General features: G+C 73.4%; 54 protein-coding genes and 1 pseudogene (1 of these 55 running past the window's edge). 23 read left to right on the forward strand and 32 right to left on the reverse strand.

What is annotated here, in order from left to right; all coding sequences use genetic code 11:
* Positions 1–217: 217 nt before the first annotated feature.
* On the forward strand, positions 218–724 hold the full coding sequence (locus AB0L25_RS34520) for an Rv3235 family protein (protein WP_500176987.1): 507 nt from the start codon (positions 218–220) through the stop codon (positions 722–724).
* A 57-nt stretch (positions 725–781) separates the two neighbouring features.
* On the opposite strand, the gene secA is transcribed toward AB0L25_RS34520, so the two are convergent.
* Positions 782–3,670 (reverse strand): preprotein translocase subunit SecA, encoded by a 2,889-nt coding sequence (gene secA, locus AB0L25_RS34525; protein ID WP_500176989.1) that lies wholly within the window; start codon positions 3,668–3,670, stop codon positions 782–784.
* A 180-nt stretch (positions 3,671–3,850) separates the two neighbouring features.
* Here secA and AB0L25_RS34530 point away from each other — a divergent pair, with 180 nt between their 5' ends.
* On the forward strand, positions 3,851–4,189 hold the full coding sequence (locus AB0L25_RS34530; RefSeq protein WP_500176991.1) for an HGxxPAAW family protein: 339 nt from the start codon (positions 3,851–3,853) through the stop codon (positions 4,187–4,189).
* A 72-nt stretch (positions 4,190–4,261) separates the two neighbouring features.
* Here the strand turns inward: AB0L25_RS34530 and AB0L25_RS34535 are convergent, their stop codons facing one another.
* The 9 genes from AB0L25_RS34535 to mtrA all read right to left on the reverse strand — a co-directional run bounded on the left by AB0L25_RS34535 (position 4,262) and on the right by mtrA (position 13,506).
* The gene (locus AB0L25_RS34535) at positions 4,262–5,440 is read right to left on the reverse strand and encodes a winged helix-turn-helix domain-containing protein (protein ID WP_500176993.1); all 1,179 of its coding nucleotides are present in this window, start codon (positions 5,438–5,440) and stop codon (positions 4,262–4,264) included.
* 91 nt (positions 5,441–5,531) lie between these two features.
* Complete coding sequence (locus AB0L25_RS34540) at positions 5,532–6,182, reverse strand: response regulator (protein ID WP_500176995.1); 651 nt, start codon at positions 6,180–6,182, stop codon at positions 5,532–5,534.
* 635 nt (positions 6,183–6,817) lie between these two features.
* A complete protein-coding gene (hpf, locus tag AB0L25_RS34545; RefSeq protein ID WP_500176996.1) occupies positions 6,818–7,486 on the reverse strand; it encodes a ribosome hibernation-promoting factor, HPF/YfiA family in 669 nt (222 codons plus the stop codon).
* A gap of 690 nt (positions 7,487–8,176) precedes the next feature.
* The gene (locus tag AB0L25_RS34550) at positions 8,177–8,557 is read right to left on the reverse strand and encodes a phosphoribosyltransferase family protein (RefSeq protein ID WP_500177083.1); all 381 of its coding nucleotides are present in this window, start codon (positions 8,555–8,557) and stop codon (positions 8,177–8,179) included.
* A gap of 39 nt (positions 8,558–8,596) precedes the next feature.
* The gene (locus AB0L25_RS34555) at positions 8,597–8,722 is read right to left on the reverse strand and encodes a hypothetical protein (RefSeq protein WP_500176997.1); all 126 of its coding nucleotides are present in this window, start codon (positions 8,720–8,722) and stop codon (positions 8,597–8,599) included.
* Between the two features lie 4 nt (positions 8,723–8,726).
* Positions 8,727–9,233 carry a ComF family protein gene (locus AB0L25_RS34560; protein ID WP_500177000.1) on the reverse strand — a complete coding sequence of 169 codons (507 nt, stop codon included), beginning with the start codon at positions 9,231–9,233 and terminating at the stop codon, positions 8,727–8,729.
* Between the two features lie 60 nt (positions 9,234–9,293).
* Positions 9,294–11,075: an LpqB family beta-propeller domain-containing protein gene (locus tag AB0L25_RS34565; RefSeq protein WP_500177002.1), complete on the reverse strand. Its 1,782-nt coding sequence runs from the start codon at positions 11,073–11,075 to the stop codon at positions 9,294–9,296.
* Positions 11,072–12,706, reverse strand: a complete 1,635-nt coding sequence (mtrB, locus tag AB0L25_RS34570; protein WP_500177004.1) for an MtrAB system histidine kinase MtrB — start codon at positions 12,704–12,706, stop codon at positions 11,072–11,074. Before mtrB ends, AB0L25_RS34565 begins: the two co-directional genes overlap by 4 nt.
* Positions 12,707–12,828: 122 nt before the next feature.
* Positions 12,829–13,506: an MtrAB system response regulator MtrA gene (gene mtrA / locus AB0L25_RS34575; protein WP_500177006.1), complete on the reverse strand. Its 678-nt coding sequence runs from the start codon at positions 13,504–13,506 to the stop codon at positions 12,829–12,831.
* Between the two features lie 492 nt (positions 13,507–13,998).
* On the opposite strand from mtrA, the gene AB0L25_RS34580 reads away from it, so the two are divergent.
* The 5 genes from AB0L25_RS34580 (at position 13,999) to AB0L25_RS34600 (ending at position 19,322) form a co-directional block, all read left to right on the forward strand.
* Positions 13,999–15,057, forward strand: coding sequence for a hypothetical protein (locus AB0L25_RS34580; protein ID WP_500177008.1), 1,059 nt, complete (start codon positions 13,999–14,001; stop codon positions 15,055–15,057).
* Entirely contained in the window at positions 15,057–15,755 is a 699-nt protein-coding gene (locus AB0L25_RS34585; protein ID WP_500177010.1) for a DUF4129 domain-containing protein, read from the forward strand. Before AB0L25_RS34580 ends, AB0L25_RS34585 begins: the two co-directional genes overlap by 1 nt.
* On the forward strand, positions 15,749–16,957 hold the full coding sequence (locus AB0L25_RS34590; RefSeq protein ID WP_500177011.1) for a DUF4350 domain-containing protein: 1,209 nt from the start codon (positions 15,749–15,751) through the stop codon (positions 16,955–16,957). Before AB0L25_RS34585 ends, AB0L25_RS34590 begins: the two co-directional genes overlap by 7 nt.
* A gap of 77 nt (positions 16,958–17,034) precedes the next feature.
* On the forward strand, positions 17,035–18,030 hold the full coding sequence (locus AB0L25_RS34595; RefSeq protein ID WP_500177085.1) for an AAA family ATPase: 996 nt from the start codon (positions 17,035–17,037) through the stop codon (positions 18,028–18,030).
* A complete protein-coding gene (locus tag AB0L25_RS34600; RefSeq protein WP_500177013.1) occupies positions 18,030–19,322 on the forward strand; it encodes a DUF58 domain-containing protein in 1,293 nt (430 codons plus the stop codon). The genes AB0L25_RS34595 and AB0L25_RS34600 overlap by 1 nt, the downstream gene beginning before the upstream one ends.
* 104 nt (positions 19,323–19,426) lie before the next feature.
* On the opposite strand, the gene AB0L25_RS34605 is transcribed toward AB0L25_RS34600, so the two are convergent.
* Positions 19,427–20,422 carry a stage II sporulation protein M gene (locus tag AB0L25_RS34605; RefSeq protein ID WP_500177015.1) on the reverse strand — a complete coding sequence of 332 codons (996 nt, stop codon included), beginning with the start codon at positions 20,420–20,422 and terminating at the stop codon, positions 19,427–19,429.
* 72 nt (positions 20,423–20,494) lie between these two features.
* Between AB0L25_RS34605 and AB0L25_RS34610 the strand changes: the two genes are divergently transcribed.
* Positions 20,495–21,604 carry an RDD family protein gene (locus AB0L25_RS34610; RefSeq protein ID WP_500177018.1) on the forward strand — a complete coding sequence of 370 codons (1,110 nt, stop codon included), beginning with the start codon at positions 20,495–20,497 and terminating at the stop codon, positions 21,602–21,604.
* Between the two features lie 145 nt (positions 21,605–21,749).
* Positions 21,750–23,180 (forward strand): cellulase family glycosylhydrolase, encoded by a 1,431-nt coding sequence (locus AB0L25_RS34615; protein WP_500177020.1) that lies wholly within the window; start codon positions 21,750–21,752, stop codon positions 23,178–23,180.
* On the opposite strand, the gene AB0L25_RS34620 is transcribed toward AB0L25_RS34615, so the two are convergent.
* The 3 genes from AB0L25_RS34620 to AB0L25_RS34630 form a co-directional block, all read right to left on the reverse strand.
* Complete coding sequence (locus AB0L25_RS34620) at positions 23,170–24,543, reverse strand: FAD-binding oxidoreductase (RefSeq protein WP_500177021.1); 1,374 nt, start codon at positions 24,541–24,543, stop codon at positions 23,170–23,172. The two genes, AB0L25_RS34615 and AB0L25_RS34620, sit on opposite strands and share 11 nt — an antisense overlap.
* 47 nt (positions 24,544–24,590) lie before the next feature.
* Positions 24,591–25,961 (reverse strand): FAD-binding oxidoreductase, encoded by a 1,371-nt coding sequence (locus AB0L25_RS34625; protein ID WP_500177023.1) that lies wholly within the window; start codon positions 25,959–25,961, stop codon positions 24,591–24,593.
* A 194-nt stretch (positions 25,962–26,155) separates the two neighbouring features.
* Complete coding sequence (locus AB0L25_RS34630) at positions 26,156–27,139, reverse strand: hypothetical protein (protein WP_500177025.1); 984 nt, start codon at positions 27,137–27,139, stop codon at positions 26,156–26,158.
* A gap of 194 nt (positions 27,140–27,333) precedes the next feature.
* Between AB0L25_RS34630 and AB0L25_RS34635 the strand changes: the two genes are divergently transcribed.
* A complete protein-coding gene (locus AB0L25_RS34635) occupies positions 27,334–27,864 on the forward strand; it encodes a TetR/AcrR family transcriptional regulator (protein ID WP_500177027.1) in 531 nt (176 codons plus the stop codon).
* On the opposite strand, the gene AB0L25_RS34640 is transcribed toward AB0L25_RS34635, so the two are convergent.
* From AB0L25_RS34640 to AB0L25_RS34650, 3 genes are all read right to left on the reverse strand, one after another.
* Positions 27,851–28,714, reverse strand: a complete 864-nt coding sequence (locus AB0L25_RS34640) for a VanW family protein (protein WP_500177029.1) — start codon at positions 28,712–28,714, stop codon at positions 27,851–27,853. The two genes, AB0L25_RS34635 and AB0L25_RS34640, sit on opposite strands and share 14 nt — an antisense overlap.
* A gap of 170 nt (positions 28,715–28,884) precedes the next feature.
* On the reverse strand, positions 28,885–29,106 hold the full coding sequence (locus AB0L25_RS34645; protein WP_075896691.1) for a DUF6158 family protein: 222 nt from the start codon (positions 29,104–29,106) through the stop codon (positions 28,885–28,887).
* 77 nt (positions 29,107–29,183) lie between these two features.
* Complete coding sequence (locus AB0L25_RS34650) at positions 29,184–30,659, reverse strand: bifunctional phosphatase PAP2/diacylglycerol kinase family protein (protein WP_500177031.1); 1,476 nt, start codon at positions 30,657–30,659, stop codon at positions 29,184–29,186.
* A gap of 221 nt (positions 30,660–30,880) precedes the next feature.
* Here AB0L25_RS34650 and AB0L25_RS34655 point away from each other — a divergent pair, with 221 nt between their 5' ends.
* From AB0L25_RS34655 to AB0L25_RS34670, 4 genes are all read left to right on the forward strand, one after another.
* Positions 30,881–31,852 (forward strand): ABC transporter permease, encoded by a 972-nt coding sequence (locus AB0L25_RS34655; RefSeq protein WP_500177034.1) that lies wholly within the window; start codon positions 30,881–30,883, stop codon positions 31,850–31,852.
* The gene (locus AB0L25_RS34660; protein WP_500177037.1) at positions 31,845–32,636 is read left to right on the forward strand and encodes an ABC transporter ATP-binding protein; all 792 of its coding nucleotides are present in this window, start codon (positions 31,845–31,847) and stop codon (positions 32,634–32,636) included. The genes AB0L25_RS34655 and AB0L25_RS34660 overlap by 8 nt, the downstream gene beginning before the upstream one ends.
* 121 nt (positions 32,637–32,757) lie before the next feature.
* Positions 32,758–33,279, forward strand: coding sequence for a YbhB/YbcL family Raf kinase inhibitor-like protein (locus AB0L25_RS34665; protein WP_500177038.1), 522 nt, complete (start codon positions 32,758–32,760; stop codon positions 33,277–33,279).
* Between the two features lie 199 nt (positions 33,280–33,478).
* Complete coding sequence (locus AB0L25_RS34670; protein WP_500177040.1) at positions 33,479–34,252, forward strand: helix-turn-helix transcriptional regulator; 774 nt, start codon at positions 33,479–33,481, stop codon at positions 34,250–34,252.
* Between the two features lie 84 nt (positions 34,253–34,336).
* Here the strand turns inward: AB0L25_RS34670 and AB0L25_RS34675 are convergent, their stop codons facing one another.
* Positions 34,337–35,623 (reverse strand): KamA family radical SAM protein, encoded by a 1,287-nt coding sequence (locus tag AB0L25_RS34675; RefSeq protein ID WP_500177086.1) that lies wholly within the window; start codon positions 35,621–35,623, stop codon positions 34,337–34,339.
* A 370-nt stretch (positions 35,624–35,993) separates the two neighbouring features.
* Between AB0L25_RS34675 and AB0L25_RS34680 the strand changes: the two genes are divergently transcribed.
* From AB0L25_RS34680 to argS, 6 genes are all read left to right on the forward strand, one after another.
* The gene (locus tag AB0L25_RS34680; RefSeq protein ID WP_500177042.1) at positions 35,994–36,830 is read left to right on the forward strand and encodes a DUF998 domain-containing protein; all 837 of its coding nucleotides are present in this window, start codon (positions 35,994–35,996) and stop codon (positions 36,828–36,830) included.
* Positions 36,827–37,705 (forward strand): alpha/beta fold hydrolase, encoded by an 879-nt coding sequence (locus AB0L25_RS34685; RefSeq protein WP_500177043.1) that lies wholly within the window; start codon positions 36,827–36,829, stop codon positions 37,703–37,705. The genes AB0L25_RS34680 and AB0L25_RS34685 overlap by 4 nt, the downstream gene beginning before the upstream one ends.
* Positions 37,705–38,121 carry a hypothetical protein gene (locus AB0L25_RS34690; RefSeq protein WP_500177045.1) on the forward strand — a complete coding sequence of 139 codons (417 nt, stop codon included), beginning with the start codon at positions 37,705–37,707 and terminating at the stop codon, positions 38,119–38,121. The genes AB0L25_RS34685 and AB0L25_RS34690 overlap by 1 nt, the downstream gene beginning before the upstream one ends.
* 88 nt (positions 38,122–38,209) lie before the next feature.
* Positions 38,210–38,617, forward strand: coding sequence for a hypothetical protein (locus tag AB0L25_RS34695; protein ID WP_500177047.1), 408 nt, complete (start codon positions 38,210–38,212; stop codon positions 38,615–38,617).
* A 171-nt stretch (positions 38,618–38,788) separates the two neighbouring features.
* The gene (gene plsX, locus AB0L25_RS34700; protein ID WP_500177048.1) at positions 38,789–40,021 is read left to right on the forward strand and encodes a phosphate acyltransferase PlsX; all 1,233 of its coding nucleotides are present in this window, start codon (positions 38,789–38,791) and stop codon (positions 40,019–40,021) included.
* 74 nt (positions 40,022–40,095) lie between these two features.
* Positions 40,096–41,841, forward strand: a complete 1,746-nt coding sequence (gene argS, locus AB0L25_RS34705; RefSeq protein ID WP_500177050.1) for an arginine--tRNA ligase — start codon at positions 40,096–40,098, stop codon at positions 41,839–41,841.
* A gap of 6 nt (positions 41,842–41,847) precedes the next feature.
* Here argS and AB0L25_RS34710 read toward each other — a convergent pair whose 3' ends face one another.
* The 8 genes from AB0L25_RS34710 to AB0L25_RS34745 all read right to left on the reverse strand — a co-directional run bounded on the left by AB0L25_RS34710 (position 41,848) and on the right by AB0L25_RS34745 (position 49,733).
* Positions 41,848–42,735, reverse strand: coding sequence for an LLM class flavin-dependent oxidoreductase (locus AB0L25_RS34710; protein ID WP_500177052.1), 888 nt, complete (start codon positions 42,733–42,735; stop codon positions 41,848–41,850).
* Positions 42,732–42,977, reverse strand: a complete 246-nt coding sequence (locus AB0L25_RS34715) for a DUF2630 family protein (protein ID WP_500177054.1) — start codon at positions 42,975–42,977, stop codon at positions 42,732–42,734. The genes AB0L25_RS34710 and AB0L25_RS34715 overlap by 4 nt, the downstream gene beginning before the upstream one ends.
* A 3-nt stretch (positions 42,978–42,980) precedes the next feature.
* On the reverse strand, positions 42,981–43,790 hold the full coding sequence (locus AB0L25_RS34720; protein WP_500177055.1) for a hypothetical protein: 810 nt from the start codon (positions 43,788–43,790) through the stop codon (positions 42,981–42,983).
* Positions 43,791–43,863: 73 nt separating this feature from the next.
* On the reverse strand, positions 43,864–44,736 hold the full coding sequence (locus AB0L25_RS34725; protein WP_500177057.1) for an aldehyde dehydrogenase family protein: 873 nt from the start codon (positions 44,734–44,736) through the stop codon (positions 43,864–43,866).
* Positions 44,729–46,159 (reverse strand): aldehyde dehydrogenase family protein, encoded by a 1,431-nt coding sequence (locus tag AB0L25_RS34730; RefSeq protein ID WP_500177058.1) that lies wholly within the window; start codon positions 46,157–46,159, stop codon positions 44,729–44,731. The genes AB0L25_RS34725 and AB0L25_RS34730 overlap by 8 nt, the downstream gene beginning before the upstream one ends.
* Positions 46,160–46,161: 2 nt before the next feature.
* The gene (gene deoC / locus AB0L25_RS34735) at positions 46,162–47,091 is read right to left on the reverse strand and encodes a deoxyribose-phosphate aldolase (protein ID WP_500177060.1); all 930 of its coding nucleotides are present in this window, start codon (positions 47,089–47,091) and stop codon (positions 46,162–46,164) included.
* Positions 47,092–47,170: 79 nt separating this feature from the next.
* Positions 47,171–49,111: a WD40 repeat domain-containing serine/threonine protein kinase gene (locus tag AB0L25_RS34740; RefSeq protein ID WP_500177062.1), complete on the reverse strand. Its 1,941-nt coding sequence runs from the start codon at positions 49,109–49,111 to the stop codon at positions 47,171–47,173.
* 136 nt (positions 49,112–49,247) lie between these two features.
* Complete coding sequence (locus AB0L25_RS34745; protein WP_500177063.1) at positions 49,248–49,733, reverse strand: carboxymuconolactone decarboxylase family protein; 486 nt, start codon at positions 49,731–49,733, stop codon at positions 49,248–49,250.
* Between the two features lie 178 nt (positions 49,734–49,911).
* On the opposite strand from AB0L25_RS34745, the gene AB0L25_RS34750 reads away from it, so the two are divergent.
* Positions 49,912–50,817, forward strand: a complete 906-nt coding sequence (locus AB0L25_RS34750; RefSeq protein WP_500177065.1) for an RNA polymerase sigma-70 factor — start codon at positions 49,912–49,914, stop codon at positions 50,815–50,817.
* Positions 50,818–50,845: 28 nt separating this feature from the next.
* Here the strand turns inward: AB0L25_RS34750 and AB0L25_RS34755 are convergent, their stop codons facing one another.
* Genes AB0L25_RS34755 through AB0L25_RS34770 form a run of 4 tightly spaced genes read right to left on the reverse strand, consistent with a single transcriptional unit; the run spans position 50,846 to position 52,997 of the window.
* Positions 50,846–51,418: a TIGR03086 family metal-binding protein gene (locus AB0L25_RS34755; RefSeq protein ID WP_500177066.1), complete on the reverse strand. Its 573-nt coding sequence runs from the start codon at positions 51,416–51,418 to the stop codon at positions 50,846–50,848.
* Positions 51,405–51,875 (reverse strand): SRPBCC domain-containing protein, encoded by a 471-nt coding sequence (locus AB0L25_RS34760; RefSeq protein WP_500177068.1) that lies wholly within the window; start codon positions 51,873–51,875, stop codon positions 51,405–51,407. Before AB0L25_RS34760 ends, AB0L25_RS34755 begins: the two co-directional genes overlap by 14 nt.
* Positions 51,820–52,200 (reverse strand): ArsR/SmtB family transcription factor, encoded by a 381-nt coding sequence (locus tag AB0L25_RS34765; RefSeq protein ID WP_500177070.1) that lies wholly within the window; start codon positions 52,198–52,200, stop codon positions 51,820–51,822. The genes AB0L25_RS34760 and AB0L25_RS34765 overlap by 56 nt, the downstream gene beginning before the upstream one ends.
* A 56-nt stretch (positions 52,201–52,256) precedes the next feature.
* Positions 52,257–52,997, reverse strand: a complete 741-nt coding sequence (locus AB0L25_RS34770) for an ATP-binding cassette domain-containing protein (RefSeq protein WP_500177072.1) — start codon at positions 52,995–52,997, stop codon at positions 52,257–52,259.
* A gap of 118 nt (positions 52,998–53,115) precedes the next feature.
* Here AB0L25_RS34770 and AB0L25_RS34775 point away from each other — a divergent pair.
* A pseudogene (locus AB0L25_RS34775) lies at positions 53,116–53,232 on the forward strand (ABC transporter ATP-binding protein); the annotation flags it as partial.
* Between the two features lie 115 nt (positions 53,233–53,347).
* On the forward strand, positions 53,348–53,635 hold the full coding sequence (locus AB0L25_RS34780; RefSeq protein ID WP_500177074.1) for a hypothetical protein: 288 nt from the start codon (positions 53,348–53,350) through the stop codon (positions 53,633–53,635).
* Positions 53,636–53,732: 97 nt separating this feature from the next.
* On the opposite strand, the gene AB0L25_RS34785 is transcribed toward AB0L25_RS34780, so the two are convergent.
* Positions 53,733–54,491, reverse strand: a complete 759-nt coding sequence (locus AB0L25_RS34785) for a hypothetical protein (RefSeq protein ID WP_500177075.1) — start codon at positions 54,489–54,491, stop codon at positions 53,733–53,735.
* Positions 54,491–55,325 carry the 3' portion of a hypothetical protein gene (locus tag AB0L25_RS34790; RefSeq protein ID WP_500177076.1) on the reverse strand. 1,457 nt of this gene lie beyond the right edge of the window, so the window shows 835 of its 2,292 coding nt (coding positions 1,458–2,292); its start codon lies off the right edge, out of view; it ends in the stop codon at positions 54,491–54,493. The genes AB0L25_RS34785 and AB0L25_RS34790 overlap by 1 nt, the downstream gene beginning before the upstream one ends.

Below are 55,325 nucleotides of genomic sequence, written 5' to 3' on the forward strand. Positions count from 1 at the left end.
GGGGGGGGGGGGCCCCCCCCCCCCCGGGCCCCCCCGCCGCCGCTTCACGTATGTCCCCGTCCCGCCCGGCCCGGGCGGTGTGGTGTCCGTCCGCGGCTTCGCGTGGGGCGCGCCGCTTGGGCGTGGTGAATACACGTTCGGCCGCATCCGGCCACGACGTATTTGCGCGGGCGTCCGGCTCCTCTGTGTCTCGGCAGCACCCGAGCAGGAGGTCCCGATGAGCCAACGCCCGATCCCGAACCGCCGACCCGGCACGCGTCCCGGGCGGAACACGCCCGCGGTCGTCCGGATCAGCCGGTACCGCGCGGCGCCGCCGACGGACGGCGCCCTCGCCCTCGCCCGCGTCCCGGGGGCGCAGGCCCTCGAGAGCGCGCTGCGTATCGTCCGGCCCGGCGACGACGCCGAGACCGAGGTGCGGCGGGTCGCGGACACGGCGGTGCTGATGGTCGCGGAGACCCTCGCCGGGATCCGGCCGCCCGCACGGCTCGCCCTCATCGCCGTCCCCGAAGTGTGCCGCGCGCTGGACGCGCGGCGCGCGACACCGCCGGCGCGGCGCGTCGTCCCGCCGCGCGTCCTCGCCACCTGGCTGCAGCGGCCCGCACCGGCGGCCGCCGAGACGGGGGCCGTCATCGTCGTCGCGGGTCGCGTGCACGCGCTGGCGCTGCGGCTGGACCACCTGCGCGGGCGGTGGCGCTGCACCGCCGTCGAGACCACGGCCGTCTAGGACGGGTACGCGAACGGCCCCCGGGAAACCCCGGGGGCCGTTCGAGGGCGCGTTCCGTTACTTCTTCGCGCGCGGGTCGCCGTGGCAGCGCTTGAACTTCTTGCCGGACCCGCACGGGCACGGCTCGTTGCGCCCCACCCCGGCGTACGGGTCGTCCGTCTCCTCGCTGTGGGTCTCGACGCCGCCCTCACCGTCGACGGTCGGGGCCGAGTACTCCAGCTTCTTCGGACGGTCCGGCTCGCCGAGGCCCTTCGCGACGATCGCGGGGGCCTCGTCGGCCTCGTCCGCGTCCTTCGCGCCGTCCTCGGCCTTCTCCGCGGCCTCGTCCTCGACGGTGTCCGCCGCGGCCGACTTCGCCACCGACACCGGCTCGGCGCCGACCTTCGGCGCCTGCGGCTGCTCCTCCACCTCGACCTCGAGGTTGAACAGGTAGCCGACCGACTCCTCCTTGATGCCGTCCAGCATCGCGTTGAACATGTCGTAGCCCTCGCGCTGGTACTCGACCAGCGGGTCGCGCTGCGCCATGGCCCGCAGGCCGATGCCCTCCTGGAGGTAGTCCATCTCGTAGAGGTGCTCGCGCCACTTGCGGTCCAGCACCGAGAGGACGACGCGGCGCTCCAGCTCCCGCATGACCTCGGAGCCGAGCGTCTCCTCGCGCTTCTCGTACGCCTTCTGCGCGTCCTCGCGGATCTTCTCCGCGAGCGTCTCCGCGTCCAGGTTCGAGATGTCGCCGCCCGCGGCGTCCTCGACCAGCTCGTCGACCGTCATCGAGACCGGGTAGAGCTGCTTGAACGCCTTCCACAGCTTCTCGAGGTCCCACTCCTCGGCGAAGCCCTCGCCGGTCGCGCCCGCGACGTAGCCCCCGACGACCTCGTCGATCATCCGGCGGACCTGCTCCTGCAGGTCCTCGCCCTCCAGCACCTTGCGGCGCTCGGCGTAGATGACCTTGCGCTGCCGGTTCAGCACCTCGTCGTACTTCAAGACGTTCTTGCGCATCTCGAAGTTCTGCTGCTCGACCTGGCTCTGCGCCGACTTGATCGCGTTCGTCACGATCTTGGACTCGATCGGGACGTCGTCCGGGATGTTCAGCCGCGTCATGATCGCCTCGACGCGGGCCGAGTTGAACAGCCGCATCAGGTCGTCCTCGAGCGACAGGTAGAACCGGGACTCGCCCGGGTCGCCCTGCCGGCCGGACCGGCCGCGCAGCTGGTTGTCGATCCGCCGCGACTCGTGCCGCTCGGTCGCCAGCACGTACAGGCCGCCCGCCTCGACGACCTCCTCGTGCTCGCCCTTGACGGCCTCCTTGGCCTTCTCGAGCGCCTCCGGCCAGGCCGTCTCGTACTCCTCGGGCGTCTCCAGCGGCGACAGGCCCCGCTGGTGCAGCTCCAGGTCGGCGCGGAAGTCGGGGTTGCCGCCGAGCATGATGTCGGTGCCGCGGCCCGCCATGTTCGTCGCGACGGTGACGCTGCCCTTGCGGCCCGCCTCCGCGACGATCGCCGACTCCTGCTCGTGGTGCTTGGCGTTCAGCACCTGGTGCGGGATGCCGCGCCGCTTGAGCATCTTGCTCAGCCGCTCCGACTTGTCCACCGACGTGGTGCCGACCAGGACCGGCTGGCCCTTCTCGTGCCGCTCCGCGATGTCGTCGACCACGGCCTCGAACTTGGCCTGCTCGGTCTTGTAGACGACGTCCGCGACGTCCTCGCGGATCATCGGCTTGTTCGTCGGGATCGGCACGACGCCGATCTTGTAGGTCTTGTTGAACTCCGCCGCCTCGGTCTCGGCGGTACCGGTCATCCCGGACAGCTTGTCGTAGAGGCGGAAGTAGTTCTGCAGGGTGATCGTGGCGAGCGTCTGGTTCTCGTCCTTGATGGACACGCCCTCCTTGGCCTCGATGGCCTGGTGCATGCCCTCGTTGTACCGGCGGCCGTGCAGGATCCGGCCGGTGAACTCGTCCACGATCAGGACCTCGCCGTTCATGACGACGTAGTCCTTGTCGCGCTTGTACAGCTCCTTGGCCTTCAGCGCGTTGTTCAGGAAGCTCACCAGCGGCGTGTTCACCGAGTCGTACAGGTTGTCGATGCCGAGGTAGTCCTCGACCTTCTCGACGCCCGACTCGGTGATGCCGACGGTGCGCTTCTTCTCGTTCACCTCGTAGTCGCCCGGGCCGTACTCGTCGACCTGGCCGGCGGTGCTGATCAGCTCGGCCCGCTTCAGCCGCGGGACGATCTTCGCGAACTCCGCGTACCACTTGGAGTTCTGCTCCGCCGGACCCGAGATGATCAGCGGGGTCCGGGCCTCGTCGATGAGGATCGAGTCGACCTCGTCGACGATCGCGAAGTTGTGGCCGCGCTGGACGCACTCGTCCAGGCTCCACGCCATGTTGTCGCGCAGGTAGTCGAAGCCGAACTCGTTGTTCGTCCCGTAGGTGATGTCGGCGTTGTACGCGGCCCGGCGCTCGTCCGGCGTCATCTGCGGGAGGATGACACCGACCTCGAGCCCCAGGAACTGGTGCACACGCCCCATCCACTCGGCGTCCCGCTTGGCCAGGTAGTCGTTCACCGTGACCACGTGAACGCCCTTGCCGTCGAGCGCGTTCAGGTACGCGGGGAGCACGCACGTGAGGGTCTTGCCCTCACCGGTCTTCATCTCGGCGATGTTGCCCAGGTGCAGCGCGGCCCCGCCCATCAGCTGGACGTCGTAGTGCCGCTGCCCCAGCACCCGCTTCGCGGCTTCACGCGCGGTCGCGAACGCCTCGGGGAGCAGCTCGTCCAAACTCTCGCCGTCGGCGATGCGCTCCCGGTACTTGTCGGTCAGCTCGCGCAACTCGGCGTCGCTCATATCGAGGAAGTCCTCCTCGATCGAGTTGACCTGATCCGCGAGCTTCTTGAGCTTGCGCAGGGTTTTTCCCTCGCCCGCACGAAGGATCTTGTCGATGACTGGCGGCACTCTCGAAGGCTCCTTGCAGATCGTGGTTGACCGCTCCCGGCGGCACGCACACCACTCGTACGATGCCCATCGTAGGCGAGACCCAGAATGGTCTAGCTCACTCCCGCGGCGCAATCGTTGCGCCCTGTTTGATCCGCCGGGTCACGGAGAGGATCTTTCACACGACGGAAGGAGGCCCCCATGTCCGATGAGGCCAGCGGTTCGCACGCCGGACGCCCCGGTTCCTGGCTCGCCGTGGCGATCATCTTCGCCGGTTTCGTCGTCGGCGGCGTGGCGCTGTGCATCGGTCCCGCCTGGATCATGTTCTGGATCGGCGTCGGCATCATCGTCCTCGGGATGATCGTCAGCGGCTTCGTGCACCTGTTCGCCGACGTCGTCGTGGACGCCCCGCGGGTGATCCCCGAGATCGTCGACTACTCCCTCTTCGGCGCCCGCAGCGAAAAGCGCCGCGGCGGCCCCCAGGGCGAGGCGCTCGACCGTCCCGTCGCCACCGACCCCCAACAAACCCCTCACGGCTGATTCTTCCCGCCCACAGCCCGGCGTCCCGGCCCCGGCCGGACGCCGGGCTTTTTCTTGCGGCCCGGACTCGCGTCAGGGGCGCTCGACGGCGAGGGCGGCGGCGATGAGGGCGGGGTCGGCGTCGATGCGCTCCACCCGGACGTCGTCGCAGCCCACCCACTCGGCGGCGCGCCACAGGGCGGTGGCGAGCGCCGCCGCCGACGCCTCGGTCCTCGCGGCGGTGCTGACCGCCCACGGCTCGAACGACGCCTGCCGGGCGACCAGGGTGCGCCCGTCGCGGGCCGGGTCGACGCGGCCGATGAGGCGCCCGCCGGCCAGCAGCGGCATCGTGAAGTAGCCGTGGACCCGCTTGGCCTTCGGCACGTACGCCTCCAGGCGGTGGTCGAACCCGAACACGCGGGACGTCCGCGCCCGGTCCCACACCAGCGAGTCGAACGGCGACAGCAGCGTCGTGACGTGGCGGCCGCGCGCCGGGGCGTCCAGCGCCTCGGGGTCGGCCCAGGCGGGCCGGTTCCATCCGGCCACCTCGACGGGCACGAGCCCGGTCGCGTCGATGACGCGGTCGACGTCGTCCTGCCGGATCCGGTAGTAGTCCGCGAGGTCGGCGCGCGTCGCCGCCCCGAGCGCGCGGCCGGCCCGCGCCACGAGCTCGGTCAGGCACGCGTCGTCGTCGAGGTCGCGCGCGAGCAGGTCCGCGGGGACGGCGCGTTCGGCGAGGTCGTAGACCCGGCGCCACCCGACACGCCGCACGCAGACGACCTCGCCGACGTCCAGCAGCCACTCGATGCCGATCTTCTGGTCGCTCCAGTCCCACCATTCGGCGCTCGCCTTGGCGCCGCCGAGCTCCCGGGTGGTGAGCGGCCCGTCGGTCCGGAGCCGCTCGCGCACGACGTCCGTCACGCCCTCCGGCACCTTGTGCCAGCGCCAGCCGCGGCGCGCGTACGCGCGCCGCCGGAACGCGAACAGGGGCCAGTCGTCCAGCGGCAGGATCGACGCCGCGTGCGCCCAGTACTCGAACGCGGTCGGGGTGCCGTTGCCCCAGAACGCCGTCTCCACCGGGCCGCGGCCGACCGCGCCGAGGCGCGCGTAGGGCACCAGCTCGTGCGACCTCGCGAGCACCGAAATCGTGTCGAGCTGGACGGCTCCCAGCCGCCGCAGCACCGCGGGCACGCCGCCCCTGCCCCGCGCGCCCAGCAACCCCTGGGCGCGCAACTGCAGCCTTCTCGCCTCGTCCGCGCTGAGCTCCACCACGCCCGCGATGCTACGCCAGAACACCGACAAACGGCGTTTACCGGTCTCCACCGATGCGAGTGGGGCGACGCTGGAGCGGGCGAGGCGGTGGTCAGGTGATCTCTAGGAGTTTTTCGCGGACGGCGTAGACGACGGCTTCCATCCGGGAGTGGAGCTGCAGCTTCTCCAGGATGTTGCGAACGTGGTTCTTGACCGTGTTCTCCGAGATGAAGAGTTCGCGGGCGATCTCGCGGTTGCCGAGGCCGCGGGCGACGAGGCGCAGGACCTCCATCTCGCGTTCGGTGAGTTTGGGGGCGGGGACCTGCTGGGTGCGCTCCTCGCTGCGTTTGGCGAGGGAGGCGAACTCGGTGATGAGCTTGGAGGCCATGGACGGGCTGATCAGCGACTGCCCGCCGTGCACGGCGCGGACGGCCTGCGGGACCTCGTCGATGGAGATCTCCTTGAGGAGGTAGCCGGTGGCCCCGGCCTTGATGGCCTCGAAGAGGTCCTCCTCCTCGTCGCTGATCGTCAGCATGACGATCTTCGCGCTGGGCGCGGCGTCCTTGATCGCGGTGCAGGCCTCGATGCCGCTGCGGCGGGGCATGCGGATGTCCATCAGGACGACGTCCGGCAGCAGGTCGCCGGCCATCTCGACGGCCTCGTGCCCGTCGCCGCCCTCGCCGATGACCTCGATGTCGTCCTCTTCCTGCAGGACCATTTCCAGACCGCGGCGGAACAGCGCGTGGTCGTCGACGATGAGCACGCGGATCGGGTCGGCCGAATCGGCCGGCTGCGCCGCCTCCCGGTCGGCAGGAGTCGCGCCGGCGCCGGCCCGACGGGGTGCCGCCGCGGATCTGCGAGCCTCGGGATTCTCGCTCACCTGAGTCGCGGCGTGGAGGAGACGCCGCTTCCCCCTTTCACTTTGGGTGATCTGGGTTACCGGAGGGTCGGTTCCGTGGCCGGAACCGTGCGGGGTCCGGGGTCGCCCCCGGTGAAAGTTCGGTGCCCGGGTCGCCCCGGGGTCGGTCTCGGGTTCTGCTCGCTCGGTGTCCGGGGCGCGGCGGCGTCCGGACGGTCGGGCGGACCCGGAGGGGCCGGGTCTGGTCCCGGGATCGAGCGCTGGGGTCGCCTCCGATCGAATCTGCGGTTTGTGTCGTCCTCGGGAACCTAAGGGGTCCGAAGGCGGATCCGGGGGATTTCGGTCGGGTGTCTCCCGGAGAACCGCCGCGGGTCCCGGGGAGGTTCCCGGCGCGTCTCCGGACGCCGACGCGGGACGGTGGCCCGGACGGGCGGACGACGGCGCCTCGGCCGCACCCGCCGCCCCGGGCCACCGCGCCCGCGATCGGCTGTACGCCTTTTCAGATCATGACATGGTTCGGACGTTCGGCGAGCACCTAATCACTCTTCGACGAGCCTGATCACTCCGTAGTCCCAGCCTCTTCTCCGGTAGACGACCGAGGGGTGGCCGGTGGCCTTGTCCCGGTACAGGTAGAAGTCGTGCCCGACGAGCTCCATCTCGAACAGGGCCTGCTCGATGCCCATCGGCTCCGCCGTGTGGAACTTCTCGCGGACGACGACGGGCCCGTCGCCCTCCATCGGGATCGGGACGATGTTCTCGTCCGTCGAGACCGCGGTCTCGGGGTCTGGCCGCTCCTGGACGGCCGTGTGCTCCGCGCGCGCCGCGCGCGGCGGCGGTTCCGGCGCCGGGAGCGGAGGCTCCGGTACCGGTTCCATCGTCGCGAGCTTGGCCCGCGCCCGGCCGCCGTGGCTCTTGCGGCGCTCGGCGCCGCGGCGGAGCCTCGCCTCCAGCTTGTCCAGCGCCAGATCGAACGCGCCGTAACGGTCGTCGGCCGCCGCCTCGGCCCGGATCACCGGGCCCCGGGAACGGATCGTCAGCTCCACTCGCTCGCGCTGGTCGGCGAGACGCGGGTTGTGCTCCTCCGACACCTCCACATCCACGCGGATGACCTTCTGATTGAGCCGCTCGATCTTGGCCAGCTTGCCGTCGACGTGCCGGCGGAACCTGTCGCCTACATCGGTGTGCCGGCCCCTTACGGTGATGTCCACGCGGGACTCCCCCCTTCGCCCGGTTGCGTTCTCCGCCCTGACCGGGGGCCCTGACGTCCCCGGTTCGGGCGCCACAGCACGGTGGGTCGCACCCGCCCGGCCGACCTGGTCTTCGTCCCCACATCCGCCTGCTGAGGGGCTCGCGGCGCTCTCGCCACTACTGCCCTTCTCCCGGTTCGGGGGATGTCGGATCCCCCGACGGGGCAGGACTTACCTCTAAGGCGCACCGTGATCGGTCGACGAGAAGTCGCCTTACGTGGGCCGTTTCGCCTGCGCCTGGCATCGGCTAGCCGGATCGTCTGCCGCGTTCCCGAGGAACGCTGCGATCCGACGCAACCACGGACCCGGGCGGGTGCCATGTCAGGAACGCTAACCCCTTACGGCACGAATGTCAGGGGGGTGGGGCGAGGAAAAACTCACGGTCCGTCATCGATGATCGTCCCAGCGGCGCCCCGGGGGCCCTCCGCGGCGCCGTCACATGCCGTGTTTCCCCCTGGACACGGGGCTCGCGCGCCCGACTTCCCCGCAGGTCAGATCCCCCTGACCCGCAGGTGAGTTTGCGCAATATCTACTCCTCTCGCCGGGCCTCCGGCCGGCGGTGCCCGGGGGTGCCGCCCGCCCGCCGCGAAGGCCGAACACGCTAGGTAACTACCTGTCGAACCTTTGGGCATACGTGAAGAAAGTCACCATTCATGCCCGCCGCCGAGGCGTCATCGCGACCGTGGCCGTGCCCACCACCTCGGCCCCCGCCGCGCGCAGGGCCCGCGCCGCCTCGGACAGCGACGCGCCGGTGGTCACCACGTCGTCCACGAGGACGACGCGCCGCCCGGCCACGGGCGCCCGCACCTCGATGGCGCCCCGCAGGTTGGCCGCCCGCCGCGCCGCCGTCAGCCCCGCCTGGTCGGCCACGCGCCGCCGCTGCCGCAGCGCGTCCACCGCGGTGACCGCCATGCCCTCCGCCCGCAGCCGCCGCACCGCCGCCCGCACCACCTCCCCCGTCACGTCCCGCCCCCGCCGCCGCCGCGCCCGCCGGCCGGAGGGCACCCACACCACCCACACCGCCTCGTCCATCTCCGCCACCGCGCCTCCCCCGGCATCTGCTCCCCGGCATCAGCTCCCCGGCGTCTGCTCGTCCAGCACCGGCTCCCCCGGCACCGGCTCGCCCAGCACCGGCTCTCCCAGCGCCGCTCCCCCTCTCCGCTCCCGCTCCCGCTCCCGCTTCCGCGCATGGCGCATGGCCTCACGTCGGTGCGTGTGTTCTGCGCGGCGGGCTTCGGGCCCGGCGCGCGTCCGGCCTGGGCGTGGTGGAGGTGTTCGGAGTGGGCGCGGGTGGTGGCTTACGCGCCCGGCGAGTGTTCCGGCTTGTGGTGCGGGCGTGGGGCGCGGGTGCGGTGGTGAGCGGGGGACTCGGCTGGACGTGAGCGTCCCGGTCGTGCGTGGGGTCGGTGCGTGGGGTCGGGTGGTCGTGGGAGTGGAGAGCGGCTCGGATGGCGGTGGCCAGGGCTTCGCCGAGCGGGACGGCCAGACGGGTGCGGCCCTGCTCCTTGTACGCGGACAGGACGGCCTTCACGGGCCCCTCGTACAGCGCGACCGTGTGGGGCCGAGGGACGCCCTGGAGCGCGGGGGCCCGGCCGGCGGGGGCCTGGAGGGGCAGCGCGCAGACCGGGCAGAGGAGGACGGACGGGCGCCCGCAGCCCACGCAGGATTCGGGAAGGACCAGGTCGAGGATCGTCGTCAGGAGGTTCATGGCATCGACGATGCCCGGCGGGTCGCGGGGGCGGCGGAAAAACCTCGACCTGTGGATAACTCAGCGGGGGTAGTACGGGTCGCGGCCGGCGGCCGGGCAGATCCATTCGCTGTAGGTCTGCGAGGGGGAGCGCTGGCGGCAGATCTTCTGCCCGTCGCCGGAGCGGGTGCCGATGAGGACGGGCGCGCCCGGGGCCGCGGTGATCGTCTCGGGTTCGCCGAGGGAGCCGACGCCGAGGGTGGTGATGGCGCTGCCGCTCACGGGCATCAGGTACGGGAGCGTCTGGGAGTCGCGCTTGGCGCGGCCGAGCACGGCGAGGGTGCCGTAGTCGCGCCAGGCGATGTCGACGGCGTCCTGCAGTTCGGAGCTGACGGGGAGGAACGCCCCGACGTCCAGGGTGCCGTCGGGGGCGTGGGCGATGCGGCCGACCTGGACCTGGGGGCGGCCGTCGATGCGGACGATGACGGCCGCGCGGACGCCGTCGCGGGCGACGCGGAAGGCCAGCACCTCGCGGCCGCTCAGGCCCCAGTGGGCGGCGCGGACGGGCGGCTTCCCCGGGCGGCGCACCCAGAGGGCGGAGCCCTCGGACGTGCTCTCGACCGTCCACAGGGTGCCGTCGGGGCTCCAGGACGGCGCGGTGAACCGGGCGTCCTCCTGGGCGTTCAGCAGGACGCGGGAGGAGGCGGCGTTGGAGACGGGGGCCGCGATGACGACCTGGTCGTGGGCCCGGCCGAGTCCGGCGATCTCGCCGTAGTCGGGCGAGACGGCGGGGCGGGACAGGGCGCCGGCGGGGCCGGTGACGACGGGGTGGGCGCGGTCGCCGCGGAGGGTGCCGAGGGCGCCGGTCTCGCCGACCATGTAGGCGTTCTGGTGGCCCTTGCCCTTGGCGTCGGGGCCGTCGGGCGAGTTCTCCGACCAGGCGTAGACGGACTGGGTGGAGTCCATGCCGTCGGCGGTGACGGTCTCGCCGCCGATGCGCAGCCGCCAGCGCTGGATCTCGGAGAGCTGGCGGAGGGTCCAGCCGAGCTGGGCGGACATGCGCTCGATGTCGCCGCCGCGGGCCGCCGCGGTGAGGTCGACGGTGGCGACGTCGTTGTCGATGTCGACGGGGCCGCGCAGCTGTGTGCCGTTGGGGAAGGCGCTGTCGACGGCGCCGTTCAGCCAGGAGGTCGGGCCGCTGAGGAGCGCCCGGACGAGCTGGGTGGGGAGCGTCTGGCGGTTCACGACCGGCAGGAAGATCCCGTTCGGGACGAGCGTGTGCCGGTCGGGCGCGAAGAAGTACAGGTTGACGGTGCGCATGGAGCGCTCGACGTCGTCCTTGGTGAGGATCAGGCCGGCCTTGTCGCCGCCGGGCAGGCCGGTGATGCGCCAGATGCCCTGCGGGGTGCGGGCGAGCTGGAAGGCGACGTCGAGGTCCTTGGGGGCGGCGGTGTACTGGCCGTCGGAGGTGATGGTGCCGAGCTGGTCGCCGGTGATCCGGACGGTCGCCTGCCCGTTCTCGGCCCGGACGACCTGGGGCGCGACGATCCGGTCCTCGAGGACGGTGACGAACGGGCGGGGCCCGGGTTCCCAGCGGGACTTGGCGCTGAGGTACTGCTTGGCGACGCGGTGGTCGTCGTCGAAGCTCGCGGACGCGGCGAGGAAGCCGGAGACGATCTCGGCGGGGCCCCATTCGGGGTCGGGGCCGACGGGGATGAGCCGGACGTACGGGTCGTCGACGCGCTCGGCGCGTTCGGCGGGCTGACCGGTGACGACCTGGCCGCCGCTGGGGACGCCGGCGCAGCCGGTGCCGCCGAGGAGGACGGCGGCGCACAGGAAGGCGAGGCCGAGGCCGCGGTTCATTCGACCTCCAGTTCCGCGAAGACGGGTCGGGCGTCGCCCGCGCCGGGCGGGACGAGCGGGAGCGGGGAGCCGCGGAGTTCGGCCCCGGCGACGCGGGGCAGGGACAGGCGGAACTGGGAGCCCTGGCCGGGTTCGCCCCAGGCCTGGAGCCAGCCGCCGTGGAGCTGGGCGTCCTCGCGGGAGATGGACAGGCCGAGGCCGGTGCCGCCGGTGGTGCGGGCGCGGGCGGGGTCGGCGCGCCAGAAGCGGTCGAAGACCATCTGCCCCTCCCCCGGTTTGAGGCCGACGCCGTGGTCGCGGACGGCGACGGCGACGGCGTCGCGGTCGGCGGCGGCGGACACGACGATGTCCTCGCCCTCGCCGTGCTCGACGGCGTTGACCAGCAGGTTCCGCAGGATGCGCTCGACGCGGCGGCGGTCCACCTCGGCCATGCAGGGTTCGCCGGGGAGCTGGAGGACGACCTTGCTGCCCTTGCGCTCGGCGAGGCCCTGGATGTCGCCGACGGTGCGGAGCACGAGGTCGCGCATGTCGAGCGACTCGGCGTCGAGGGTCGCGGCGCCGGCGTCGTGCCGGCTGATCTCGAGGAGGTCGGCGAGGAGCGCCTCGAACCGTTCGAGCTGGCTCTGCAGCAGTTCGGCGGAGCGGCCGACGGCCGCGTCGCCGAAGGTGTCGCGGTTCTCGTAGAGCATGTCGGCGGCGATGCGGATGGTGGTGAGCGGGGTGCGCAGCTCGTGCGAGACGTCGGAGACGAACTGGCGCTGGACCTGCGAGAGGTCCTCGAGTTCGCGGATCTTCTCCTGCAGGTTCTCGGCCATCTCGTTGAACGAGCGGCCGAGCCGGGCGAGGTCGTCCTCGCCGCGGACGCGCATGCGCTCCTCGAGCCGGCCGGCGGCGAGGCGCTGCGCGCCCTGGGCGGCGAGCCGGACGGGGATGACCACCTGCCGCGTGACCAGGGAGGCGATCGCGGCGAGGAGGAGGACGAGGACGATGCCCACGCCCACGAGGGAGCGTTCGACGGTGGTGAGGGTCTCCTGTTCCTGTTCGAGCGAGAACAGGTAGTACAGCTCGAACTGGCCGGTGCGTCCGCCGACGATGAGGCCGCGTTCGGACGGACGGTCGCCGATGTACGACAGTTCGCCGTACGTGTAGGCGCGGGTGCCCGCGGGGGCGTTCGCGATCTCCTCGCGGAGGCGGTTCGGGACGCTCGCCTCGCGGAGCTCGTTGGTGGCGTACCCGTCGAAGTACTGCTCGTTCGTGTCGCGGATGTACACCTCGTACAGGCCGGACGGGCCGCTGCTGGACCGCAGCCGGTCGATGGTGGCGTTCAGCCTGCTGCCGCTGTCGGAGGAGTTGCCGAGGTCGCGCTGGACCTGGGCGAGGCCCTCGTCGAGCTGGAGGCGGGCGGCCGTGACCTTGCTGTCCATCAGCGCGGACGACACCTGCTGCATGAGGAACGCGCCGAGGATCACCACGACGATGCCGGAGATGAACAGGGTCGAGGTGACGATCCGCACCTGGATGGAGCGGCGCCAGCGGGCGAAGGCCTGCCGGGCGGCGCCGCGCAGGAGCCGCCGGAGGGCGCCCAGGATCCGCCGCGCGAACCGCCCCGCGCTCCTCACCGAGACGTTCATGAGGAGTCCGCGGGGCGTCGCGCGGTGCCGGTCCGCGGGCCGGACGGGGGGCCGGACGAACGAAGGGTCATCGTCGTGTCACCGGAGGGATCGGGCCGGCGGGGGGTGGAACCGGCGGTGCTTCAGGCGGGGCCCGCTTTGTAGCCGACGCCGCGCACGGTCACCACGATCTCGGGGCGCTCGGGATCCTTCTCGATCTTGGCGCGGAGTCGCTGGACGTGCACGTTGACCAGGCGGGTGTCGGCGGCGTGCCGGTAGCCCCAGACCTGCTCGAGGAGGACCTCGCGGGTGAAGACCTGGCGCGGCTTGCGGGCCAGGGCGACGAGGAGGTCGAACTCGAGCGGGGTGAGGGGGATGTGCTGGTCGGCGCGCTTGACGGAGTGCCCGGCGACGTCGATGGTGATGTCGCCGATCTGCAGGGTCTCGGGTGCGGGCTCGTCGGTGCGCCGCAGGCGCGCGCGCACGCGCGCGACCAGCTCCTTCGGCTTGAACGGCTTGACGATGTAGTCGTCGGCGCCCGACTCGAGCCCGAGGACGACGTCGACGGTGTCGCTCTTGGCGGTCAGCATGACGATCGGGACGCCCGACTCGGCGCGGATCTGGCGGCAGACGTCGATGCCGTCGGCTCCGGGCAGCATCAGGTCCAGCAGCACGAGGTCGGGGCGGGTCTCCCGGAACGCCTCGAGCGCCTTGTCGCCGTCGTGCACGAACGAGGGCTCGAAGCCTTCGCCTCTCAGCACGATGCCGAGCATCTCGGCGAGCGCGAGGTCGTCGTCGACGACCAGTACACGTCCTCTCATGGCCCTCATCGCATAGTCGGGGTTCGGTGGAGTGGTGCGACGCTCCGGTTTCCCACCTAGCCGCGGAGAGATATGCCTTGGCGTGCCAGGTTACCTGCGTTTGCCTCGTACATGACTCCCCCGAGCCGGGTGGCCGCGCGTCCGGCGCACGGCGCCGCCCCCTCGTCGCGGCGGGGCACCGCCTTATGCGCTCTTTATACAGTGCCGGGTTTGTCAAGGGAGACCCCGAAACCGGGGCGGGGACGGCCGGAGGCGGCGGTTTCCCTCACCCGGCTCGGCGTGTCGCGGGGCGGATCGCCGTGCGGGACGGGCGATCACGGTGAACCCGGCATTGCGGCCATGACAGGATGACCTGACCGGACGCACGCGGTGGACGCACCCGGCCGGCGCGGGGTTCCCGTCCCGCACGCGCCGGACGCCGACCGCCGCAGGGATCGCGGGACGGATCGGGAAGATCGCCGGGGAACGCCGCAGAGATCGCAGGGAGCCGCCATGCCGGGACCGGACGGCCGGGACGTCGCCGTGGAGGAGGCCGTCCCGTTCCGCCCCATGTCGATCTCGGAGCTGCTGGACGGCGTGATCGCCGGGATCCGGCGCCGCCCCCGCGCGGTGCTGGGGATGTCGGCGGCGGTGGCGTCGGTGATCCAGGTGACGGGGTCGGTCGCCGCGTACTTCTTCGTCGGGGACGAGGCCCGCGCCGAGGTGACGCCGGACGTGCTGCTGAGCTCGTTCGGGGCGCAGGCGACGCTGAACGGGCTGCTGCTGGTGCTGTCGGGGTTCGGGATCCTGCTGCTGGCGGGCCTGCTGGCGCCGCTGCTGGGCCGGGAGCTGCTGGGGGTGCCGGTCCCGCCGCGGCGGGCGATGCGCGACGCCCGTCCGGTGCTGGGACGGCTGGCGGGGACGGCGGCGATCGTGATGGGCGCGGCGCTGCTCGCGTTCGCGCTGCCGGTCGTCCCGTTCGTCCTGCTGGCGGCGGTGGGGGCGCATCCGGCGGTCGTCGCGGCCGCCGCGGTCCTGGGCTTCTCCGTGGGTTCCGGCCTGATGGTGTGGCTGTACGTGCTGCTCGTGCAGGCGGTTCCGGCGGTCGTTCTGGAGCGGCGCACCGTGGGGGGTGCGCTCCAGCGCGCGCGGGCCCTCACCAAGGGCCGCTGGTGGCGGCTGTGCGGTGCGCTCATGCTGACGCTGCTGGTGACCGTGTTCATGGGGCTGTTCGCCCTGCGGATCCCGTTCCTGGTCGTCCAGATGATGTTCTTCGGGGACGGCAGCGACGCCGTGGCGGCCCTGGCCATCGACACGGCGGGACGGATCGTGGCCTGGTCGGTCGTTTTGCCGTTCGACGCGGGCGTCATCGCGATGCTCTACATGGACCAGCGGATGCGCCGCGAGGGGTTCGACCTGGAGGTGCGCCTGCAGCGGACGTCGTCCGGCGGCCCGTCGCAGGGCCCCTCGAACGGCGTCCAGGGCGCGGAGGACGTCGACGCGGAGGACAGCGAGCGAGAACGCTTCATCGCTCTGTGGCGTCCCACTGACGGAACGGGGGCTGCGGTCTGATGCTCGGTTCCTTGCTGCTCGATCCGGTCGATCGCGAGCAGGCCCGGGAGATGGCCCGCCGCGAGCTGGACAAGCAGGTCTACCGGCGGGAGGAGCCGTCGTTCCTGGAACGGTGGTGGAACGACTTCCTGGACTGGCTGCGCGAGCTGCTCAACCAGTCGCCGGGCGGCGGTCAGGCGACCGGCGGCGGCAACCAGCTGCTGACGATCGTGGTGATCGTGCTGGTGCTGGCGATCGTGATCGCGCTGGTCGCGTGGCTGATGTGGGGGCGCGGCAACCCGCGCTCGCGCCGCGGGGGCCTGCTGGACGACGCGCGGCCCACGACGGCGCTCGACCACCGGGACGCGGCCGAGCGGCACGCGGCGGCCGGGCAGTGGGCCGAGGCGATCCGCGAACGGCTCCGGGCGGTGGCGCGCGACCTGGAGGAACGGGCCGTCCTCGGGCCGCGGCCGGGCCGCACCGCCGACGAGCTGGCGGCCGAGGCGGGCGCGGCGGTGCCCGAGCTGGCGGACGCGCTGCGCGCCGCCGTGCGGATCTTCGACGACGTCTGGTACGGCGACCGTCCCGGCACCGCCGACGGGTACGCGCGGGTCAGGGACCTGGACGACCGGTTGCGCGCGACGCGCCCGGCGCCGCTGGAGCCCGACGACCTGGTCCCGGCCGGGCAGGCCGACGAGGACGGAGGGCCGCGATGGTGACGCAGGCACCGCCCGCCGGGACGGGCGCGGGCGCGGGGGCCGCCGAGCCGTCCGCGCGGCAGGTCGCGGGACGCCGCTGGCGCGCGTCCCGCGGGGTCCTGGCGGCGCTCCTGGCGATGGCGGTGATCGCGGTGATCCTGGCCGCGCTGCGGCCGTCGACGTCGGCGGCGACGCTCGATCCGGCGTCGCCGCGGCCGGAGGGCGGCCGCGCGCTCGCGGCGCTGCTGGAGCAGAACGGCACGCGGGTGGACGTCGCGCGCGACACGCCCGGGGCGCTGGCCGCTTCCGGCCCCGGCACGACGGTGGTCGTGGCGCACTCCGAGCGGCTCACCGACCGCGACCTGGCGGGCCTGCGGACGTCCCCGGCGAACCTCGTGCTCGTCCAGCCGTCGCCGTACGCGCTGGACGAGCTGGCGCCCGGCGTCGAGGCGGCGGCGAGCGTGTTCTCCGGCGTGGACGCCCCCGGCTGCGCGCTCGGCGCCGCGGGCCTGGCGGGCCCGGTCGCGTTCGGGGAGTCGATCATCTACGAGGCGGTCGGAGGCGGCGCGGTGTCCTGCTACGCGGAGCGGGACGGCGCCCGCCTGGTGCAGGTGCAGGGGCCGGGCCGGACGGTCACCGTCGTCGGCTCGACGGCCCCGTTCGTCAACGAGAGCCTCGAGGACGCCGGCAACGCGGCGCTCGGCATGAACCTGGCGGGGCCCGGCGACCACACCGTGTGGCTGATGCCGGACCTTCCCGAGCCCGGCACGGCGGCGGGCGGCCGGTCGCTGACCGATCTGGTCCCGTTCGGGGTGAAGCTGTTCTTCCTGGAACTGATCGTCGCGGTGCTGCTGGTCGCGCTGTGGCGGGCGAGGCGGCTCGGCCCGGTCGTGGCGGAGGCGCTGCCGGTCGTGGTCCGGTCCGCCGAGACGGTCGAGGGCCGGGCCCGCCTGTACCGCGCGAGCCGCGCCCGCGACCGGGCGGCGGACGCGCTGCAAGCGGGCGCCCGCGAACGGATCGTCCCGCTGCTGGGGCTGCCGCGTTCGGCCGCGCAGGACCCGGCCGCCGCGCAGCAGATCGTCTCGGCCGTCGCGCAGCGCACCTCGTACGAGGAAGCGGTCGTGGGCGGTGCCCTGTACGGTCCTGAACCCGTGGACGACGCCGGGCTGCTGGCCCTCACCGACGTCCTCGACGACCTGGAAAGGCAGGTACGCCAGTCGTGAACCACCCTGTTGAGCTCGGAAAGGGCGAGGGCCCCGGCGAGGGGTCCGCGTACGGGCCGGGCGCCGAGCCGGGGACGGTGGCCGACACGCCGCCGGGCGCCGCGCTCTCCGACGAGACGCTGCGGCGGGCCGAGACGGCGCGGGCCGCGCTCGCGGCGCTGCGCGGCGAGGTCGCCAAGACCGTCGTCGGGCAGGACGCCGTGGTGACGGGCCTGGTGATCGCGCTGCTGTGCCGGGGGCACGTGCTGCTGGAGGGCGTCCCCGGAACGGCGAAGACGCTGCTCATCAAGACCCTGTCGCGGGCGCTCGACCTGGACTTCAAGCGCGTGCAGTTCACCCCGGACCTGATGCCGGGCGACGTGACGGGCTCGCTGATCTACGACAACCGGACCGCGGAGTTCGAGTTCCGCCAAGGGCCGGTCTTCACGAACCTCCTGCTCGCCGACGAGATCAACCGGACCCCGCCCAAGACCCAGGCGTCCCTCCTGGAGGCCATGGAGGAACGGCAGGTCTCGGTGGAGGGCACCGCGCGCCCCCTGCCCGACCCGTTCGTCGTTTGCGCGACGCAGAACCCGATCGAGTACGAGGGCACGTACCCCCTGCCCGAGGCCCAGCTCGACCGGTTCCTCGTGAAGCTGACCGTGCCCGTCCCCACGCGGGACGAGGAGATCGCGATGCTGCAGCGGCACGCGTCCGGGTTCGACCCGCGCGACCTGTCGGAGGTCAGGCCGGTGGCGGGGGCGGACGAACTGGCCGCGGGGCGCGCCGCGACGCGGGCCGTCCACCTCGACCCCAAGGTCGCCGCGTACGTGGTGGACCTGTGCCGCGCCACCCGCCAGTCCCCGTCCCTGCAGCTCGGGGTGTCGCCGCGCGGCGCGACGGCGCTGCTGGCGACGTCCCGGGCGTGGGCGTGGCTGTCGGGCCGCGACTACGTGACGCCGGACGACGTGAAGGCGCTCGCCCGCCCGACGCTGCGGCACCGCGTGGCGCTGCGCCCGGAGGCGGAGCTGGAGGGCGCGACCACGGACGGCGTGCTGGAGGGCATCCTCGCCCACGTCCCCGCGCCGCGCTGATGGCGCTGACCGGACGGCTGGGGCTGCTGGCGCTGCTCGGCGCGCTCGTCCCGATCCTGCTGCCGAGCTGGTGGACGCTGTTCGCGCTGTGGGGCGTCCTGCTGCTCGGCGTGGTCGCCGACCTGGCGCTGGCGGGGAACGTGCGGGCGCTGCGGTTCCACCGGTCGGGCGACACGCGGGTGCGGCTGGGCGAGTCGGCGCGGGTGACGCTGACGGTGGAGAACCTCGGGAAGCGGCGGCTGAAGGCGCGGCTGCGGGACGTGTGGCCGCCGAGCGCCGGGGCGACGCCGCGCACCGCCGACGTGGACGTCCCGGCGGGCGAGCGGCGCCGCGTGGAGCTCACGCTGACGCCGACGCGGCGCGGCGACCGGGAGGCCGTGACGGTCGTGGTGCGGTCGGTGGGGCCGCTGGGGCTGGCCGCGCGGCAGCTGTCGCGGCGGGCGCCGTGGACGGTGCGGGCGCTGCCCGCGTTCCCGTCGCGCCGCCACCTGCCCGCGAAGCTGGCGCGGCTGCGGGAGCTGACCGGCGCGCACGTGGCGCAGATCCGGGGGCAGGGCACCGAGTTCGACTCGCTGCGCGAGTACGTGGACGGCGACGACGTCCGCTCGATCGACTGGCGGGCCACCGCGCGCCGCGCCGACGTGGTCGTCCGGACGTGGCGGCCGGAGCGGGACCGCCGCATCTACCTGGTGCTGGACACGGGACGGACGTCGGCGGGGCGCGTCGGCGACATCCCGCGGCTGGACTGCTCGATGGACGCGGCGCTGCTGCTGGGCGCGCTGGCGTCCCGGGCGGGCGACCGCGTCGACCTGCTGGCCTACGACCGGCGGGTCCGCACCCGGGTGGAGGGGGCGTCCCGGACGGACCTGCTGCCCGCGATGGTGCACGCGCTGGCGCCGCTGGAGCCCGAGCTGATCGAGCTGGACGCCGCCGGGATGACGTCGACGCTGCTGGCGCGGGTGCGGCAGCGGTGCCTGGTGGTGCTGCTCACCGAGCTGAACACGGCGGCGATCGAGGAGGGCCTGCTGCCGCTGCTGCCGCAGCTCACCGCCCGGCACCTGGTCATGGTCGCGGCGGTGTCGGACCCGCGGATCGGGGAGATGGCCGCGGGGCGCGGCGACCTGGCCGCGGTGTACGACGCGGCCGCCGCGGAGCGGGCGCGCGCGGAACGCCGCCGGCTCACCGCGGAACTGCGCGGGCACGGCGTGGAGGTCGTGGACGCGCCGCCCGAGGCGATCGCGCCGGCGCTCGCCGACGCCTACCTGGCCCTCAAGGCCGCCGGACGGCTCTGAGACGGCCCCGCGGGATCGTGCGGCCCCGGCGCGGCGGCGAGTGCGGGCGGGGGCGGGTCCGCGGCTCTGCGGACGTCTCAGCCCGCCGCCCGGACCGCCGCGGGTCAGCCCGCGACGGGTGCGAGGTCGGGCCGCAGCTCGGCGTCGCCCGTCTCGCCCTTCCGGGTCGCCCGGCGGCCGAGGACGAGCACGTACGTGAGGAACGCCAGCTCGGCGACCACGCCGATACCGACCCGGAGCCACGTGACGTGCACCCAGCCGGTGACGAACCCCTCGATCAGCCCCGAGACGAAGAGGACCGCGACGAGCCCGATGGCGATGCTCACGGCCGCCCGGCCCTCCTCGGCGAGGGCCTGGCCGCGGGTGCGCCGCCCCGGGTCGATGATCGTCCAGCCCAGTTTCAGGCCGCCCGCGACCGCCAGGTACACGGCGGTCAGTTCGAGCAGGCCGTGCGGCAGGATCAGCCCGAAGAAGATGTCGCCCTTGCCGTGGGCGAACATCAGCCCGGCCGTGAGCCCCAGGTTCGCCTGGTTCAGCAGCAGGACGTACACGGTCGGTATCCCGAGCAGGATCCCGAAGATGATCGCCACCGCGGACACCCAGGCGTTGTTGATCCACACCTGGAACGCGAAGGAGCCCGCGGAATGCTCGGTGTAGTAGTTCGCGAAGTCCTCTTCGACGAGCCGGCGGATCTCCTCGGGCGCCCCCACGGACGCCTGCACCTCGGGGTTCTGCACCACCCAGATCGCGAGGGCGAGGGCGAGCAGGTTGCCCAGCACCGCGTTGCCCAGCCACCACCACCGCAGCCGGTAGGCGACCGCCGGGAACGTCACGGTCGCGAACCGCGAGACGTCCCGCCACATGGGCGCCTGGGCGCCCGCCACGGCCGCCCTGCCCCGCGCGACGAGCGACGACAGCCGTCCCACCAGTTCCGGGTCGGGCGAGCTGGACCGGACGACCGACAGGTGCGTCGCCGTGCGCTGGTAGAGCTCGACGAGCTCGTCCGCCTCCGCACCGGTCAGCTTCCGCCCGCGGTTGATGAGCTGCTCGAGGCGGTTCCAGTCGGGGTTGTGCGCGGCCACATAGGCGTCGACGTCCACCCGGGGAGAGTAACGCGTCTCCCCGCCGAACCGGCAAAATAGACCAGACCCCCTGCATTGGAGGATCGGCACATGGGCCAACTCGTCACCGGCGAGGCCGTCGCGCTCGACATCCGGGTGGCGCGGCTGGCCAGCCGCGGCTGCGCCCTGCTGATCGACCTGGTGTTCCAGGCCGCGATCCTCTACGGCGTCTTCATCCTCATCGGCATGGTCTCGATGATCGCGACGGACGAGGCGTGGATCGTCGGGCTGACCCTGCTGTGCACCGTGCTCGTGTTCGTCGGCTACCCGTGCGCGATGGAGACGCTGACGCGCGGGCGCACGCTCGGCAAGATGGCGCTGCGGCTGCGGGTCGTCGGCGACGACGGCGGCCCGATCCGGTTCCGCCAGGCGCTCGTCCGGGCCCTCGCGGGGTTCGTCGAGTTCCGGATGTTCTTCGGCTCCCCGGCGCTCATCGCCTCGCTGTGCAACCGGCGGGGCAAGCGGCTCGGCGACATGTTCGCGGGCACGGTCGTCATCCAGGAGCGCTCCGGGTCCGGCCTGTACCGGCCGGTCGCGATCATGCCCGCGCACCTGATCCCGTGGGCGCGCACGCTGGAGCTGTCGATGCTGTCCGACGAGCTGGCGATGACGGCGCGGCAGTACCTGTCGCGCTTCTGGGAGCTGCGGACGGACGTCCGCGACTCGCTCGGCGACCGGATCGCGGGCGAGGTCGCGGCGGTCGTCAGCCCGCCCCCGCCGGCGGGCGTCCGTCCGGAGATCATGCTGTCGGCCGTCCTGGCGGAGCGGCGGCACCGCGAGCAGTGGCGGCTGGCCGAGCGCCGCGCCCGCCGCCTGCGCCGGCTGGGGCTGCCCGTCCCGGAGCCGGCCGGGCGTCCGGCGGCCGTGATGGCGATGGCGGGGCCGCCGCCGGGGCCGGGCGCCGGCCCGCAGGGGCCGCCCGCGCCGCCGCCGTTCGGCGCGCCGCAGCCGGGCCGCCCGGCGTTCCTGCCGCCGCCGAACTACGGCGCGGGCCCGTACGAGGGCTACCTGGCCGCCCCGCCCGGAGCGCCGTACCCGCAGCCCGGGGCGGCGTACCCGCAGCCGTATCCGCAACCCGGGGCGCCGTACCCGCCCGGTGCGCAGCAGCCGTACCCGCCGGCGGGGGCGCCGCACCCGCCGCACCCGCCGCACCAGGGCTGATGTCCGGACGCCGCCGAGCTGGGCCGCCGCGCGCCGTTCGGCACATCCTGCCCATTTCGCGCGCGGCCCTTCGTGCGCTTCTCCCACTTCCACCGCACCGGCGCACCTCCTAATATCCGAACAAATTTCATGTTCAGGAGGTGGCATGCGCGCCCGACACGCTCTCGGCCGGATCACCCTGACGACCGTCCTGGCGGGGGCGCTCGCCGCCGGGGCCGCCGCCGCCCTCCCCGCGCGGCCCGCGCACGCGGCGCCCGAGCCGCTGCGCACGATCGTCGACGACCGGGGCCGGACGCTCGTCCTGCACGGGCTCAACACCGCGAGCAGCGCGAAGGGCCCGAGCGGCCTGCCCTGGATCGACCGCGAGGACGTCGTGCGCGAGGCCCGCGAGCTGGGCACGAACTCCGTCCGGTACCTGATCCAGTGGAAGAACATCGAGCCCGAACCCGGACGGTACGACGACGCGTATCTGGACGACGTCGCCGAACGCGTCGCGTGGTACCGCGAGCAGGGCATGCACGTGATCCTGGACATGCACCAGGACATCTACGGCCCGGCCGCGTGCGAGGGGTCCGGGAACGGCGCGCCCGCCTGGGCCACCCACACCGACGGCCTGCCCTGCACCCCGCAGACGCCCTGGGTCCTGACGTACGTGCAGCCCGCGGTCATCCGCGCCTACGACCACTTCTGGAACAACACGGGCGAGCACCCGGAACTCAAGCAGCGGTTCACGGCCATGTGGCGGCACGTGGCCGGGCGCTTCGCCGGCGACCCGGCCGTCCTGGGCTACGACCTCTACAACGAGCCGTTCGGCGGCACCCGCCAGTTCGGCTTCTTCGAGGGGCCCGTCCTCACGCCGTTCTACCAGGGGATCGTGGACGCGATCCGCGAGGTCGACCGGGACGGCTGGATCTTCGTCGAGCCGCAGGCCCTCGGCCCGAACGAGGGCGCCGAGACGTCCCTCGGGACGATCCGGGACCCGCGTCCCGGCGAGCCCCGCCTGGTCTTCGCCCCGCACTTCTACCCCGGCGGCGTGGACATCGGCGGCTCCTACGACGGGTTCACCGAACTCCTGGTCAAGGCGCAGTTCTTCCTCTGGAAGCGCAACATGCCGGCCGCCGCGCGGCGGCTCGGCATGCCGATGTGGCTCGGCGAGGTCGGCGGCATGCCCGCGAGCGCGCCGGGCGCCGACCGGTTCACCGGGGAGTGGCTGCGGATGGCGGACGACCTGGGCATCGGCTGGGCGTACTGGTCCAACGACCCGGGCGGGGGCGGCGTGGTCGACGGCGACGGCGAGCCGACGCTGTTCGCCGAACTCCTCGCGCGGCCCTACCCGCGCGCCGTCGCCGGCACCCCGACCGAGATCTCCTACGACGGGACGTCGCTCAAGGTCGGGTGGCGCGCGCGCAGCGGCACGTCCGGGCCGACGGAGATCTGGTTCCCGGCCGACTCCCCCGAGGTGACGTCCACCGACCCCGCCGGCACCTGGAAGCACCGGTGGGACGCGGAACGGAACGTCCTGTCGGTGTGGGCGGACCCGAACAGCCCCACCCACACCGTGACGGTCACGCCGTGAGCGCGGGCCGGATGTTCTGGTTGTTGTGGAAGACGTTGTCGGGGTCGTACCGGCGCTTCACTTCCGAGAGCCGCCGGAGGTTGTCTTCCCCCAGCCCCTCCCGGACGCGGTCGGTCCCCTCGTCCCCGATGAAGTTCAGGTAGACGGCCCCGGTGGACCACGGGCGCATGGCGTCGCGCAGGCCGTGCGCCCACGCGACGGCGCGCGCGTCGTCCGCCGGGTCCTCCCACAGGCCGAACGGGTGCACGACCCAGGGGTCGTGCCGCCAGGGGATCGGGTACTCCGGTCCCCTGGCGACCGCGCCGCCCTCCGGGAAGAGGACCTGCTGCGACGGCGACGGGATCACCATGTCCTCGGACATCGCGCAGAAGCGCGCCACGGCGTCGTCCGGGAACGCGCGGAGATGCTCCGCCGACCAGTGGTTCCGGTAGCCGGGCGGGTCGTCGAGCATGCACTGGAGGTCCGCGTACGGCATCTCCATCTGGAGGCCGCCCGCGTGCCCCAGCCGCGTCATCGGCCCGATCACCCCGTTGGCCCTCGACCCCGTGCCCGTGTACGTCAGCAGGAACGCGAACGCGCGGCGCCCGACCAGGTCGTCCGGGACGAACTCCTCCGGCGGCGCGGTCACGAACAGGGCTCCGCCGCCCACCTCGTCCGGGGCGGAGTCGATGAAGTCCCGGTAGGCGGTCAGGATCTCCGGGCCCGCCTCGGCCGGCCACATCAGCAGCGCGATGGAGACGGCCGGGAGCGGGTGGAGCCGCAGCGTGAACGAGGTGGCGACGCCGAAGTTCCCGCCGCCGCCGTGCAGCGCCCAGAACAGCTCCGGGTTCTCCTCCTCGCCCGCCCGCACGTGCGAGCCGTCCGCCGTCACCAGCTCCACCGACATCAGGTTGTCGCAGGCCAGCCCGAACTTGCGCTCCAGCCAGCCCGAGCCCCCGCCGAGGACGAACCCGCCGACACCGGTCGTGGACACGCGCCCGCCGGTGGTGGCGAGGCTGTACTCCGCGGCGGCCCGGTCGAGGTCGGCCATCGTCGCGCCGCCGCCGACGCGGGCCGTCCGCGCCTCCGGATCGACCGTCACCGAGTTCAGCAGCCGCAGGTCCACGACCAGGCCGCCGTCCGCCAGCGCCTTGCCCGCGACGCCGTGCCCGCCGCCGCGGACCGACACCTCCAGCCCGCGCTCCCGCGCGAACCCGATCGCCCGCGCCACGTCGTCGGTGTTGGCGCACTGCGCGATGACCGCCGGACGCCGGTCGATCATCGCGTTGAAGATCGTCCGGGCCTCGTCGTAGCCGGGATCGTCCGGCAGGATCACCCGGCCCGCGAACCCGGTGCGCAGGTCGGCTTCCATGCGGGTGGTCATGCTCGTCCCCCTTCGTGCGGTCGAACTCGTGCGGTCCGGCTCGCGGGTCAGGCCGCCGGAGCGATGTTCTGGTTGTGCCGGAACACGTTGTCGGGGTCGTAGCGCCGCTTCACGTCCGCGAGGCGCCGCATGTTCGCGTCGCCCCAGCCCTCGCGGACGCGCTCGGCGCCCTCGTCCCCGATGAAGTTCAGGTAGAGCGAGCCCGTCGACCACCGCTTCATGGACGCGCGCACGTCCCGGACCCACGCCTTGGCGCGGGCGTCGTCGGCGGGGTCGTCCCACAGGGCCAGCGGGTGGACGACCCACGGGTCGCGCCGCCACGGGACCGGGTACTCCGCCGGGCCCCGCGCGACGGCGCCGCCCAGCGGCAGCAGCGTGTGCCGGGACGAGGACGGGACGATCATGTCGCCGGCGAGCGCGCAGTACCGGGCCACCGCCTCGTCCGGCAGCTCGCGGACGTGCTGCGCGGTCCAGTGGTTGCGCAGCCCCGCCTCGTCGTCGTCCATGCACTGGACCGCCGTGTACGGCATCTCCGCGACGATCCCGCCCGCGGGCCCGAGCCGCGTCATCGGCTCGACCATGGCCCGCGCCTCCGGCTCGGTCGCCAGGCAGGTGATGACGATGCCGAGCGCGAGCCGCCCGGCCAGGTCGTCCGGGACGAAGTCCGCGGCCGGGGCGAGCATGTACTGGGAGCCGCCGCCGACCTCGTCCGGCGCCGCCTCCATGAAGTCGCGGAAGGCCGGCACGACGTCCGGGCCCGCCTCCGGCGGCCACAGCAGCAGCGCGAGCCCCAGCGTGGTCAGCGGGTGCAGCCGCAGCGTGAACGAGGTGACCGCGCCGAAGTTCCCGCCGCCGCCGTGCAGCGCCCAGAACAGCTCCGGGTTCTCCTCCTCGCTCGCCCGCACGTGCGAGCCGTCCGCCGTCACCAGCTCCGCCGAGACCAGATTGTCGCAGGTCAGCCCGTACTTGCGCTCCAGCCAGCCGGACCCGCCGCCGAGCACGAGCCCGCCCACGCCCGTCGTGGACACGCGCCCGCCCACGGTCGCCAGCCCGTATTCGGCCGTCGCGCCGTCGAGGTCGGCCATGACGGCGCCGCCGCCGACGCGGGCGGTCCGCGCCTCCGGGTCGACGGTCACCGAGTTCAGCAGCCGCAGATCGACGACCAGGCCGCCGTCCACCAGGGCGTTCCCGGCGACGCCGTGCCCGCCGCCGCGGACCGACACCTCCAGCCCGCGCTCGCGCGCGAACCCGATCGCCCGCGCCACGTCGTCGGTGTTGGCGCACTGCGCGATGACCGCCGGACGCCGGTCGATCATCGCGTTGAAGATCGTCCGGGCCGCGTCGTAGCCGGGGTCGCGGGGAGTGAGCACCTCGCCCGCGAACTCCGTCCGCAGGCCCGGATCGATGCGCGTGGTCATGGTCGTCCCTCTCGTCCGGGATTCACCGTGGGAGCGAGGGGTCCGGGACGTTCGCGCGAGCGGACATCCGCCGCCCCGCCGTGCCGTCACTCACTCCTCATTGTGCGCTCCCGTCCCAGGGATGAGAAGAACCTGCGGCTCCTCGGTAACCGAGAAGCCGCAGGTGAAAGGACGTGTGCGAGGGCGGGCGCGGGCTAGCTGCCGAGCCCCCTGATCCGCTCGTCGAGGGTCGGCCGCAGCTTCTTCACGCACATGATCGGCCGCAGCGTCTTCTCCTTGTCCTCGGCCTCGAGGTGATGGGTCGTCCCGTTCGGGCACTCCGGCTCGGTCCGGGTGCGGGCGAGGACCTTGGCGACGGCCTGGCTCGAGCCGCAGGACGCCGTCTTCAGCCCGCCGATCGCGTAGGACGGGTCCTGGATGCACTCGCCGACGGACACGATCAGCCCCTCGCCGCCCAGGCACAGGACGGGGCGGGGCGTGTCGCCGCCGCCGAACGACCGGAGCTCCATGATCTCCACCGCCGTCGACGGGCACTCCTGCGCGGTGGCCACCCGTGCGACGACCTTCGCGTACGACTCCTTGTCGGTGCAGGGCGTCTCGCTGCCGAAGGCGATGGACGACTTCACGCAGTCGCCCACGGTGAGCATCGCGCCGCCCGCGCCCGGGTCGCCCGGGTGGGGGCCGTCGACGTTGCGCACGCAGACCTGCGTCGTCCGCGGGTCGTCCGGGTCGGCGCGGACGGCCGCGACGCCGTCGGCGCCGTCCGGGCAGTCGGGCGACGACGACGCGAACCCGCCGGGGCTCCGCCCGACGACCTCGACGACCTTGCCCTTCGCCTTCGGGTCCTCGCAGTTGACCCGCTCGGCCACCGGGACCTGCTGCATCGTGCTCTTGCCCTGCTGGAGGTCGAACCGGACACCGACGCACTCGTCGGCCTTCACCGGCCCGTCCGGCTCGGCCGGCTCGGCCGCCGCGTTCAGCACGACGGATCCGATGATGCTGCCCACCACGAGCACCGCCGCCACGCCCGCGACCACGAACACCCACGGCGAGGTCTTCGCGCGCGCCTGCGGGGGCGGCCCGGGGTACGGCCCGCCCGGCATTCCGGGCGGCCCGGGCGGGACGCCGGGCGGGCCGGGAGGCCCCGGCGGCTGAGGCGGCGTCCCCGACCCGTACATGGCGTCCTCCACAAGCTGTGATCACGAAGGTCTGGAACATATCGCACCCGCCCGACACGGCACGGGAGAAACCGCCTCAGCCCGTCAGCCCACCAGGCGGCGGTCCGCGGCGGTGGGCGCATCGGGTTCCTTCCTGGAGAACGGGCGTTCTCCGGATAGCCTAGAGAACGCGCGTTCTCAACACAGGGAGGAGCATGGAGCGGCAGGAGGCCGAGACCCGGCTGCTGGACGCCGCGGAGTCGCTGTTCTACCGCCGGGGCGTCCAGGCGGTCGGCATGGACGACGTGCGCGCCGTGTCGGGCGTCTCGCTCAAACGGCTGTACGGCACGTTCCCCTCCAAGGAGGCGCTGGTGACGGCGTACCTGGAGCGGCGCGACCTGCGCTGGACCGGGGACCTGGAGCGCTACGTCGCCGCCCGGGGCGGCTCGGTCGGCGCGGTGTTCGACTGGCTGGGCGAGTGGTTCGCGAGCGACGACTTCCACGGGTGCGCGTTCATCAACGCCTACGGGGAACTCGGCGACGGGTCCGCGCCCGTGGCGTCCGCCGCGCGCGCACACAAAGAGCGGCTGCGGCGGTTCCTGCACCGGCTGGTCGACGACGACGAACTCGCCGCGCAGCTCGCGATGCTCGTGGACGGCGCGATCGTGTCGGCCGCGATGACCGGCGATCCGGGCGCGGCGGCCACCGCGCGGGCGGCGGCGGAGGCGCTCGTCAGACGCAGGTGACCTTCGGCTGCGGCTGGTACTCGGTGTGGTACCGCTCGCGCTTGACCTTGCGGCCGTCCTCCATCAGGACGCGCCACACGTCGATCTCGAACCCCTTGCGGCCGGTCGTGGGGACGCACCGGCTGCCGTGCCCGACGGTCGTCCAGTAGGGCGTGTAGTCGTACCGTTCGGACGTCTCCGACCGGACCTCGTACCGGCGCTCGCCCCACAGGCTGACCGTCAGGGACGAGTCGGTGTACTGGACGTCGATCCGGACGGGGCTGTCGGTGTCGTTGCGCCAGCGGAAGTCGAGATTGGGGTAGGCGACGGCGGCCTCGCGCCCATCCGGGTACTCGGGCATCCACATGGTGTGCGCGCGCGCCTTCCGGATGTCGAGCCCGGCGCGGAAGACGGCGTTGTAGAGGGTCGAGCTGACCTGGCAGATGCCGCCGCCGACGTCGTTCACGAGGCGGGAGCCCATGATGACGGGCGCGGGCACGTAGCCGCGGTCGCTGGTCCGGGGGCCCACGACGTCGTTGAACGAGAACGTCGCGCCGGGCCGCACGACCGCGCCGTCCAGCCGCCGGGCCGCGATCTCGATGTTGCGGACGCGCGGCTCGCCCCGCTCGAACCGGGTCGTGAAGGTGCTCATCGGCCGCTCCACCGGGGCGGCCCGCCCCGCGGCGGCCGGATCGGGCGCGGGCACCGCGTCGGCGGCCGGCTCGCGCGGCGCCCACAGGTACGTCGCCACCAGGAAGCCGTTGGCGACGAGCGCGCCGGCGACGAACGGCCACCAGCGCCGCACGTGGTCGCGCAGCGCCCGCTGGTCCGCGCGGTATCGGCGGTAATGACGGCGCCGGGTCCGTCCCACAGCTCACACCCCCCGCGGATCCCCGGTCGGGACCCCGGGACGGGAGCCTGCCTCAGGTGAAGGGGACGAACCGGCGTTCTTTACCGTCTATTCGAGAAGTCTCTGCGGAAAACGAACGCGCGGGGCGTGCACGGTGGTGTGCAAGTTGACCTGCGCGCGGCGGCGGGGGGTCAGCGCGCGCGGGCGCCCTCGCGGAGACGGTTGGGGTCGACCTCCCGGGCCGGACGGCGACGCAGGTACTCGCCCTCCAGCTCGTTCGTCCGCCGGGTGTGCTCCTCGAACGCCTGGTCGGACGCGTGGCGGAGCGTCTCGAACCGGGTCTCGTACAGGTGCCCGAGCTCCCGGAACAGATCGTCGTCGGGGAGCTCCCGCGGGTCGATTCCCATCGTCATCGCGTGTACCTCCTTCTCGCGGCGTCCCCGTCCCCTACCCGGGCCACCCGGGACCATTCGGACCTTCCCCCGTCCGGTCAGGCGGGGCAGAAGACCGCGAGCGCCCGCGGATGCTTGCCGAACCGCACGGTCCCCGCCACCGTCGACACCTCGCCGTCCCGGGCCAGCCGCAGCCCGCCCGCGGGCGACCACAGCTCCAGCCCGCCGGTCCGCCAGGCCCGGTACCCCGGCATGAGGGGCAGGTGACCGGCCAGGACGGCCGCGACGGCGCGGGCGCGCGGCACCCGGCGGCCCGTCGCGACCATGCGGACGTCCAGGAGGCCGTCGTCGAGCCGCCGCCGCCACGACGGGGCCGCGCCCGGCGAGCCGTAGGCGCAGTTCCCCACGAACGCGAGCCAGACCCGCCGCCGGTGCCCGTCGACGTCCAGCTCGACCGGCTGGGAGTGCCGCAGGGTGCGGACGGCGGCGATCGCGAGCGCCGGCCACTTGCCGATCCGCCGTTCGAGCCGCGCGCGGCGGTCCACGATCTCGGTGTAGGCGCCGAAGCTCGCGGTGTTCAGGAACGGCTGCTCCTCCTCCGGGCCCTGCACGGACCCGACGTCCACCCGCCCCAGACGTCCGTTGCGGTAGGCGGCGACCGCGTCGGCGGGCGTCTCGATCCCGTACGCGCGGGCGAAGTGGTCGAACGTGCCGCCGGGCACGACGAGCAGGGGGACGTCGTGCGCGAGCGCCGCGCGCGCGGCCGCGTTGACCGTCCCGTCCCCGCCCACGACCGCGAGGACCTCGGCGCGCGCCGCGGCCTCCCCGAACGCCTTGTCGACGTCGTCGTCCGCACCGAGCCGGACGATCCGCGCCGCGGGCAGCTCGCGCTCCAGCAGCCCGACCGCCGCGTCGCCCGGCGCCGGCAGGGCCCCGGACGACCCGGCGCCCGACGCCGTGTTGACGACCGCGACGACCCCGCGCCCCTCGGCGTCGACGTGCACGTCCTCGACGCCTCCCGGGCCGATGCGGGCCGCCGGGGGCCGCGGCGGCCACACCAGGCGCGTCGCCGCGGCGGCGAGCACGCCGATCCCGACGCCCGCGAGGACGTCGCCCGGGTAGTGGGCGCCGGTGTAGACGCGGGCGAACGCGACGGCGGCGGCGGTCGCCGCGACGGGCGCGGCCACGGCCGCGGGCGCCTCCAGCGCCACCCCGGCCGCGAACGCGGCGGCCGACGCGGAGTGCCCGGACGGGAACGCGTGCGACGTCGGCAGCTTCCAGCGGATCCGGATCGGCGGCACCAGGTCCACGACGGGCCGCTTCCGGCGGAACGCGTGCTTGCCGATGATGTTCACCGCCGGGCTCGCCACCGCGATCCCGATGGCCCCGCGCAGCGCCGCGCGCCGCAGCCCCGGCCGTCCGGTCAGGCCGAGCGCGCCGGCGGTCGTGAACCAGAGCACACCGTTGTCGGCGGACCGGGACAGCCGCGGCAGCACGTACTCCAGCCCGGGCAGGTGCGCGGCGGCGACGCGGTCGAACGCCCAGCGGTCGATCCGTCCCAGCCGGCGCAGCACCCACGGCCAGCGGTGACGGCGGGGTCTATGCTCGGCCGCGGACACGCGCCGGGGCGCGGTGTGCGCGGTTCCGGACGGGCCGGAGGGAGCCCTCGAGTGGTTGACGCGCATGCTCCGGGTATCCCCCAAGGCGCCGACATGATTCCGGGAAGATCTCAAATCGGGGGTCACATGCGGGCGAACGTCACTCGGACAACATCGACTGCAATAAGCTTCCCGGCATGAGTCACCCGGAACGGCTCGGTTCCCCGGGTGGCGAGTCGGTCGGCACGATCGCGGAGCCTCCTCACGTGAACGAGAAGCTGTCCGACTACGCCGCACGGCATGGGCTGAGGCAGAGCGCGGCACGCCCGCCGCTGCGCAAGTACATCCGAGACGTGTGGGCCAGGCGCAATTTCATCTGGGCCTTCGCCTCGGCGAAGAACATCTCGATGTACAGCGACTCGCGCCTCGGCCAGGTGTGGCAGGTGCTGACGCCGCTGCTGAACGCGGCCGTCTACTACCTGATCTTCGGACTGCTGCTGAAACTCAGCCGCGGCATCCCCGACTTCATCCCATTCCTGGTGACCGGCGTCTTCCTGTTCGGCTTCACCCAGCGGTCGGTCACCGCCGGGTCCAAGTCGGTCGGCGACAACCTGTCGCTGATCAGGGCGCTGCACTTCCCCAGGGCGACGCTGCCGCTGGCGATCGCGGTGGTCGAACTGCAGCAGCTGCTGCTGTCGCTGATCGTCCTGTTCGCGATCATCCTGGCGTTCGGTGAGCCGATCACGCTCTACATGCTGCTGTTCATCCCGATCCTGATGCTCCAGCTGATGTTCAACGTGGGCATCAGCATGGTGATGGCGCGGCTCGGGGCGTTCAACCGCGACATCACGCAGCTGCTCCCGTTCGTCATGCGCACCTGGCTGTACGCCTCCGGCGTCATCTTCAGCCTGCCGCAGCTCATGAACAGCAGCAGCCTGCTGAAGGACCACCCCTGGCTCACCGAGGTGCTGGAGGCGAACCCCGCGTACGTGTTCCTCGAACTGGCCAGGCACGCGCTGCTCGGCGAGTACCGGAACTACGTGGAGACGAGCCTGGGCATGACGTCCATGGGCCAGCTGTGGCTGTACGCCGTCGGCTGGGGCGTGGCCATGCTGATCGGCGGGTTCTACTTCTTCTACCGTGCCGAGGAGCGTTACGGCCGTGGCTGACACCAAGGTCCGCGCAGAGGTCGCGATCGACCCCACCCGGGAGCCGATCGTCGTCGTGGACGACCTGCACATCGTCTACCGGGTGTTCGGCGCGGGCGGCAAGGGCAACGCCGCGAGCGCGTTCTCCCGCGTGATCCGGCGCCGCAACCGGCCGACGATGACCGAGGTCCACGCGATCAAGGGGCTGTCGTTCATCGCCTACCGGGGCGAGGCCGTCGGGATCATCGGCACCAACGGCTCCGGCAAGTCGACGCTGCTGAAGGCCATCGCGGGCCTGCTGCCGCCGCACCGCGGCGGCGTCTACACCGACGGGCAGCCGTCCCTGCTCGGCGTCAACGCCGCGCTGATGAAGGACCTCACCGGCGAGCGCAACATCGTCCTCGGCTGCCTCGCGATGGGCATGTCCCCCGCCGAGACCAAGGCGAAGTACCAGGAGATCGTGAACTTCGCCGGGCTCAAGGAGGGGTTCATCCAGTACCCGATGCGGACGTACTCGTCCGGCATGGGCGCCCGCCTCCGGTTCGCGATCGCCGCGGCCAAGACGCACGACGTGCTGCTGATCGACGAGGCCCTCGCGACCGGCGACGGCAAGTTCCGGGCCAAGAGCAAGCGCCGCATCGAGGAGCTCCGCAAGGAGGCCGGCGCGGTGTTCCTGGTCGCGCACCAGCTCGACGTGGTGCGGGAGACCTGCGACCGGGTCCTGTGGATCGACGACGGCAAGATGCACATGGACGGCCCGCCGGACGAGGTCATCCGCGCCTACACCGAAGCCACCGGCAAGTAGGCCACCGGCGCGTAGGCCACCGGCAAGTAGGGACGCGGGCGAGCGGCGGACGGCGCACCGGAGCGGCGCCCGGCTGATAGAGATGGACCGACACGAAGATCCGTCTCACGAGGAGGTCGCGATGGCCGCCAAGCCGCCGCTTCCGCACGAGTTCCTGCCGCAGGTCCCGTCGTTCACCGTCACCAGCGACGACGTCGCCGACGGCGGGCGGCTCGCGGACGCGCACGTGTTCGACGACTGGGGGTTCTCCGGCGGGAACAGGTCCCCGCACCTGCGCTGGTCGGGCTTCCCCGCGGAGACGAAGAGCTTCGCGGTGACGTGCTTCGACCCGGACGCGCCCACCGGCAGCGGGTTCTGGCACTGGTCGCTGTTCGACATCCCGGCCGAGGTCATCGAGCTGCAGACCGGCGCCGGGACCGAGGACGCCAAGGTCGGCGTGCACGCCCGCAACGACTACGGCGTGAAGGCGTACGGCGGCGCCGCCCCGCCGCCCGGCGACCCGCACCGCTACGTCTTCACCGTGCACGCCCTGGACGTCGAGTCCCTCGGCCTCGGCTCCGACACCTCCCCGGCCGTCGTGGGCTTCAACATCACCGCGCACACGCTGGCCCGCGCCGTGATCGTCCCCGAGTACGGCGGCTGACCCGAGTACGGCGGCTGACGCGCCGTCCGCGCAGGCCCGGGGGCTCCGCGCCCCCGGGCCGTCGTGCTTCCGTGAAACCGCCGGTAACCCACGGTGGTCGTCTTCTCAACCCGACATCCATCCTGCGGAAAGATCCGCTGACGCCGCACCGGCGGCGCGAGATGCTGGTGCCTCGCCAGGACTGCGAGAGGACGAGGTCGTGCCAGTCTGGAGTCGGGATCCGGAGGACCGCGAGGAGTACGGGTACGGGCTCGGCGACCCCGCCGGGGTGCTCGTGCTGAAGTACCGCTCGTCCGGCGGGATCGGTTTCGGGGAGAGCCGGCAGGACTTCCTGCACCAGCTGTACTGGTCGCCGGACGGACCGCTCGCGACGTCCCAGGGGTTCATCACCGCGCCCCGCGAGGCGTACTGGGTGCGGCGGGCGGTCAGCCACGAGGTGCGGGCGGGCGACCGGCAGACGGTCTACCGCATCTGCCTGCGGGAGGTGCCCCCGGCGCTGGCGGGGCTGCGCGCCGGGCCGGTGTCGATCGACGGGGAGGCGGCGCGGCTGATCGAGCTGATCGCCCGCCGGGACTGCGACGAGACGGCCGCGCTCGCCGCGCGCCGCCGCATCACCGCCGGGCTCGGCGCCCCGCCCGGGCGGGGGCCGTCCGGGACGGGCGTCGCGCTGACCGTCGCGCGGGCCCTCGCCCGCGACCCCGCCGACCCGACGCGCCTGGACGAGTGGGCCGAGCGGCTGCGCGTCAGCGTGAAGACGCTGCAGCGCGACTTCGTCCGCGAGTTCGGCATGCCGTACACGCAGTGGCGCACGAAGCTGCGGCTGCGCGCCGCGCGGGTGCTGCTGTGCTTCACCCCGGTGACGCAGGTCGCGCCGCTCGTCGGGTACGCGAGCCCGTCGGCGTTCATCACCGCGTTCACGAAGGAGTACGGGTACACGCCGGGACGCACCGCTCCGCGCGCGCGCCGAACCTGACCGCGCCCAACCTGACCGCGCCGGACCGACGCACCGTGGCGTGTTCGTCCGCGTCGCTCCGGGGACGAACACGCCACGCCGGGATCACTCCTGGAACGGGAAGCGGTCCGCGAAGGCCGGCTTGAGGTCGTCCAGCCAGACCGCCTCCGGGTCGTACTTGGCGAAGAACGGCTTGCCGACCAGGTCGGAGTTCCGCGCCTGGATGAAGTGCAGCTGGAACACCTTCTCCCCGAACAGGTCCAGGACGCCGTCCACGCAGACCTTGCCCGGCGTCGCGGACATGGACGGGCCCCGGACGGTGCGGGAGAGCCCGGACACGTTGCTGTAGGCGTCCCGGAAGATCTCGTAGGCGTCGGCCAGCGGGACCGCGAAGTAGTCCGCCGGACCCGTGTCGCGCTCCACGAACATGTAGTACGGGACGAGCCCCATGCGCGTCTGCACGCGCCACATCGTCTCCCAGGTCCGCGCGTCGTCGTTGATCGTGCGGATGAGCGGGGCCTGGGTGCGGATGACCGCGCCGGTGTCGCGGATGCGGCGGCACGCCTCGGTGACCATGAGCGGCTCGAGTTCGCGCGGGTGCGTGAAGTGCGCCATGAACGCGAGGTTCTTGCCCGACTCCACGACCTGCTCGAACAGGCGCAGCATGTCGTCGGCGTCCGGGTCGGTGACGAACTTCTGCGGCCAGTACGCGAGCGACTTGGTGCCGATGCGGATCGACTCGAGCTGCTCCAGGTCGAGCAGCGGCTCGATGTAGCGGCGCAGGACCGGCTCACCCATGATCATGGCGTCGCCGCCGGTGAACAGGACGCTGGTGACCTCGGGGTGCGCGACCAGGTAGTCGCGCAGCTGCGCGGGCTCGTCGCCGGCCATCTTCAGGTCGGGCTCGCCGACGAACTGCGCCCAGCGGAAGCAGTACGTGCAGTACGCGTGACACGTCTGCCCCTGCTTGGGGAAGTACAGGACGGTCTCGTCGTACTTGTGCTGCATCCCGGGGATCTTGCCGTCGCCGAAGCTCGGGATGTTGAGCTCCATCTGCCCTGCCGGGTGCGGGTTGAGTCTCATCCGCACCGCGTGCGCGGCGGCCTCCACCTCCGCCTTGGGCGCCTCCCGGGCGAGCAGGTCCGACAGGTGCGCGACGTCCTCGGCCGGCAGCATGTCCTCCTGCGGGAAGACGAGCCGGTAGATCGGGTCGTCGGGCGCCGCCGTCCAGTCGATCAGCTCGTCGATGACGTAGGCGTTCGTCCGGAACGGCAGGACGGTCGCGACCGCCCGGGTGGCGAGCCGCTGTGCCGGCGAGAGCCCGGCGCGAGCGGTCAGCTCGTCGAGGTGCTTCGCCGTGAAGGCGCGGAACTTGCGACCGGTGGATCGCATGGCGGGGGCCGCGTCGTTCACCAGTGTCACGCGTTGGTACTCCTTGCTGTCGGCGGGCACGACGCGCCGGAGGGGCGCGCCGTCACGGACTGTGAGCACAGGGCCGGCAAGTCTCCCCCATTGAACAGTCCTTGGGCGGTTCCTGCCGAATTGATACCCCATACACGGTACGGGGCAAGCCTGGTCAGTCAGGATCCCGACAAATCACCCGGCCATGATCGTGGACCGGAAGCCCCTTGTAAACGACTACGCGACGTCAACGTGCACGGTACGGGACGCCCGCGCGACCCCCGCGAAACGCGGCGCAGGTCACACCACTCCCGATGTTCGGAAATACTGGCCTGACCCGTGCGGTGCAAGGGGGTGTGCGGTGGACTCGGCGGACGTCGGGCGAACGGTCGGCACGACCGTCCCGGCGGGCGATGCGGAACGGCGGGACGGCGGCGCCGAACGGCGGCGTGCGCGCGGGGCGCGCGGCACGGGCGGCGCCGGCGGCGGGCCGGGAGCGGCGCCCCGGTACATGGTCGTCCTGGCCTGCACCGCGGCGGTCTGCTACGCGTCGTTCCTGCTGGAGCACGCGTTCAGCCCCCAGCTCGACGCCGTCAACGGGTACGTCAGCGAGCTGTCGGCGGCCGACCAGCCGTTCCGCTACGTGTACGGCGGCGGCGACCTGCTCACCGGGCTGATGACGCTCGCGATCGTCGCCGGGGCGCTGCGGCGGCTGCGGCGGCGGCCGCTGGCGACGGCCGGCTGGTCGTTCCTCGGGCTGTTCGGGCTGTGCGCCATCGGGGACGCCGTCTTCCCGCTCGACTGCGCGCCGAGCCTGCAGACGTGGTGCGCGCTGCGCGAACGGTCGTCGCACGTCTCGTTCTCGCACGCGTTCCACTCGGTCACCAGCAGCGCCGTGATCGTCTTCGGGGTCGCCGCGCTGCTGCTGCTGTCGCTGGCCGCCCGCCGGTACGGGTGGTGGCCGCCGCTGGCCCGCTGGGGCTGGCTGCTCGCGCTGACGGAGTCGGTGTTCGCCCTCGTCACGCTCGCGGCGATGTACCACGGGCAGTGGCTCGGGATCGTGCAGCGCTTCCAGATCGGCATCCTGTGCCTCGGCCTGCTGACGATCGCGTGGGCCCTCCACACGGACCGCACGCGCGCCGCACGCGCCGAGACGGAGGCCGAGGCGGGGGGCGTCCGCCGGGAGGGCTCGGGATGAGCGAGATCGTGAACGCGGGGCGGGAGCAGGTCCATGTCGTCCGCTCCGGGCCGGTGGACGGGCCGCCGCTGCTGCTCGACTCGGGGCTCGGCGGCGCGTGGTTCGACTGGGACCCCGTCGCCGCGCTGCTCCGCGACGCCTACCGGGTGACCGTGTTCGACCGCCCCGGCCTCGGCGCGAGCCCCGCCGCGGCGGACCCGCCGTCGCTGCGCCGGGACGTCGCCCTGGTCGCGGCCCTCGCGGACCGGGGCGCGGGACGTCCGGTCACGATCGTCGCGCACTCGATGGCGGCGTTCCACGCGGAGGCGCTGGCGCGCGTCCGTCCCGACCTGGTCCGGGCGCTGGTGCTGGTCGACCCGAGCCACGAGCACGACGCGCGCGCGTGGGTGCGGCTCTCGTCCGTCCTGACGCCCGCCTTCATGGCCGCCGGTGCGCTGCTGGAGCTGTCCGGCGCGGCCGGGATCGTGGGTCCGTGGGGACGGCGCGCGGTGCTGCGGCACACCAGCCGCGCGGGCGACCCGGCCCCGGACGCGGCCGTCCGGTCGGTGTACGGGCGCGGGACGGTCCTCGGCACCGTCCTCGCGGAGAACTTCGCCTACCGGGAGATGGCCGCGGACCTCGTCGCGCTGCGCGCGCGCCGGCCGTTCCCGCCCGTTCCCTTGATCGTGTTGACGGCGCTGGGCGATGTCCGGCGCGACGCGTGCAGGCGCGCGTGGTCGGACGGGCACGCGGTGCTGGCCGCGATGTCCCCGCAGGGCCGGCAGGTGAAGCTCCCGGAGGCGCGCCACATGATCCACTTTGACCGTCCGGACGCCATCGCCGAAGCGGTCGAGGCGACGTTCGGCTCCCGGGACGCCTCGGCGGAGCCCGCGTGATGCGGGCGGGACGCGGGCGCCCGGCACGCGGGCTCCTCGGACGCGGGCTCCTGGGACGCGGGCTCCTGGGACGTGTCGTCGCGGCGGTGCTGCTGGTCGCCGCGCTCTCCGGGTGCGACGCGATGCAGCGGATCTCCGAGGGCGCCTACCGGAACGCCGTCAGCGACGGGACGACCGACGAACTGCGGGCGCGCGGCGTCGAGCTGGAGCGCCGTCCCGACTGCGAGCTGGCGGAGACGGGCTCGGAGGCGCTCGTCCGGATCCACTGCACGACGCGGACGCGGACGGGCGAACCCGTCACCGTGCAGGGCGTCGCGCAGGGCGCCGACACACCGCATCCGCGCGAGCTCTACGTCGTGACCGTCGGCGAGCGTGAGATCTTCCGCACGGACTGCCTCGGCCCCGACTGCGATTAGCGGCGGCCAAGGATCCGCATACGGCGAGGAAAAACCGACCACTCACCGCATACGGAACCGCACGCAGGGCGATATCGGCTCCGTGGAGATGACTCGGAAGAAGGCCGCGCTCATGGGGTCGGTCATGGCCGCCCTCCTGGTGGTCGGCGGGGTCGCGGCCGCCGCGATCGTGCTGCTGACCGGGGGCAAGGAGCTGCCCTACAAGACGCAGGCGCAGATGCAGGACGCGATGCCGGCCATGGCGGCCGCCGAACTGGAGCGGCGCGGTGTGACCCTGGCGGGGCCGCTCACCTGCGACGGCGTGCCGGGCTGGACGGAGCAGCGGCTGCGCGTGTCCTGCAAGGGCACCACCGCCGACAAGAAACCGGTCGAGGTCCTCGGCAGCGGGCAGATGGAGACGCAGGACTCGTACTACACGATCCTCGTGGACGGACGGCCGCTCGTGGAGAACGCCGCGTGCATCGGCGACGGCTGCCGGAAGGGCGAATCGGGCTGACCGGAAACGGTCCGCGCCGGGCCGCCGGACCCGAGTGAAGATCGCCACTCCGGGCGCCGGTCGGCAAGATGGGTGAATCGACGTCCTACCATGCGATGAACTGCATCATCGATGCATCATCGCAGAGCACCGCATCACGCGCCGGTGCTCTCTCACCCGTCTGGAGCGACCATGTCCGGCAGCACGCCCGGCAGGGGGGAAGCGCCGCGCCCGGCGCCGGCCCGCCGCGCGGGGACGGTCCGGACGGTCCGCCCGCTGCCGATCGCCGTCGACACGATGGGCGGCGACCACGCCCCCGCGGAGATCATCGCGGGCGCCGTCGACGCGGTGCGCGAGCACGACGTCCGGCTCGTCCTGGTCGGCCAGGCCCCGCGGATCCGCCGCGAGCTCGACCGGTACGGGATCACCGGCGAGATCCCCATCGTGCACGCCGACGAGGCCCTCGACATGGGCGAGGGCGCGCTCGCGAGCTGGCGCAAGCCCCGCTCGTCCATCGCGATCGCCTGCCACCTGATCAAGCAGGGCCGCGCGTCGGCGCTGGTGTCGGCGGGCGGCACCGCGGGGGTGGTGGCGACGTCCCGGCTGCGGCTGAAGGGCCAGCAGGGCGTGATGCGGCCCGCGATCGCGGTGACGCTGCCCACCCAGCCCACCCCGACGATCTTGCTGGACGCCGGCGCGACCGCCGACGTGAAACCCGAGGGCCTCGTGCAGTTCGCGGCGCTCGGCACCGCGTACGCGCAGGTGCTGCTCGGCACGGAACGTCCCCGGGTCGGGCTCCTCACCATCGGGGAAGAGCCGGGGAAGGGCAACAAGCTCGCCAAGCGCGCGCACGAGCTGCTCGCGAGCGGCAACCACGGCATCGAGTTCGCCGGGAACGTGGAGGGCCACGACCTGCTGAGCGGCGGCGTCGACGTCATCGTCACCGACGGGTTCACCGGCAACGTCGCGCTGAAGACGATGGAGGGCACGATCCGGACGGCGTTCGCGGAGATCCGCGGCGCGATGACGGCCAGCGCCGCCGCCCGGATGGGCGCGCTGCTGCAGCGCCGCCGGCTGCAGGGGCTGCGCGACCGGCTCGACCCCGACACCTACGGCGGCGGCGTCCTGCTCGGCCTGAACGGGACGGTCGTCATCGCGCACGGCGCGTCCCGGGCCCGCGCGATCACGTCGGCGTGCGAGCTGGCGCACCGGCTCGCCGCGGGCCGCATCGTGGAGCGGATCCGCGAGCAGGTGTCGCTCACCCGCACCCACCGGTTCGGCCGCTGGACGCACGGCACCGGCGACGACCGGCACGCCGAGCGGCCGGACGGGACGCCGCCGGAACCGGCCGACGTCGCGCCGGAGCCCCGCCCCGCCGAGGAAACCGCGCCCGACCCGATCGAGCCGCCAGGCGGCAGGCCGTAGCCGGACCCGCGCAGGCCGCCGGCTTCGGTGAAAACCATGACGAGGCCATGGCACCGCGCCGATAACCTTGGTGCATGCCCGATCCGCAACTCGTACTCGCCGCCCGCGTCCAGGCCGCGCTCGCCGCCGCCTTCGGACCGTCCCACGCGGACGACGACCCGGTCATCCGGCCGTCGCAGTTCGCCGACCTTCAGGCCAACGTGGCGCTGCCGCTGGCCAAGAAGCTGGGCCGCAAGCCGCGAGACGTGGCGAACGAGATCGTGGCCAACCTCGACGTCGCCGATGTCGTGTCGAAGGTCGAGGTCAGCGGGCCCGGGTTCGTCAACCTGACGCTCGCCGACGGGTGGATCGCCGCCGAGGCCCAGCGCGCCCTGGAGGACCCGCGGCTCGCCGTCCCCGCGGCGGAGCGGCCGCAGAAGGTCGTCGTCGAGTACTCCTCGCCGAACGTGGCGAAGGAGATGCACGTCGGCCACCTGCGGACCACGATCGTCGGCGACGCCATCGCCCGGATCCTCGAGTTCCTCGGCCACGACGTCGTCCGCGACAACCACGTCGGCGACTGGGGCACCCCGTTCGGGATGCTGATCGAGCACCTGCTCGACCTCGGCGAGGAGGCCGCCGCACGGGACGACGCGTCCGTCCGTGACCTCACGGCGTTCTACCAGGCGGCGCGGCAGAAGTTCGACGGCGACCCGGCGTTCGCCGACCGGTCCCGCAACCGGGTGGTCGCGCTCCAGGCGGGCGACCCGGAGACCCTGCGGCTCTGGCAGGTCCTCGTGGACGTGTCCAAGCGGTACTTCAACGCCGTCTACACGCGGCTCGGCGTCACCCTCACCGACGACGACATCAAGGGCGAGAGCTTCTACAACGACCTGCTCGCCCCGACCGTCGCCGAACTCGAGGAGAAGGGCATCGCGGTCGTCAGCGACGGCGCGCTCTGCGCGTTCCCGCCCGGGTTCACCGGCCGCGAGGGCGAGCCCCTCCCGGTGATCATCCGCAAGAGCGACGGCGGCTACAACTACTCGACGACCGACCTCGCGACCGTCCGGTACCGGGTCGACACCGAGCACGTCGACCGGATGATCTACGTGGTGGGCGCCCCGCAGGCGCTGCACTTCCAGATGATGTTCGCCGTCGCGCGGATGGCCGGCTGGCTCGGCGACGACGTCGCGGCCGAGCACGCGCAGATCGGCAACGTCCTCGGCACCGACGGCAAGATCCTGAAGACCCGCGCGGGCGGCACCGTCAAGCTCGCCGAGCTGCTCGACGAGGCCGTCGAGCGGGCCGGGGCGGCCTACGACGAAGTCCAGCACGACGAGACGTTCGACGACGCGACCCGCACGGAGATCGTCGAGGCCGTCGGCATGGGCGCGGTCAAGTACGCCGACCTGTCGGTCGCGCGCGACAGCGAGTACGTCTTCGACTTCGACCGGATGATCTCGTTCAACGGGAAGACCGGCCCGTACCTGCAGTACGCCGCCGCCCGGATCCGGTCGATCTTCCGCAAGGGCGGCGTCGCCCCGGAGGACGCGCTCGGCCCGATCGTCCTCGGCCACCCCGCCGAGCGCGCGCTCGCGCTGACGCTGCTCGGCTTCGGCGCCGCGCTGGAGCAGGCGGGCGCGACGGCCGAGCCGCACAAGCTCGCGACGTACGTGTACTCGGTCGCCGACGCCTACACGACGTTCCACGAGAACTGCCCGGTGCTGAAGGCGCCGGACGAGGCCACGAAGGCGTCCCGCCTGGCCCTGTGCGCCGCGACGCTCCGCACGCTCGAGACCGGCCTGCACCTCCTCGGCGTCCCGACCCCGGAGCGCATGTAGCGGCGGTCAGCCGGCGGCCGGGGCGGCCGGGCGTTCCCGCGCGGCCTGTTCCCGGACGGACGGGACGATCTCGAGCGCGAACAGCGCGAGGTGTTCCGGGGCGCCCGCGAACAGGAACGTGTCGATGCCGTGGCCCACGGCCAGTTCGGTGAGCTCGTGGATCCACTGGCGGGGCGGGCCGTGCAGGAAGCCGCGCGACTCGCGGGCGATCGTCCCCTCGAGGACGTATCCGCGCCGGACGTCGGCCGGGTCGCGCCCGACCCGGGCGGCGGCGTCGTCGATGCGGCGCCGCGCGTCCGCGAGGCGCTTCGGCGGGACGCGCGCGGAGCGGGCGAGCCAGCCGTCGGCGACGCGGCCGGTCAGGTCGAGGCCGCGGGGCCCGTCCGTGCCGAGCCAGACGGGGATCCGCCGTTCCGGCGCCGGGCCGGCCTGCGGCGCCGCGAACCGGTAGTGCGCGCCGCCGAAGGCGAGGCCGCCCTGGTCGCTCCACTGCAGGCGGACGACCTGGACGGCCTCCTCCAGCGCGCCCGCGGCCGACGGACCGGACCGGAGCGGGCCGCCGAACGCCTCGGCGCCGGCCGCGGACGCACCGGCGCCGAGCCCGAGTTCGGCGCGTCCCCCGCTGAACCGGTCCATGGTCGCGATCGCCTTGGCGAGGGCGGCGGGCGGGCGCAGCGGCAGGCACGCCACCGCGGGCAGCACCCGGATCCGCGAGGTGACGGCCAGCGCGGACGCCAGCACGGTGAGCGCGTCGGCGGTGCCGCGCCGGTACGGCTCGTCGCGGACCCCGAGCAGGTCGAGGCCGAACCGGTCGGCGTCCTGCGCGGTGCGGATCAGCGGGTCGGCGCAGTCCGGGACGAGCGACAGCCCGAACCGCAGCGGGCGCCGCGTCACTGCAGGTAGCCTTCGACCTCGTCCGGCGGCCGCACGCCGGCGTCGTCGGGATCCTCCCCCGCGTCGATCCGCGCGCGGCGGCGGCGGAGCAGGTCCCAGCACTGGTCGAGCGCGACTTCGAGATCGCGCAGCCGGCGCTGCTCCTCCGCGCGGCTCAGGTCACCGCGCCGGAGGCGTTCGCGCAGGTCCTGCTCCTCGCCGACGAACTCGCCGATGCGGGCGAGGATGTCCTCTTCCTTCATCGGTCAGCGCCCGCGGCCGATCCCGTTGCCGGTGAGCCCGCTGAGGAACCCGCCGGGTCCCGTCCGCGGCTCGGCGAACGGCGCGGCGGGCGGCGCGGTCGCGGCGACGGACTTGGCGGCGGCGACGGCGCGGGCGGCCGGGTTGCGCGTTGATCCGGCCCCCTTGGCGGTCGTCGCGCGGGCCGACGGGGACGACGCCGTGCCGCGGCGCGCGGCCGAGGCGCGCGGGGCGCTCTTCTTGGCGGTGCCCGACTTCGCCGAGGCGGACTTGGACGTGCTCGACTTCGCCGGCTTGGACGGGCTCACCCGGGCCGTCGCGGTCGTCCGCGAGCGCGACGACGCCGCAGAGGTCGACTTGCGGGCCGTCCCCGACTTGGCGGTGCTCTTGCGGGCCGTCGTCCCGGTCTTGCGCGCCGCGGACGACGCCTTCGCGCCCTCCTTGGTGATCTCCTTGGCGGCCGCGTCCATCGCCTTGGCGGCGTCGGTCATCGCCTTGGTCGCGGTCGTCATCGCCTTGGTCATCGCCGTCATGGCCTTCGCCGACGACGACGCCTTCGTGGCGACCGACTTCATCTGCGTGGCGGCGGCCTTCGCCTCGGACGCGGCCTTGGTCACCCGCGTCGCGGCGGCGGACGACGAGCGGCTCGTCGCCGCGCTCGTCCGCGACGCGGGCTTCTTCGCGGTGCTCTTCGACGTGGACGCCTTGCCCGTGGAAGCCTTCGCGCTGGAAGCCTTCGACGTGGACGCCTTCGCGCCGCTGGTTTTCGAGGTGGTGGCCTTGGTCGACCTGGTCGCCCTTGTCTTGGCAGGCATACGATCTCCCCCCTGTGATCGGGAGATCTATTCCACCTTCGTGACGCTCTACACACTCTGCGTCATTCGTGGTTCACACCCCAACCGGGTGCCAGACCGTCTTGGTCTCCAGGAACGCGGTCATCCGGGCGGTTCCCGGCTCCGCACCCCAGTCGGATTCGTCCGGACGGACCACCCGCTTGAGGTTCCCGGCGGCCTTCTCCTCCAGGTCCGCGACGGCGTCCGCCGGGACGCCCGCGAGGTCGAGCGCGTTGACGTCCATGTGCGTCGCGAGCCACGGCGCGAGTTCGGCGCGGCGCCCGGTGAGGACGTTGACGACGCCGCCGGGCAGGTCGGACGTCGCGAGCACCTCGGCGAGCGTGATCGCCGGGAGCGGCGCGGGTTCGGACGCCACGACGACGGCGGTGTTCCCGGACACGATCGCGGGCGCGACCGTCGAGACGAGCCCGAGCAGCGGCGAGTCGGGCGCGACCACGCCGACGACGCCGGTCGGCTCGGGCGTCGAGAAGTTGAAGAACGGGCCCGCGACGGGGTTCGCGGACCCGGCGACCGCGGCGAGCTTGTCGGCCCACCCCGCGTACCAGACCCACCGGTCGACGGCCGCGTCCACCTCGGCGGACGCCGCGGCCTTCGACAGCCCGGCGGTGCGCAGCTCGTCCGCGAACTGGGCGCCGCGCCCCTCCAGCATCTCCGCGATCCGGTACAGGATCTGGCCGCGGTTGTAGGGGGTGCGGCCGGACCAGCCGCCGAACGCCTTGCGGGCGGCGCCGACGGCGTCGCGGACGTCCTTGCGGGAGGCGTGCGAGGCGTTCGCGACGAACCGCCCCTTGGCGTCGGTGACCACGTACGACCTGCCGGACTCGGATCGGGGGAAGGCGCCGTTCACGTACAGCTTGTAGGTCTTGCGCACGCTCAGCCGCTCGTGCTTCCCGGGCCGCTCAGACATCGAGATACGCCTCCAGTCCGTGGCGTCCGCCCTCGCGGCCGAACCCCGATTCCTTGTAGCCGCCGAACGGGGACGCCGGGTCGAACTTGTTGAAGGTGTTCGCCCACACCACCCCGGCGCGCAGCCGCTGCGCCGTCCAGAGGATCTGCGAGCCCTTCTCCGTCCAGATCCCGGCAGACAGCCCGTACGGCGTGTTGTTCGCCTTCGCGACGGCCTCGTCGGGCGTGCGGAACGTCAGCACCGACAGGACGGGCCCGAAGATCTCCTCCCGCGCGATGCGGTGCGACTGCGCGACGCCCGTGAACACGGTCGGCGCGAACCAGAACCCGCGGTCGGGCAGGTCGCACGGCGGCGACCAGCGGGTCGCGCCCTCCTGCTCCCCGGACGCCGACAGTTCGCGGATCTTCGCGAGCTGGGCGGCCGAGTTCACCGCCCCGACGTCGGTGTTCTTGTCGAGCGGATCCCCGACCCGCAGCGTCGCCATGCGGGCCTTCAGCCGGTCGAGGAGCTCGTCGGCGATCGACTCCTGCACGAGCAGCCGGGAGCCCGCGCAGCACACGTGCCCCTGATTGAAGAAGATCCCGTCGACGACGCCCTCGACGGCCTGGTCGAGCGCCGCGTCGGCGTACACGATGTTCGCGGCCTTGCCGCCGAGTTCGAGCGTCAGCCGCTTGCGCGTCCCGGCGACCGTCCGCGCGATCTCCTTGCCGACCTCGGTGGACCCGGTGAACGCGACCTTGTCGACGCCGTCGTGGGCGACGAGCGCGCGTCCGGTCCCGCCCGCGCCCGTCACGATGTTGACGACGCCCGGGGGCAGCTCGGCCTGGCGGCAGATGTCGGCGAACAGCAGCGCGGTCAGCGGCGTCGTCTCCGCGGGCTTCAGCACCACGGTGTTGCCGCACGCCAGCGCGGGCGCGATCTTCCAGGCGAGCATCAGCAGCGGGAAGTTCCACGGGATGACCTGCGCCGCGACGCCCAGCGGCTTCGGGTCCGTCCCGAACCCGGCGTGGCCCAGCTTGTCGGCCCAGCCGGCGTAGTAGAAGAAGTGCGCGGCGACCAGCGGGACGTCGACGTCCCGGGACTCCCGGATCGGCTTGCCGTTGTCGATCGACTCCAGCACCGCCAGCTCCCGCGCCCGTTCCTGGACGATCCGGGCGATGCGGTACAGGTACTTGGCGCGTTCGGCGCCCGGCATCGGGCCCCACACCTTGTCGAACGCCTTCCGCGCGGCCCGCACGGCCCGGTCGACGTCGCCCTCGTCGGCGCACGCGACCTCGGCCAGCACCGTCTCGTCCGCCGGGTTGATCGTCTTGAACGGCTCGCCGCCGCCGCGCGTGAACGCGCCGTCGACGAACAGCCCGTACGACTCCCGGATGTCGACGACCGACGCCGACTCGGGCGCGGGCGCGTACTCGAAAACCATGATCAGTCCAGGGTGAAGTAGTCGGGACCGGAGTACACCCCGGTGGCGAGCTTGCGGCGCTGCATCAGCAGATCGTTCAGCACGCTGGACGCGCCCAGCCGGAACCAGTCGGGCGTCAGCCAGTCGGGCCCGGCCGTCTCGTTCACCAGCACCAGGTACTTGATCGCGTCCTTGGTGGTGCGGATGCCGCCCGCGGGCTTCACCCCGACCTGCCGTCCCGTCGCGGCGCGGAAGTCGCGGACGGCCTCCAGCATCACGAGCGTGACCGGCAGCGTCGCCGCCGGGGACACCTTGCCCGTCGAGGTCTTGATGAAGTCGCCCCCGGCGCGCATAGCCAGCCAGGACGCGCGCCGCACGTTGTCGAGCGTCGCCAGCTCGCCCGTCTCGAGGATCACCTTCAGGTGCGCGGACCCGCACGCCTCCTTCACGGCGGCGATCTCGCCGGCCACCTTCGCGTAGTCGCCCGCGAGGAAAGCGCCCCGGTCGATCACCATGTCGATCTCGGCCGCCCCGGCCGCGACCGCCGCCCGGGTGTCGGCGAGCTTCGCCTCGAGCGGCGCGCGTCCGGACGGGAACGAGGTCGCGACGCTCGCGACGCCGATGCCCGTGCCGTCCAGCGCCCGCACCGCGACGTCCACGAGGTCGGAGTAGACGCACACCGCCGCGACCCTCGGCACGTCCGGATCGTCCGGGTCGGGGCGGGCGGCCTTCGCGCACAGCGCCCGCACCTTCCCGGGCGTGTCGGCGCCCTCGAGCGTGGTCAGGTCCACCATCGAGATCGCGAGGTCGATCGCCGCGGCCTTCGCCGACGTCTTGATCGACCGGCCCGCGAGCCGCGCCGCCCGTTCCTCGGCGCCGACCCGGTCGACGCCCGGAAGGCCGTGCAGGAAGGCGCGCAGCTCGGCGGCGCCGGTAAGAGTCTCCGTTGACACGCCCTCAGCATCGCCGAAGTAGGTCACCGGCACAAAACACGCACGTCACGACTTCCCCGTCCGGCGCGCCCGGCGCGGATCAGGGGATCTTCCGCAGCCAGAGCGAACTTCCCGGATTGTCGCCGTCGGAGTTGCCCAGGGCGAGGGTCCTGCCGTCCGGGCTGAACGCCACCGTGTTGATGATGACGTCGCCGGTGGTGTACGACATGATCTCGCGACCGCCGGCCACGTCCCACAACCGGGCCTTGCCGTCGCCGCCGCCGCTGGCGAGCCTCCGGCCGTCCCGGCTGAACACGACCGACCAGACCGCGCCGTCGTGGCCGTCGAGCGTGCCCGCGACGCGGCGCCCGGCCACGTCCCACAACCGGATGGGACCGGCGTTGTCGCTCGTCGCCAGGGTCTTCCCGTCAGGGCTGAACGCCACCGCGAGAACGGCGTCGGCGTCGGCGTCGCCGTCGAGGGTGGCGGTGGTGCGGCGCGTGGCCACGTCCCACAGCCGGACGGTGCCGTCCCGGCCGCCGGTCGCCAGTGTCCGGCCGTCCGGGGCGAACGCCACCGCCGAGACCGAGCCGCCGTGGCCGGTGAGGACGGCGGTCGCGCGGGCCGCGGCGACGTCCCAGAGACGGGCGGACTGGTCGGTGCCGCCGGTGGCGATGGTCCTGCCGTCCGGAGCGAACGCCACGTCCGTCACGGTGCCGATATGGCCTTCGAGATCGGCGACGCGCCGGCCGGTGGACGCGTTCCACACCCGGACACGGTCGTCCGCGGCGGCGGCGAGAAGCCCGCCGTCCGGGCTGAACGCCACCGCCTCCACCTTCGCCCCGACCTGGCCGTTGAAGGAGACGCCGGATTCGCGGCCGGTGGCCGTCTCCCACAGCCTGACCCTGCTGCCGCTCGCGGTCGCGAGGTACCGGCCGTCCGGCCTGAACGCCACCGAAGCGATGTGCTCCTCGTAGTCGCCGTAGGTCGGGAAGGTCTCGGGCGGGCCCTCCTCCAGCAGGAGCGCCGTGGTCACGCCGACGAGGACGGCCGCCCCGAGACCGGCGAGGAGCACGGTGCGCCGCCCGACCCGCCCCGGCGCGAGCGACGGGTCCGCCGCCACGGGATCGACCGCCGGTCGCCCGGGTGCGAGGGTCGCCCGGTCCGCCGCGGGCGTCCGCGCGGTGTCCGCCACCGGACGGACGTCCCGTGCCGGGGGCCCGGACCCGCGCAGGCGCTCGGCGACGGACGCGGCGTCCGGCGGCCGGTCCCCGGGGCTCTTGGCCAGCAGCTCCAGCACCAGCGCGTCCAGATCGCCGGGGATCTCCGGCCGCAGCGTCCTCGGCGGCGACGGTGCCCGTTCGAGGTGCTGGTAGAGGACGGCGCCGACGTTCGCGCCCGTCTCGACCCACGTGGTGCCGGTGAGCATCTCGTACAGGACGCAGCCGAAGGCGTACAGGTCGGTGCGGTGGTCCACCCGTTCGCCCCGGATCTGCTCGGGCGCCATGTACAGCGGCGTCCCGGCCGACGCTCCGGTCGCGGTGATCTTCGTGGCGTCGGCGAGGCGGGCGATCCCGAAGTCGCACACCTTCGCCCGTCCGTCGTCCAGCAGGAACAGGTTGGCCGGTTTGACGTCGCGGTGGACCACGCCGGCGCGGTGGGCGGCGGCGAGCGCGGCGGCGATCTGCGCGCCCAGCTCGCCGGCCCGCCCGACCGGCAGGCCGCCGGGGGCGGCGGCGAGCACGTGGCGCAGGTCGCGGCCGACCATCAGCTCCATCACGAGGAACAGCCGGCGCTCGTCCCCGTCGTCGTGCTCGTCGATGTCGAAGACCGTGGTGATGCCCGGATGGTTCACGGTCGCGGCGACCTCGGCCTCCCGCCGGAACCGGGCCACCGCGGTCGGTTCGGCCGCGTGCGCCAGGGGGAGGATCTTGACGGCGACCGGGCGGCGCAGCCGCAGATCGACCCCGCGCCACACCTCGCCCATCCCGCCCCGGCCGAGCGGCTCCTCCAGGCGGTACCGGCCGGCCAGCTCCGTCATCCGCCGCACCCTCGCCTCCAGCCCTGCGGTCCCGCCACATCCCACCAGGAATCGGCGTCCGGGGTCCAGAGTTCGACCGCGCGGCGGGCGCGGACCGGCCCCGGATCGTCCGATCCGGGGCCGGTCGGCCGCGCGGTCAGTCCAGCGCGGTCGCGATCATGCCCGGCGCGTAGGAGCCCGCCGGCGTGCGCACGATCACGTTCATCCGGTTCGCGGCGTTGATCATCGCGATCACCGCGATCAGCGTGCCGGTCTGGTCGTCGTCGTAGTGCTCCCGCACCCGCGCCCACGTCTCGTCGGACACGCCCTCGCCGGCGTCGGCGAGCCGGGTGCCCTCCTCGGCGAGCGCCAGCGCCGCCCGCTCGGCCTCGGTGAACACCGTCGCCTCGCGCCACGCGGCGACCAGGTGCAGCCGGACGTCGTCCTCCCCGGCGGCCGACGCCTCCTTGGTGTGGATGTCGATGCACATCGCGCAGCCGTTGATCTGGCTGACGCGCAGCATCACCAGCTCGCGGGTGGCCTTCGGCAGCGACGACTGCTCGAGGACCGTGCCCGCGCCGTGCACCCGCTTGGCGAACTTCGCCGCGGTCGCGCTGTCGAACAGGTTGAAACGGGCCTCCATGACGTGCTCCTCACTCGTGGGCGTGCCGTCCGAGCGGCATCTCGACCACGAGATGCCGGCGCCCCGACCCCTGTGACGGCCCCGCGATGTGACGTACGCCACCGGGCGGGGGCGTCACAAACCGGCCGTGACCGGCACCTTGTGGGTGCACGCTGACCGAAACGGGCAGGAGCCGACCATGAGCGAGACGCACCCCGACGAGCCGATGGATCCGGCCACCGAGGCGTTCGTCGCCCATCGCAACCTGCTGTTCACCGTCGCCTACGAGATGCTCGGTTCCGCCGCCGACGCCGAGGACGTCCTGCAGGAGGCGTGGCTGCGCTGGGCGGACGTCGACTTCGACGCGGTGCGGGAGCCCCGCGCGTACCTGGTCCGGGTCGTCACCCGGCAGGCGCTCGTCCGGCTGCGCACGCTCCGCCGCCGCAAGGAGTCCTACATCGGCCCGTGGCTGCCCGAACCCCTGCTGACCTCGCCGGACGTGGCCGAGGACGTCGAGCTCGCCGACAGCATCTCGATGGCGATGATGCTGGTGCTGGAGACCCTCGGCCCGACCGAGCGCGCCGTGTTCGTGCTGCGCGAGGTGTTCGACCTCGGCTACGACGAGATCGCCGAGGCCGTCGGCAAGAGCCCGGCCGCCGTCCGCCAGATCGCTCACCGGGCCCGCGCGCACGTCGCCGCCCGCCGCCCCCGCACCGACGTCTCCCCCGCCGAGGGCCGCGCGGCGATCGACGCGTTCCGGCGCGCCCTCGAGACCGGCGACCTGCAGTCCCTCGTCGACATGCTCGCGCCGGACGTCGTCCTCCTCGGCGACGGCGGCGGCGTCCGGCAGGCCGTGGTGCGCCCGATCGTGGGCGCCGACAAGGTCGGCCGCCTGCTGGCCGTCGGCGTGCCCCGCTTCAAGGGCGACCTGGCGGTCGAGCCGGTGCAGGTCAACGGACGCCCGGCGCTGCTCGTCCGGATCGACGGGGAGATCGATTCGGTCGTCGCGATGCGGATCGACGACGACCTGATCACCGGCCTCTACGTGGTGCGCAACCCCGAGAAGCTCTCCCACATCGAGCGGGAGATCCCCGTGAGCCGCTGACCGCCCTCCGCGGGCGCCCTCGCGCCGCTCACCGGCCGGACCAGGACGGGTCGCGGCCGATGAAGCCGAGCATCCGGGTCTGGACGTCCGCGTCCGGGGGCACCTCGACGCGCGGGCCGTACTGGCCGGACGATCGGAGGACCTCGTCCATCGGCTCCATGCCGCCGAGGAGTTCGGCGCAGAAGCCGGGGTCGAGCCGGTCGTCCTGGCCGGTGGCGCGGGCGAGGTCCCAGGTGTGCATGAAGACGTCGGCGGTGTAGAACCGGTCGATCGCGGTCGCCAGCGGCAGGTCGCCGATGTGCGGGTTGCTGAACTGCCGACGCCCGGTCTCCGGGTCGTCCAGCACCTCCTGCACCGCGTCGCGGTGGACCCGCCAGGCGGCGACCGGGTCGTCGTCCACCGACGGTCCGCGGCGCAGGTCGATGCCGGCGCCGGCCGCCAGGAACCCGGGGAACCAGTCGGTCAGGTGGCGGACGACGTCGCGGGCGGTCCAGCCGGCGACCGGTGCGGGCGCGTCCCACGACCGGGTTCCGCGGACGCGTTCGGTGAACAGGCCCGCGACCTGCCGGTGCCGTTCGGCCGGGTGTTCAGACAGTGCCATCGATCAGCATCCTCTCCAGTTTGGCGTACCCCTCGTCGACACCGACGTCCATGCCGCCGCGCAGAAACGCGTCGCGGCTCTCGAAGCTGTCGACCAGCGACTGCGTGCGCAGCCGCGTGCGCCCCTCGGGCAGGGCCTCGAACCACAGCGTCTCCAGCGCGACCCGGTCGGGGTCGCCCTCGTACGTGAACGTCTGCACGATGCGGTCCGGTCGTATCTCGTGGAAGCACCCGTAGAACCGGTACTCCACGCGGTCGTGCTCCGAGACGTACCGCCAGCTGCCGCCGGTGCGGGCGTCCCAGTGCTCGATGCGGGTGCTCACCGGGTCGGGCCCCACCCACCGCGCGAACAGGACGGGGTCGGTGTGGGCGCGCAGCAGCCGCTCGGGCGTCGCGGCGAAGTCACGGGCCGTCCGGATCACCGGCAGGTCCGGGACGGCCTCGATGACCGTCTCCATCGTCGTCCTCCATCTCCGCCAGGACGGCGTCGAGGCGCCGGTGGCGTTCCTCGACGCGGCGCCGGTGGCGCTCGATCCAGGTGTCCATCAGGTCGAGGGCCCCGACCTCCAGGCGCACCGGCCGGGGTTGCGGTCCCCGCGGCCGGCTGACGAGCCCGGCGTCCTCGAGGACCCGCAGGTGCTTGTAGACCGCCTGCAGCGACATCCGGTACGGCTCCGCCAGCTCGTTCACGGTCGCGTCGCCCGCGGAGAGGCGGGCCACCATGTCGAGGCGGGTCGGGTCCGCGAGCGCGGCGAAGAGCCGGGGCAGCGTGTCCGTCGTCATCCTGCAGCTTTCAACTCGTTGGTTGAAAGTACCGTAGGGGTGCGCCGCCGCGCGCGTCAACCGCCGGTCGGCCGGAAGAAGCCGCGCACGTAGGGGTCGGCGAGTCGGGCCAGCTCGGTGAGCGCGCCCGTCGCGGCGACCCGGCCGCCGCGCATGAGCACGACGCGGTCGGCGACGCGGGTCGCGGTCAGCATCGGAACGTCGTGCGTGATCGCGAGGACGGCCGCGCCGCCGTCGGCGTACGCGCGGAGGGTCGTCCACACCCCGTACGCGGTCTCGAGGTCGAGCGACGCGGCGGCCTCGTCCGCGACGAGGACGTCCGGCGCGGGCAGCAGCGCGGCGGCGAGCGCGGCCCGCTGGATCTGGCCGCCGGAATGCTGACCGGGATAGAGGTCGAGCAACTCGGCGGGATACCGGGCGGCCTCGCACGCGCGATCGAGGCTCCACCGCCCGTACCGGCGCTCCAGCTCCCGCAGCTGCACGCCCACGGTCTCCCCCGCGTCGAAGGCCGTGACCCCCTCCTGCGGCACCAGCCCGACGGTTCCGCCGCGCAGCTCGCGCCACTGGTCGTCGCGGACGACCGCGCCGCCGACGTGGACCTGCCCGCTGCTGCGCGCGGACGCCGGCAACCGCCCCGCCAGCGCCGCGGCGACCATCGACTTGCCGCAGCCGGACTCGCCGAGCAGCGCCGTGATCCGCCCGGCCGGGACGTCGAGGTCCACGTCGTCGAGCACCGTCTCGGCCCACCGTCCCGTGTCGATGTGGACGGTCAAGCCGCGCAGTTCCGCAGTCGCCATCCGGCCACTCTGCTGACCCCCCGCCCGCACCGCAAGAGGCCCGGATGCCGCCGGCCGGAGCGTATGAGATGTCGGGCTCGTCGGCTCGAACGGCGCGGGCAAGACGACGCTGCTCAGCCTGGCCGCGGGGCGGCTCGCGCCGACCGAGGGCGAGATCACGGTGGTGGGCGGGCGGCCCGCGAGCGGGCCCGCGCGGCTCGCGAAGGTCGGGTTCGTCGCGCAGGACACCCCGACGTACGCGCGGCTCACCGTCGAGGAGCACTTCCGGCTCGGCGCCCGGCTCAACCCCGGATGGGACGGCGCCTGGCGCGGGAGCGCATCGACCGGCTCGGGCTCCGTCGTCGCACCTGGTGTCCGACCTCGAACGGGTCTGCGACCACCTGGTCGTGCCGGCGGCGTCCCGGGTGCAGGTCAGCGGCGACGTCGACGACCTGCTCGCGTCCCACCACCGGCTGAGCGGCCCGCGCCGGGACGCCGCGCGGCTGCCGGGCGACCAGCACGTCGTGTCCGAAAGCCACACCGACCGGCAGAGCACGTTCCTCGTCCGCTCGGACGGCCCGATCCTCGACCCCGCGTGGACGGTCGGGCAGGTCACCCTCGAAGACCTCGTCCTCACCATTCCTATTTCGAGGGGTTGATCCTGCTCGTCCTGGCCGTTCCGGCACTCATCGGGATCTTCTCTTGAACGGCGTCCGTCCGGGACCCGCCCCCGCGGAGTCCCGGACGGACGTCCGCCTAGAAGTCCGACCACGTGTAGGTCGGCCCGCCCTGGGCTTCGGCGTTCGCGTTCCACAGTTCGACGAACGCCTGCTTGGCGTTCTCGGCGGCCGTGTTGGCGGACGTGACCGCCCCGTCCGCCGAGGCGTGCGAGCACGCGCCGGTCGACACGGCGGCGTCCGCCCAGCGGATGTACTCCTCGTCCGCCGCCAGCGACAGCCGCGTCATCTCCGCGAGCGCGCTCCGCAGGGCGTCCGCGTCCATGGCGGTGCCGAAGTCGGCGCTCGCCGCGCTCTCCGCCTGCGCTCTGCGCTCCTCGGTCACCTCCCGCAGCACCGGCAGGTCGGACTCGACGGTGAGGCAGTCGCCGAGCGTGTCCGGCAGCTTCGACCTGGTCGCCCGGATCTCGGCGAGGAGGTCGGCCGCGGGCATCCCCGGGCTCTCGGGGGACGTCTCCGGGTTCTCCGCGGGGTTCTCCGCACCGATCGCCGGGACGCCGGTCGTCGCCGGCGCGGCGGACCCGGCCTCCGGCGGCTCGTACGTCTCGGGCCAGCTCGTGACCGTGAACCGCCCGCCCGCGACGAGCGCGGCGAACATGACCACCGCCACGCCCACGCTCTTCCAGGTCTCGGCGACGGCCGAGGGCTCGGCCTCTCCCGGCGGCGCGCGGTGCCCGTCCGGCGCGCGGGCGTCCCGCGGCCGGGGCATCTCCTCACCGCAGTGGGTGCAGGCCCGGCGGGTCACGATGTTGTCGTTGTCGCACCAGCGGCATCGCATCAGAGGGTCGTCTCCCGTCCGTGTCCGAGCGGGTCGTCGTCCGGGGCGGGGCGGGGCCGCGGGCCGGGGCCCGGCGCCCCGTTGGGGCCGGGCCGCGGACGGCCGGGGCCCGGGCCGGTGCCGCCGTGCTCGTGGCGCAGGCGCCGTCGGCGGCGGTCCTTGGCCTGCCGGATCCAGTCGCGCCCGTCGGCCGCCACCGCCTCCAGCAGGCCGAGCGCACCGCTCAGGTCGGAGTCGCCGGGCGGCGGGGCGTCGTCGCCGCCGGTCCGGCGGTCCGCGTCCCGGGTGAGCCACGCGTCCAGGTACTCCACGCGGATGTCCACCTGGTGGCCGCTGCCGAGGGTGAGCCGGAACAGCTGGTCGAGGACGAACGACGACCGGTCCGGCTCGGCGCGTCCGTCCGCCCGCGGCAGCATCGGCCGGCGCCTGCCGTCGTCCAGCCGGATGCCGCGCTCGACGACCTCGGCGGCGGTGAGCGCGTCGTACCGGAACGCGGTGCGGTGCTGGTCCTTGGCGATGCCCGTCGGGAAGTCGAGGTGGACGGCCACCTGCCGCACCCCGGACTCGGTGAGCAGGAACACCCACACGATGTACGCCGAGAAGCGCGGCGGCCCCCGGTGGACGCGCGCGCGGCGGGCGGTGGGCACGGCCTCGGTGAGGAACGCGTGCTGGAGGACGTCCCGGCTGCCGAGCCCGTACTGGTTCATCGCCAGTGACTTGAGGTAGATCTTGTCGAAGTCCAGCCAGCGGGCCATCTCGGTGTCGGTCGGACGGTCGCGGAGCAGCGCGACGCGCTCCTCGTACGCCTTCCGCTCCGCCCGCAGCCGCAGCTCG

This window comes from Spirillospora sp. NPDC052242 (assembly GCF_040679555.1).
Taxonomy (GTDB): domain Bacteria; phylum Actinomycetota; class Actinomycetes; order Streptosporangiales; family Streptosporangiaceae; genus Spirillospora.

Bases quoted from the DNA above. Each gene is read 5' to 3' on its own strand.
- AB0L25_RS34520 (WP_500176987.1), top strand. From the start codon at position 218: ATGAGCCAACGCCCGATCCCGAACCGCCGACCCGGCACGCGTCCCGGG.
- AB0L25_RS34530 (WP_500176991.1), top strand. From the start codon at position 3,851: ATGTCCGATGAGGCCAGCGGTTCGCACGCCGGACGCCCCGGTTCCTGG.
- AB0L25_RS34550 (WP_500177083.1), bottom strand. From the start codon at position 8,557: ATGGACGAGGCGGTGTGGGTGGTGTGGGTGCCCTCCGGCCGGCGGGCG.
- AB0L25_RS34555 (WP_500176997.1), bottom strand. From the start codon at position 8,722: ATGCGCCATGCGCGGAAGCGGGAGCGGGAGCGGGAGCGGAGAGGGGGA.
- AB0L25_RS34560 (WP_500177000.1), bottom strand. From the start codon at position 9,233: ATGAACCTCCTGACGACGATCCTCGACCTGGTCCTTCCCGAATCCTGC.
- AB0L25_RS34565 (WP_500177002.1), bottom strand. From the start codon at position 11,075: ATGAACCGCGGCCTCGGCCTCGCCTTCCTGTGCGCCGCCGTCCTCCTC.
- mtrB (WP_500177004.1), bottom strand. From the start codon at position 12,706: ATGAACGTCTCGGTGAGGAGCGCGGGGCGGTTCGCGCGGCGGATCCTG.
- mtrA (WP_500177006.1), bottom strand. From the start codon at position 13,506: ATGAGAGGACGTGTACTGGTCGTCGACGACGACCTCGCGCTCGCCGAG.
- AB0L25_RS34580 (WP_500177008.1), top strand. From the start codon at position 13,999: ATGCCGGGACCGGACGGCCGGGACGTCGCCGTGGAGGAGGCCGTCCCG.
- AB0L25_RS34585 (WP_500177010.1), top strand. From the start codon at position 15,057: ATGCTCGGTTCCTTGCTGCTCGATCCGGTCGATCGCGAGCAGGCCCGG.
- AB0L25_RS34590 (WP_500177011.1), top strand. From the start codon at position 15,749: ATGGTGACGCAGGCACCGCCCGCCGGGACGGGCGCGGGCGCGGGGGCC.
- AB0L25_RS34600 (WP_500177013.1), top strand. From the start codon at position 18,030: ATGGCGCTGACCGGACGGCTGGGGCTGCTGGCGCTGCTCGGCGCGCTC.
- AB0L25_RS34610 (WP_500177018.1), top strand. From the start codon at position 20,495: ATGGGCCAACTCGTCACCGGCGAGGCCGTCGCGCTCGACATCCGGGTG.
- AB0L25_RS34615 (WP_500177020.1), top strand. From the start codon at position 21,750: ATGCGCGCCCGACACGCTCTCGGCCGGATCACCCTGACGACCGTCCTG.
- AB0L25_RS34620 (WP_500177021.1), bottom strand. From the start codon at position 24,543: ATGACCACCCGCATGGAAGCCGACCTGCGCACCGGGTTCGCGGGCCGG.
- AB0L25_RS34625 (WP_500177023.1), bottom strand. From the start codon at position 25,961: ATGACCACGCGCATCGATCCGGGCCTGCGGACGGAGTTCGCGGGCGAG.
- AB0L25_RS34630 (WP_500177025.1), bottom strand. From the start codon at position 27,139: ATGTACGGGTCGGGGACGCCGCCTCAGCCGCCGGGGCCTCCCGGCCCG.
- AB0L25_RS34635 (WP_500177027.1), top strand. From the start codon at position 27,334: ATGGAGCGGCAGGAGGCCGAGACCCGGCTGCTGGACGCCGCGGAGTCG.
- AB0L25_RS34645 (WP_075896691.1), bottom strand. From the start codon at position 29,106: ATGACGATGGGAATCGACCCGCGGGAGCTCCCCGACGACGATCTGTTC.
- AB0L25_RS34655 (WP_500177034.1), top strand. From the start codon at position 30,881: ATGAGTCACCCGGAACGGCTCGGTTCCCCGGGTGGCGAGTCGGTCGGC.
- AB0L25_RS34665 (WP_500177038.1), top strand. From the start codon at position 32,758: ATGGCCGCCAAGCCGCCGCTTCCGCACGAGTTCCTGCCGCAGGTCCCG.
- AB0L25_RS34675 (WP_500177086.1), bottom strand. From the start codon at position 35,623: ATGCGATCCACCGGTCGCAAGTTCCGCGCCTTCACGGCGAAGCACCTC.
- AB0L25_RS34685 (WP_500177043.1), top strand. From the start codon at position 36,827: ATGAGCGAGATCGTGAACGCGGGGCGGGAGCAGGTCCATGTCGTCCGC.
- AB0L25_RS34690 (WP_500177045.1), top strand. From the start codon at position 37,705: ATGCGGGCGGGACGCGGGCGCCCGGCACGCGGGCTCCTCGGACGCGGG.
- AB0L25_RS34695 (WP_500177047.1), top strand. From the start codon at position 38,210: ATGACTCGGAAGAAGGCCGCGCTCATGGGGTCGGTCATGGCCGCCCTC.
- plsX (WP_500177048.1), top strand. From the start codon at position 38,789: ATGTCCGGCAGCACGCCCGGCAGGGGGGAAGCGCCGCGCCCGGCGCCG.
- argS (WP_500177050.1), top strand. From the start codon at position 40,096: ATGCCCGATCCGCAACTCGTACTCGCCGCCCGCGTCCAGGCCGCGCTC.
- AB0L25_RS34715 (WP_500177054.1), bottom strand. From the start codon at position 42,977: ATGAAGGAAGAGGACATCCTCGCCCGCATCGGCGAGTTCGTCGGCGAG.
- AB0L25_RS34720 (WP_500177055.1), bottom strand. From the start codon at position 43,790: ATGCCTGCCAAGACAAGGGCGACCAGGTCGACCAAGGCCACCACCTCG.
- AB0L25_RS34725 (WP_500177057.1), bottom strand. From the start codon at position 44,736: ATGTCTGAGCGGCCCGGGAAGCACGAGCGGCTGAGCGTGCGCAAGACC.
- AB0L25_RS34730 (WP_500177058.1), bottom strand. From the start codon at position 46,159: ATGGTTTTCGAGTACGCGCCCGCGCCCGAGTCGGCGTCGGTCGTCGAC.
- AB0L25_RS34740 (WP_500177062.1), bottom strand. From the start codon at position 49,111: ATGACGGAGCTGGCCGGCCGGTACCGCCTGGAGGAGCCGCTCGGCCGG.
- AB0L25_RS34745 (WP_500177063.1), bottom strand. From the start codon at position 49,733: ATGGAGGCCCGTTTCAACCTGTTCGACAGCGCGACCGCGGCGAAGTTC.
- AB0L25_RS34750 (WP_500177065.1), top strand. From the start codon at position 49,912: ATGAGCGAGACGCACCCCGACGAGCCGATGGATCCGGCCACCGAGGCG.
- AB0L25_RS34755 (WP_500177066.1), bottom strand. From the start codon at position 51,418: ATGGCACTGTCTGAACACCCGGCCGAACGGCACCGGCAGGTCGCGGGC.
- AB0L25_RS34760 (WP_500177068.1), bottom strand. From the start codon at position 51,875: ATGGAGACGGTCATCGAGGCCGTCCCGGACCTGCCGGTGATCCGGACG.
- AB0L25_RS34765 (WP_500177070.1), bottom strand. From the start codon at position 52,200: ATGACGACGGACACGCTGCCCCGGCTCTTCGCCGCGCTCGCGGACCCG.
- AB0L25_RS34770 (WP_500177072.1), bottom strand. From the start codon at position 52,997: ATGGCGACTGCGGAACTGCGCGGCTTGACCGTCCACATCGACACGGGA.
- AB0L25_RS34785 (WP_500177075.1), bottom strand. From the start codon at position 54,491: ATGCGATGCCGCTGGTGCGACAACGACAACATCGTGACCCGCCGGGCC.